The organism is Streptomyces sp. NPDC031426 (assembly GCF_055581585.1).
Window position 1 is genome coordinate 1 of the sequence record NZ_JBVIJE010000027.1, and the last position, 52,971, is coordinate 52,971.

At 70.6% G+C, this 52,971-nt stretch carries 59 protein-coding genes and 3 pseudogenes (1 of these 62 only partly in view); 23 read left to right on the forward strand and 39 right to left on the reverse strand.

The genetic code is table 11. From position 1 onward, the window contains the following. Positions 1-152 precede the first annotated feature (152 nt). Positions 153-719: a GNAT family N-acetyltransferase gene (locus tag ACZ5NH_RS36040; protein WP_468781364.1), complete on the forward strand. Its 567-nt coding sequence runs from the start codon at positions 153-155 to the stop codon at positions 717-719. Here the strand turns inward: ACZ5NH_RS36040 and ACZ5NH_RS36045 are convergent. The 9 genes and pseudogenes from ACZ5NH_RS36045 to ACZ5NH_RS36085 form a co-directional block, all read right to left on the reverse strand. Further along, positions 716-2,233, reverse strand: a complete 1,518-nt coding sequence (locus ACZ5NH_RS36045; RefSeq protein WP_468781366.1) for a type IV secretory system conjugative DNA transfer family protein — start codon at positions 2,231-2,233, stop codon at positions 716-718. The two genes, ACZ5NH_RS36040 and ACZ5NH_RS36045, sit on opposite strands and share 4 nt — an antisense overlap. A gap of 26 nt (positions 2,234-2,259) precedes the next feature. Further along, the gene (locus ACZ5NH_RS36050) at positions 2,260-3,672 is read right to left on the reverse strand and encodes an ATP-binding protein (protein WP_388630980.1); all 1,413 of its coding nucleotides are present in this window, start codon (positions 3,670-3,672) and stop codon (positions 2,260-2,262) included. A 14-nt stretch (positions 3,673-3,686) separates the two neighbouring features. Continuing rightward, positions 3,687-5,243, reverse strand: coding sequence for an SCO6880 family protein (locus ACZ5NH_RS36055; protein ID WP_388630977.1), 1,557 nt, complete (start codon positions 5,241-5,243; stop codon positions 3,687-3,689). Next, on the reverse strand, positions 5,240-6,577 hold the full coding sequence (locus ACZ5NH_RS36060; protein WP_468781369.1) for a hypothetical protein: 1,338 nt from the start codon (positions 6,575-6,577) through the stop codon (positions 5,240-5,242). The genes ACZ5NH_RS36055 and ACZ5NH_RS36060 overlap by 4 nt, the downstream gene beginning before the upstream one ends. Next, positions 6,567-7,397 (reverse strand): DUF8175 domain-containg protein, encoded by an 831-nt coding sequence (locus ACZ5NH_RS36065; protein WP_468781371.1) that lies wholly within the window; start codon positions 7,395-7,397, stop codon positions 6,567-6,569. Before ACZ5NH_RS36065 ends, ACZ5NH_RS36060 begins: the two co-directional genes overlap by 11 nt. A gap of 107 nt (positions 7,398-7,504) precedes the next feature. Further along, positions 7,505-7,813, reverse strand: a complete 309-nt coding sequence (locus ACZ5NH_RS36070; RefSeq protein WP_190181597.1) for a hypothetical protein — start codon at positions 7,811-7,813, stop codon at positions 7,505-7,507. A 360-nt stretch (positions 7,814-8,173) separates the two neighbouring features. After that, positions 8,174-8,725 (reverse strand): annotated as a pseudogene (locus tag ACZ5NH_RS36075) (hypothetical protein); the annotation flags it as partial. A 176-nt stretch (positions 8,726-8,901) separates the two neighbouring features. Then, positions 8,902-9,177, reverse strand: a pseudogene (locus ACZ5NH_RS36080) (peptidase S8); the annotation flags it as partial. Positions 9,178-9,573: 396 nt separating this feature from the next. Beyond that, positions 9,574-10,197 (reverse strand): TetR/AcrR family transcriptional regulator, encoded by a 624-nt coding sequence (locus ACZ5NH_RS36085; RefSeq protein WP_468781373.1) that lies wholly within the window; start codon positions 10,195-10,197, stop codon positions 9,574-9,576. A 53-nt stretch (positions 10,198-10,250) separates the two neighbouring features. Here ACZ5NH_RS36085 and ACZ5NH_RS36090 point away from each other — a divergent pair, with 53 nt between their 5' ends. Together ACZ5NH_RS36090 and ACZ5NH_RS36095 are read left to right on the forward strand one after the other, a co-directional pair. After that, complete coding sequence (locus tag ACZ5NH_RS36090; protein ID WP_468781375.1) at positions 10,251-11,153, forward strand: oxidoreductase; 903 nt, start codon at positions 10,251-10,253, stop codon at positions 11,151-11,153. A 127-nt stretch (positions 11,154-11,280) separates the two neighbouring features. Continuing rightward, positions 11,281-12,051 carry a trypsin-like serine peptidase gene (locus ACZ5NH_RS36095; RefSeq protein WP_388630963.1) on the forward strand — a complete coding sequence of 257 codons (771 nt, stop codon included), beginning with the start codon at positions 11,281-11,283 and terminating at the stop codon, positions 12,049-12,051. Positions 12,052-12,128: 77 nt separating this feature from the next. On the opposite strand, the gene ACZ5NH_RS36100 is transcribed toward ACZ5NH_RS36095, so the two are convergent. Continuing rightward, complete coding sequence (locus ACZ5NH_RS36100) at positions 12,129-12,362, reverse strand: hypothetical protein (protein WP_468781377.1); 234 nt, start codon at positions 12,360-12,362, stop codon at positions 12,129-12,131. Beyond that, positions 12,320-12,703 (reverse strand): hypothetical protein, encoded by a 384-nt coding sequence (locus ACZ5NH_RS36105; protein ID WP_468781379.1) that lies wholly within the window; start codon positions 12,701-12,703, stop codon positions 12,320-12,322. The genes ACZ5NH_RS36100 and ACZ5NH_RS36105 overlap by 43 nt, the downstream gene beginning before the upstream one ends. Positions 12,704-12,730: 27 nt before the next feature. Between ACZ5NH_RS36105 and ACZ5NH_RS36110 the strand changes: the two genes are divergently transcribed. The 4 genes from ACZ5NH_RS36110 to ACZ5NH_RS36125 all read left to right on the forward strand — a co-directional run bounded on the left by ACZ5NH_RS36110 (position 12,731) and on the right by ACZ5NH_RS36125 (position 15,401). Beyond that, on the forward strand, positions 12,731-13,018 hold the full coding sequence (locus ACZ5NH_RS36110; RefSeq protein ID WP_468781381.1) for a hypothetical protein: 288 nt from the start codon (positions 12,731-12,733) through the stop codon (positions 13,016-13,018). A gap of 53 nt (positions 13,019-13,071) precedes the next feature. Further along, complete coding sequence (locus tag ACZ5NH_RS36115; protein ID WP_468781383.1) at positions 13,072-13,320, forward strand: hypothetical protein; 249 nt, start codon at positions 13,072-13,074, stop codon at positions 13,318-13,320. Positions 13,321-13,430: 110 nt separating this feature from the next. Further along, positions 13,431-14,450 carry a C40 family peptidase gene (locus ACZ5NH_RS36120; protein ID WP_451554736.1) on the forward strand — a complete coding sequence of 340 codons (1,020 nt, stop codon included), beginning with the start codon at positions 13,431-13,433 and terminating at the stop codon, positions 14,448-14,450. A 246-nt stretch (positions 14,451-14,696) separates the two neighbouring features. Next, entirely contained in the window at positions 14,697-15,401 is a 705-nt protein-coding gene (locus tag ACZ5NH_RS36125; protein ID WP_388630951.1) for a phosphatase PAP2 family protein, read from the forward strand. 29 nt (positions 15,402-15,430) lie between these two features. On the opposite strand, the gene ACZ5NH_RS36130 is transcribed toward ACZ5NH_RS36125, so the two are convergent. Beyond that, positions 15,431-16,987, reverse strand: a complete 1,557-nt coding sequence (locus ACZ5NH_RS36130; RefSeq protein WP_468781385.1) for an FAD-binding oxidoreductase — start codon at positions 16,985-16,987, stop codon at positions 15,431-15,433. 349 nt (positions 16,988-17,336) lie between these two features. Here ACZ5NH_RS36130 and pstS point away from each other — a divergent pair, with 349 nt between their 5' ends. The 4 genes from pstS (at position 17,337) to pstB (ending at position 21,469) form a co-directional block, all read left to right on the forward strand. After that, entirely contained in the window at positions 17,337-18,467 is a 1,131-nt protein-coding gene (gene pstS, locus ACZ5NH_RS36135; protein ID WP_388630945.1) for a phosphate ABC transporter substrate-binding protein PstS, read from the forward strand. Between the two features lie 115 nt (positions 18,468-18,582). Further along, entirely contained in the window at positions 18,583-19,590 is a 1,008-nt protein-coding gene (gene pstC, locus ACZ5NH_RS36140) for a phosphate ABC transporter permease subunit PstC (protein WP_468781388.1), read from the forward strand. Next, entirely contained in the window at positions 19,587-20,645 is a 1,059-nt protein-coding gene (gene pstA, locus ACZ5NH_RS36145; RefSeq protein ID WP_468781390.1) for a phosphate ABC transporter permease PstA, read from the forward strand. The genes pstC and pstA overlap by 4 nt, the downstream gene beginning before the upstream one ends. Before the next feature lie 47 nt (positions 20,646-20,692). Beyond that, positions 20,693-21,469 carry a phosphate ABC transporter ATP-binding protein PstB gene (gene pstB, locus ACZ5NH_RS36150; protein WP_069780064.1) on the forward strand — a complete coding sequence of 259 codons (777 nt, stop codon included), beginning with the start codon at positions 20,693-20,695 and terminating at the stop codon, positions 21,467-21,469. Positions 21,470-21,611: 142 nt separating this feature from the next. Here pstB and ACZ5NH_RS36155 read toward each other — a convergent pair whose 3' ends face one another. From ACZ5NH_RS36155 to ACZ5NH_RS36170, 4 genes are read right to left on the reverse strand one after another with little or no spacing between them, the layout of a single operon-like run. Beyond that, the gene (locus ACZ5NH_RS36155) at positions 21,612-21,980 is read right to left on the reverse strand and encodes a PIN domain-containing protein (protein WP_468781503.1); all 369 of its coding nucleotides are present in this window, start codon (positions 21,978-21,980) and stop codon (positions 21,612-21,614) included. An 8-nt stretch (positions 21,981-21,988) separates the two neighbouring features. Further along, positions 21,989-22,246 (reverse strand): Arc family DNA-binding protein, encoded by a 258-nt coding sequence (locus ACZ5NH_RS36160; RefSeq protein WP_468781392.1) that lies wholly within the window; start codon positions 22,244-22,246, stop codon positions 21,989-21,991. Between the two features lie 58 nt (positions 22,247-22,304). Then, positions 22,305-23,303 carry an inorganic phosphate transporter gene (locus tag ACZ5NH_RS36165; RefSeq protein WP_388630934.1) on the reverse strand — a complete coding sequence of 333 codons (999 nt, stop codon included), beginning with the start codon at positions 23,301-23,303 and terminating at the stop codon, positions 22,305-22,307. A gap of 7 nt (positions 23,304-23,310) precedes the next feature. Further along, entirely contained in the window at positions 23,311-23,931 is a 621-nt protein-coding gene (locus ACZ5NH_RS36170; protein ID WP_351615062.1) for a DUF47 domain-containing protein, read from the reverse strand. Between the two features lie 205 nt (positions 23,932-24,136). Between ACZ5NH_RS36170 and ACZ5NH_RS36175 the strand changes: the two genes are divergently transcribed. Beyond that, on the forward strand, positions 24,137-24,442 hold the full coding sequence (locus ACZ5NH_RS36175) for a metal-sensitive transcriptional regulator (RefSeq protein WP_388630931.1): 306 nt from the start codon (positions 24,137-24,139) through the stop codon (positions 24,440-24,442). Positions 24,443-24,470: 28 nt separating this feature from the next. On the opposite strand, the gene ACZ5NH_RS36180 is transcribed toward ACZ5NH_RS36175, so the two are convergent. Both ACZ5NH_RS36180 and ACZ5NH_RS36185 read right to left on the reverse strand, forming a co-directional pair. Then, a complete protein-coding gene (locus tag ACZ5NH_RS36180; RefSeq protein ID WP_388631014.1) occupies positions 24,471-24,638 on the reverse strand; it encodes a hypothetical protein in 168 nt (55 codons plus the stop codon). Between the two features lie 101 nt (positions 24,639-24,739). Next, entirely contained in the window at positions 24,740-25,588 is an 849-nt protein-coding gene (locus tag ACZ5NH_RS36185; RefSeq protein WP_468781395.1) for an SCO4651 family lipoprotein, read from the reverse strand. 143 nt (positions 25,589-25,731) lie between these two features. Here ACZ5NH_RS36185 and ACZ5NH_RS36190 point away from each other — a divergent pair, with 143 nt between their 5' ends. Then, positions 25,732-25,905 (forward strand): hypothetical protein, encoded by a 174-nt coding sequence (locus ACZ5NH_RS36190; protein ID WP_468781397.1) that lies wholly within the window; start codon positions 25,732-25,734, stop codon positions 25,903-25,905. On the opposite strand, the gene ACZ5NH_RS36195 is transcribed toward ACZ5NH_RS36190, so the two are convergent. The 7 genes from ACZ5NH_RS36195 to mshD form a co-directional block, all read right to left on the reverse strand. Further along, entirely contained in the window at positions 25,887-26,294 is a 408-nt protein-coding gene (locus ACZ5NH_RS36195; RefSeq protein WP_468781399.1) for an NUDIX hydrolase, read from the reverse strand. The two genes, ACZ5NH_RS36190 and ACZ5NH_RS36195, sit on opposite strands and share 19 nt — an antisense overlap. A gap of 22 nt (positions 26,295-26,316) precedes the next feature. Further along, positions 26,317-27,438 (reverse strand): CHAD domain-containing protein, encoded by a 1,122-nt coding sequence (locus ACZ5NH_RS36200; RefSeq protein WP_468781401.1) that lies wholly within the window; start codon positions 27,436-27,438, stop codon positions 26,317-26,319. After that, entirely contained in the window at positions 27,419-29,773 is a 2,355-nt protein-coding gene (locus ACZ5NH_RS36205; protein WP_388630917.1) for an RNA degradosome polyphosphate kinase, read from the reverse strand. Before ACZ5NH_RS36205 ends, ACZ5NH_RS36200 begins: the two co-directional genes overlap by 20 nt. A 146-nt stretch (positions 29,774-29,919) precedes the next feature. Continuing rightward, on the reverse strand, positions 29,920-30,906 hold the full coding sequence (locus tag ACZ5NH_RS36210; RefSeq protein WP_468781403.1) for an ABC transporter permease: 987 nt from the start codon (positions 30,904-30,906) through the stop codon (positions 29,920-29,922). Then, entirely contained in the window at positions 30,903-31,799 is an 897-nt protein-coding gene (locus tag ACZ5NH_RS36215; protein ID WP_468781404.1) for an ABC transporter ATP-binding protein, read from the reverse strand. The genes ACZ5NH_RS36210 and ACZ5NH_RS36215 overlap by 4 nt, the downstream gene beginning before the upstream one ends. Further along, on the reverse strand, positions 31,796-32,182 hold the full coding sequence (locus ACZ5NH_RS36220; protein ID WP_450985647.1) for a GntR family transcriptional regulator: 387 nt from the start codon (positions 32,180-32,182) through the stop codon (positions 31,796-31,798). Before ACZ5NH_RS36220 ends, ACZ5NH_RS36215 begins: the two co-directional genes overlap by 4 nt. Positions 32,183-32,303: 121 nt before the next feature. After that, positions 32,304-33,230 (reverse strand): mycothiol synthase, encoded by a 927-nt coding sequence (mshD, locus tag ACZ5NH_RS36225; RefSeq protein WP_388630907.1) that lies wholly within the window; start codon positions 33,228-33,230, stop codon positions 32,304-32,306. Between the two features lie 192 nt (positions 33,231-33,422). Between mshD and ACZ5NH_RS36230 the strand changes: the two genes are divergently transcribed. Both ACZ5NH_RS36230 and ACZ5NH_RS36235 read left to right on the forward strand, forming a co-directional pair. Next, on the forward strand, positions 33,423-33,548 hold the full coding sequence (locus ACZ5NH_RS36230; RefSeq protein WP_468781407.1) for a hypothetical protein: 126 nt from the start codon (positions 33,423-33,425) through the stop codon (positions 33,546-33,548). A 58-nt stretch (positions 33,549-33,606) separates the two neighbouring features. Next, positions 33,607-34,390: pseudogene (locus tag ACZ5NH_RS36235) on the forward strand (ABC transporter transmembrane domain-containing protein); the annotation flags it as partial. A gap of 266 nt (positions 34,391-34,656) precedes the next feature. Here ACZ5NH_RS36235 and ACZ5NH_RS36240 read toward each other — a convergent pair. The 7 genes from ACZ5NH_RS36240 to ACZ5NH_RS36270 form a co-directional block, all read right to left on the reverse strand. After that, on the reverse strand, positions 34,657-35,370 hold the full coding sequence (locus tag ACZ5NH_RS36240) for a PH domain-containing protein (RefSeq protein WP_468781409.1): 714 nt from the start codon (positions 35,368-35,370) through the stop codon (positions 34,657-34,659). 250 nt (positions 35,371-35,620) lie between these two features. Beyond that, positions 35,621-37,108, reverse strand: a complete 1,488-nt coding sequence (locus tag ACZ5NH_RS36245) for a sensor histidine kinase (RefSeq protein ID WP_468781411.1) — start codon at positions 37,106-37,108, stop codon at positions 35,621-35,623. Further along, positions 37,105-37,833, reverse strand: a complete 729-nt coding sequence (locus tag ACZ5NH_RS36250; protein WP_388630899.1) for a response regulator transcription factor — start codon at positions 37,831-37,833, stop codon at positions 37,105-37,107. The genes ACZ5NH_RS36245 and ACZ5NH_RS36250 overlap by 4 nt, the downstream gene beginning before the upstream one ends. 1,084 nt (positions 37,834-38,917) lie before the next feature. Next, positions 38,918-39,157, reverse strand: a complete 240-nt coding sequence (locus tag ACZ5NH_RS36255; RefSeq protein ID WP_388630896.1) for a hypothetical protein — start codon at positions 39,155-39,157, stop codon at positions 38,918-38,920. Positions 39,158-39,215: 58 nt separating this feature from the next. After that, a complete protein-coding gene (locus ACZ5NH_RS36260; protein WP_468781413.1) occupies positions 39,216-40,214 on the reverse strand; it encodes a S1C family serine protease in 999 nt (332 codons plus the stop codon). 124 nt (positions 40,215-40,338) lie between these two features. Next, positions 40,339-41,364 carry a LacI family DNA-binding transcriptional regulator gene (locus ACZ5NH_RS36265; RefSeq protein WP_468781415.1) on the reverse strand — a complete coding sequence of 342 codons (1,026 nt, stop codon included), beginning with the start codon at positions 41,362-41,364 and terminating at the stop codon, positions 40,339-40,341. A 97-nt stretch (positions 41,365-41,461) separates the two neighbouring features. Then, complete coding sequence (locus ACZ5NH_RS36270) at positions 41,462-42,250, reverse strand: winged helix-turn-helix transcriptional regulator (RefSeq protein ID WP_388630888.1); 789 nt, start codon at positions 42,248-42,250, stop codon at positions 41,462-41,464. A gap of 195 nt (positions 42,251-42,445) precedes the next feature. Here ACZ5NH_RS36270 and ACZ5NH_RS36275 point away from each other — a divergent pair, with 195 nt between their 5' ends. The 3 genes from ACZ5NH_RS36275 to ACZ5NH_RS36285 are packed head-to-tail and all read left to right on the forward strand — an operon-like array spanning position 42,446 to position 44,779. Next, on the forward strand, positions 42,446-43,306 hold the full coding sequence (locus ACZ5NH_RS36275; RefSeq protein ID WP_468781417.1) for an alpha/beta hydrolase family protein: 861 nt from the start codon (positions 42,446-42,448) through the stop codon (positions 43,304-43,306). A gap of 47 nt (positions 43,307-43,353) precedes the next feature. Then, positions 43,354-43,608, forward strand: a complete 255-nt coding sequence (locus ACZ5NH_RS36280; protein WP_388630882.1) for a MoaD/ThiS family protein — start codon at positions 43,354-43,356, stop codon at positions 43,606-43,608. 1 nt (position 43,609) lies between these two features. After that, on the forward strand, positions 43,610-44,779 hold the full coding sequence (locus ACZ5NH_RS36285; protein ID WP_468781419.1) for a hypothetical protein: 1,170 nt from the start codon (positions 43,610-43,612) through the stop codon (positions 44,777-44,779). 144 nt (positions 44,780-44,923) lie between these two features. Here ACZ5NH_RS36285 and ACZ5NH_RS36290 read toward each other — a convergent pair whose 3' ends face one another. The 5 genes from ACZ5NH_RS36290 to ACZ5NH_RS36310 form a co-directional block, all read right to left on the reverse strand. Next, the gene (locus ACZ5NH_RS36290) at positions 44,924-45,646 is read right to left on the reverse strand and encodes a hypothetical protein (RefSeq protein WP_468781421.1); all 723 of its coding nucleotides are present in this window, start codon (positions 45,644-45,646) and stop codon (positions 44,924-44,926) included. 391 nt (positions 45,647-46,037) lie between these two features. Further along, entirely contained in the window at positions 46,038-46,328 is a 291-nt protein-coding gene (locus ACZ5NH_RS36295) for a DUF1416 domain-containing protein (RefSeq protein ID WP_384776111.1), read from the reverse strand. Between the two features lie 57 nt (positions 46,329-46,385). Further along, on the reverse strand, positions 46,386-47,231 hold the full coding sequence (locus tag ACZ5NH_RS36300; RefSeq protein WP_450985659.1) for a sulfurtransferase: 846 nt from the start codon (positions 47,229-47,231) through the stop codon (positions 46,386-46,388). A 129-nt stretch (positions 47,232-47,360) separates the two neighbouring features. Continuing rightward, positions 47,361-47,441 (reverse strand): Ms5788A family Cys-rich leader peptide, encoded by an 81-nt coding sequence (locus ACZ5NH_RS36305; RefSeq protein WP_350751515.1) that lies wholly within the window; start codon positions 47,439-47,441, stop codon positions 47,361-47,363. A gap of 198 nt (positions 47,442-47,639) precedes the next feature. Further along, entirely contained in the window at positions 47,640-48,383 is a 744-nt protein-coding gene (locus ACZ5NH_RS36310; RefSeq protein WP_388630870.1) for an LmeA family phospholipid-binding protein, read from the reverse strand. 199 nt (positions 48,384-48,582) lie between these two features. Between ACZ5NH_RS36310 and ACZ5NH_RS36315 the strand changes: the two genes are divergently transcribed. Further along, a complete protein-coding gene (locus ACZ5NH_RS36315; RefSeq protein WP_388630868.1) occupies positions 48,583-48,846 on the forward strand; it encodes a DUF3099 domain-containing protein in 264 nt (87 codons plus the stop codon). Positions 48,847-48,850: 4 nt separating this feature from the next. On the opposite strand, the gene ACZ5NH_RS36320 is transcribed toward ACZ5NH_RS36315, so the two are convergent. Continuing rightward, the gene (locus ACZ5NH_RS36320; protein ID WP_450985661.1) at positions 48,851-49,213 is read right to left on the reverse strand and encodes a DsrE family protein; all 363 of its coding nucleotides are present in this window, start codon (positions 49,211-49,213) and stop codon (positions 48,851-48,853) included. A 555-nt stretch (positions 49,214-49,768) separates the two neighbouring features. Between ACZ5NH_RS36320 and ACZ5NH_RS36325 the strand changes: the two genes are divergently transcribed. Genes ACZ5NH_RS36325 through ygfZ form a run of 3 tightly spaced genes read left to right on the forward strand, consistent with a single transcriptional unit; the run spans position 49,769 to position 51,806 of the window. Continuing rightward, positions 49,769-50,344, forward strand: coding sequence for a heme-binding beta-barrel domain-containing protein (locus ACZ5NH_RS36325; protein WP_388630859.1), 576 nt, complete (start codon positions 49,769-49,771; stop codon positions 50,342-50,344). Positions 50,345-50,393: 49 nt separating this feature from the next. Then, positions 50,394-50,831 (forward strand): Fur family transcriptional regulator, encoded by a 438-nt coding sequence (locus tag ACZ5NH_RS36330; RefSeq protein ID WP_451554065.1) that lies wholly within the window; start codon positions 50,394-50,396, stop codon positions 50,829-50,831. A 9-nt stretch (positions 50,832-50,840) separates the two neighbouring features. Next, entirely contained in the window at positions 50,841-51,806 is a 966-nt protein-coding gene (gene ygfZ / locus ACZ5NH_RS36335; RefSeq protein WP_468781424.1) for a CAF17-like 4Fe-4S cluster assembly/insertion protein YgfZ, read from the forward strand. Between the two features lie 287 nt (positions 51,807-52,093). On the opposite strand, the gene dtd is transcribed toward ygfZ, so the two are convergent. Then, positions 52,094-52,519 carry a D-aminoacyl-tRNA deacylase gene (dtd, locus tag ACZ5NH_RS36340; protein WP_351805233.1) on the reverse strand — a complete coding sequence of 142 codons (426 nt, stop codon included), beginning with the start codon at positions 52,517-52,519 and terminating at the stop codon, positions 52,094-52,096. 159 nt (positions 52,520-52,678) lie between these two features. Here dtd and ACZ5NH_RS36345 point away from each other — a divergent pair, with 159 nt between their 5' ends. Further along, positions 52,679-52,971 carry the 5' portion of an RsiG family protein gene (locus tag ACZ5NH_RS36345; protein ID WP_468781426.1) on the forward strand. The gene runs 367 nt beyond the window's last position, so 293 of the gene's 660 nt are visible here — the first part of the coding sequence; it begins with the start codon at positions 52,679-52,681; its stop codon lies off the right edge, out of view.

Here is a 52,971-nt window from a genome sequence, read left to right on the forward strand (position 1 = left end):
ATGGTACTGCAGGGGGGACCCTGTGGGAGAGTAGGACACCGCCGAACAATTCTTGGGAAAGGCCCACGCCGGATGGCGTGGGCCTTTCTGCGTTTCACAGCGTTTCCCAATATGGGATGCCACTGACGACGGGCGGCACTACGGTGGCCCACATGAGCACCTCGACCAGCAGTGACTACCTCATCCGCGCCATACGACCCGACGACTGGCCCCGAGTGAAGCAACTGCGCCTGGACGCGCTGCGGGACCCGAGCGCGGGCCTCGCCTTCCTGGAGACGTACGAGGAGGCGGAGGCACGCGCGGACGTGTTCTGGCAGGACCGCGCGGTCGGATCCGGGGAAGGGTCCACGGCAGCCCGGCAGTTCATCGCCGAGACGCCCGACGGGACCTGGGCCGGCTCGGTCACCGTGCTCATCGAGGAGGCCGGGACCAAGGACTGGGCCGGACTGGCCGTCGAGTGCCGGCAGGGGCATGTGGTCGGGGTGTTCGTCCGGCCCGAGCACCGCGGGAACGGGCTGATCAAGGCCCTGCTCGACGCCGGTGTGGAGTGGGCGCGGCAGCGGGGTGCCGAGCGGGTGCGGCTGCTGGTACACGAGGACAACGAACGCGCCCAGGGCGCCTACCGCAAGGCGGGGTTCGTGCCGAGCGGGGTGGTCGTGCCGTTCGTGCGGGACGCGGGGCAGAACGAGTTGGAGTTCGTGCTGCAGGGGCCGTCCTAGACGGGTAGTTCCCGGTGCGGCCAGCGGGAGCGGGCCTGTTCGCGGGAGCGGAGCAGGGCGAAGGTGGGCAGGCCCTGCTCGGTGCCGGTGGCGAGCAGGTCGGGGAGCTGGGGGACCGGGGCCACGGCCGCGATGTCGTCCAGGACCAGGGTCAGTGGTGGGTCGAGCCGACCGGAGGATGACCGTTCGGCCATGCGCCGGCCGCGCTCGACCACGCTGGAGACGAGGGCCGTCAGGAGCGGCATCGCGCCGGGATTGCTCCTGGGGTCCTCGATGGATTCACCGACCACATAAAGCGTGCCCCCTTCGTGGACGAAAGAATCCAGTGACAGGGCATCTGTTCGGTTCGGGGTGCAGGCCTCACGGATGTTCACCGTGGACAGGGCCGACAGGGCCCGGTTGGTCAGTTCCTGGGCGATGTCGCGGCGCTCGGGGTGTGCGGTGAGCGCGGCCTCGAGTTCGCCGGCGGCGCCGGGGGCGGCCTTGGGGTGGGTGCGGAGGGTGCGTACGGCGTCCTGGACCTGGATGCCCTGGGACCAGCGGTGGACGTGGCGGACGGTGCGGTTCTCCAGGGCTGCGGCGTGCAGGTAGCTGCGCAGGAGCGTCACCGCGGTGTCGGCCACGGTCTGGTCGATCCTGGCCGTGGGCTGTACGGGTCCGAGGAGGGCGGTGGCTCTGCTCAGCGCGGTCTGTTTGTCCTCGCAGCCGGTGGTGGGGGACCAGTGGAGGCGGGCCGGGGTGTCGCAGAGGTGGGTGGGGTCGTAGAGGAGGGTGGGGCCGAGTTTGGCTCTGGCGTCCTTTGTCTCGGACCAGAGGGCGGGGTTCGAGGTGACGACCAGGGCGGGGCCTTCCGCGTCGCGTACGGCTTGCGCTGCGGCCGTCTGGCGGGCTGCGGGTGGGGCGTAGCGCACCGGGCCATGGGGACGAGCGGTTTCCGACCCGTCCACCATTTCACCGTCGGCCGAGAGGGGAGCCAAGGGCTTCTGCGGTGCCGGATCCGGTGGGGTCACACGAGGCTGCGGGGCCTGGACGGCCTCCGTAGGCTCCGGCTCCGTACGCGCTACCGGCACCTCGTACCGCGCTACCGGAACCTCGTACCGCTGTTCCGGCGCCGTCGGCATCGGCTTCTGGGCCCGCGCCCGTGCCCTCCCCGCCCGCCATCTCGCCACCGCCCCCATCACGAACACGGTGAGGACGAACAGGATCATCAACTGGCCGATGAACAGACCCCAGAACAGGCCCCAGCCGGAGAGCTGGGAGGCGGGGGTGTCCGGCCAGGCGCCGGCGATGTCGTGGGGTTCGCCGATGAGGTGGCGCATGGCGAGGGGCGTGCGGGTGAAGGTGACGCCATGGGGCCAGGCGCCCTTGGCGAAGAGGGCGGCGAGGCCCGTGGCCGTCCACACCAGCAACGTCATGCCGAGGAGAAACGCGAGGATGCCGATCAGCAGGCCGTCGGGGATGCCGCCCTGGCCCTCCCGGCGGTCCTCGCGGCGATCACGAGCGTCCGGTCTCACCCGTTCCTCCCCTGTCCTTCGCGCCCCTACGCCACCGTCGACTCGGAGTCGCCCAGATGCTGCTCCACGAAGGCCGCGGCCCGCTGCTCGGCCTCCAGCTCAGCGGCGCGCAGGGCGTCGTCGGCCGTGAAGTCGCTGGAGGACTCGGTCATCGCGCGGTCGGTGAAGACCAGCGGGCGTTCCGTCTCCGTGACCAGGTGTTTGACCACCTGGACATTGCCGTTGACGTCCCATACGGCGATGCCGGGCGTCAGTGTCGGGATGATTTCCACGGCCCACCGCGGCAAACCCAGCACCCGGCCGGTGGCCCGGGCCTCGTCGGCCTTCTGGGCGTAGATGGTCCTGGTGGAGGCCATCTTCAGGATCGCCGCCGCCTCCTTGGCCGCGGCGCCGTCCACGACGTCGGACAGGTGGTGCACCACCGCCACGAACGAGAGCCCCAGCCGGCGGCCGAACTTCAGCAGCCGCTGGAACAGCTGGGCCACGAACGGGCTGTTGATGATGTGCCAGGCCTCCTCGACCAGGAAGATGCGCTTCTTGCGGTCGGGGCGGATCCAGGTGTGTTCCAGCCAGACGCCGACGATCGCCATGAGGATGGGCATGGCGATGGAGTTGCGGTCGATGTGGGAGAGGTCGAAGACGATCAGCGGGGCGTCCAGATCGATCCCCACGGTCGTCGGGCCGTCGAACATGCCGCGCAGGTCACCGTCGACGAGGCGGTCCAGCACCAGGGCCACGTCCAGGCCCCAGGCCCGTACGTCGTCTATGGCGACGTTCATCGCCTCGGCCGACTCCGGCTCGGGGTGCCGTAGCTGCTCGACGATGTCGGAGAGGACCGGCTGGCGGTCGACGATCGTCTCGTTGACGAAGGAGTGGGCGACCTTGAGGGCGAAGCCGGAGCGTTCGTCCAGGCTGTGGCCCATGGCGACCTCGATGATCGTCCGGAGCAGCGCGAGCTGCCCGGTGGTGGTGATCGCCGGGTCGAGCGGGTTGAGCCGGATCCCGTGGTCCAGGGCGGCCATGGGGTCCAGCCGGATAGGAGTTATCCGCAGCTCCTCCGCGATGAGGTTCCACTCACCCACCCCGTCCTCGCCCTGGGCGTCCAGGACGACGACCTGGCGGTCCCTGAAGCGTAGTTGGCGCAGGACGTAGGTCTTCTCCAGGGCCGACTTGCCGTTGCCGGATTCGCCGAGGACCAGCCAGTGCGGAGCCGGGAGCTGCTGGCCGTAGAGCTGGAAGGGGTCGTAGATGTAGCCCTTTCCGGAGTACACCTCGCGGCCGATGATGACACCGGAGTCGCCGAGGCCGGGCGCGGCGGTGGGTAGATAGACCGCCTGGGCCTGGCCCGTGGAGGTGCGCACCGGCAGCCGGGTCGTCTCGACCTTCCCGAAGAGGAAGGAGGTGAAGGTGTCGGTGAGGACGGACAGCGGATCCCGCATCGGTGAATCAGCCCCTACCTTCGGATGCCGGTGGCGAAGGGAAGTGTGTTCACGAAGGCGCGGTGGTGCTCTCTGTCGCACCACTCCAGCTTGAGGTACGACTTGCCGGCGGAGGCCCTTATCGTCCGCTTGTCGCGGTTGAGGGCCTCCGGGGTGCGGGCGGAGACGGTGATGTAGCCGACGAGGTTGACGCCGGCGGCGCCGCTGGCGAGGTCTTCGCCGCGCTGGTCGAGGCGGTTGTGCGCCGCGACGTCCCGGGGGTCGACGGTGCGGTTCATCTTGGCGGCGCGGGAGGCCTCGGCCTCGTCGTTGGTCTTCTCGGTCAGCATGCGTTCGATGGCTACCTCGGTGGGTTCGAGATCCATCGTCACCGCGACCGTTCGGATGACGTCCGGGGTGTGGACGAGGAGGGGGGCGAGGAAGTTGACCCCGACCGGGGTCATGGGCCACTCCTTCACCCAGGCGGTGGCGTGGCACCAGGGTGCGCGGGTGTTGGACTCGCGGGTCTTGGCCTGGAGGTAGGTGGGCTCCATGGCGTCGAGCTCGGCCGGCCAGGCGTTGCGCTTGGTCATCGCCTGGATGTGGTCGATGGGGTGGTCGGGGTCGTACATGGAGTGGATGAGGGAGGCGAGCCGGCTCTGGCCCAGCGGCTGGCGGACCCGGATGTCGGCCTCCTGGAGCCGGGAGCAGATGTCGGTCAGCTCGCGGGCCATGACCACCGCCAGGCCCGAGTCCCGGTCGACCTTGGTGCCGCGGGCGCGGACGGCGCGGGCCATGGCGTGTGCCTCGGCGGCCAGTTCGCGGCTGTAGTGCATGCAGGCGACGAGGTAGGCGCGGTGCTGCTCGCTGCTGGTGGACACCATGGACTGCAGCTGGTCGTACGACTGCTGGAGCCAGCCGGGGGAGCGGGGGTCGCCGCGTTGGGCGACGTCCTTGGCGTGGGCGTCGGGATCGGCGGGCAGGGTGCGGGCGAGCATCTGCAGCCGGGTGACGAACCCGTCGCCGTTGGCGACGTGCTTGAGCAGGGTGCCGAAGCGGTCGACCAGGGCCTCCTGGTCCTCGGAGTCGCGCAGGCCGACACCGGGGCCCTCGATCTCGATGGCGGCGGTGACGGTCTTGCGGTCGGCGTGCAGGAGTACGGCGATCTCGTCGGGCCCGAAGGGGGCGGCGAGCCAGGTGATGCGGCCGATGCCCGGGGGCGGGCCGATCTCGACCTCGCGTCCGTCGAGGCGCGTGCCGGCTTCCATGGCGGCCGAGCGGTAGTGGGCGCCGCTCTTGACGGTCCGCTTGTAGCTGCGGTTGATCTCGAACCACTTGTAGAAGGTGCGGCGTTTGTACGGCACGTAGACCGCGGCGAGCGCGAGCAGTGGGAAGCCCATCAGCAGCACGATCCGCAGGGACAGGACCGGGACGAGGAGGCCGCACATCATGCCGAGGAACGCGCCCGCGACGATCAGCGCGATCTCGCCGGACTCGCGGTTGCGGCCGATGATCGCGTTCGGCCGGGCGCGGCCGATGAGATATGTACGGCGGGGCGTGACCGGATGGGACAGGTGGGACTCGGTCGTCAACGCCCTTCACCTCCCGTGCGGTTGACGTTGCGGGCGTTGCCGGCGTGCGGGGTGTTGACCGGGCTGGGCGCGCGGGGCGCGGGCGTGGCGGAGGGGACGGCTCCGCCGCCGCCCCCGGTGGGGCGGCTGCTGTGGGCGGCGACCCCGCCGGTGGCGGGGTTGGCCGGGCGTGGGGTGCTGCTGCCGGCCTGTCCCGCGCCGGCTCCGTTGTTGTCGGCGCGGGTGCTGTGGGTCTTGATGCCCTGGGCGACGAGGGTGGCGGGGGAGCTGATGACGGCGGCGGCCTTGCTTTCGGCGCCCTGCATGATGCGGTTGTTGCGGCCGTTCGCGATCTCGTCGCCGAAGCCGGGGACGAAGCGGTAGATCATCGCGCTGGCGAAGATGGCGAGCAGGATGATGGCGAGGCCGGAGACGACGGCGGAGAAGGCGTCGGGGCCGTTGCCGCTGGACAGGGCGCCGGCGAGCCCGAGCACGATGACGATGACGGGCTTGACGAGAATCACGGCGATCATGATTCCGGCCCAGCGCCGGACATGCCCCCACAGGTTCTTGTCCACCAGTCCCGCGTAGACGACGGTGCCGAGGAGCGCGCCGACGTAGAGGAGGGCGGCCCTGATGACCAGTTCCAGCCAGAGGACGCCGGCGGCGAGGATGCTGACCAGGGAGACCACGATCAGCATGATCGGGCCGCCGCCGATGTCGGTGCCCTTGCCGAGGGCGCCGGAGAAGGTGCCGAAGAACGTGTCGGCCTGGTCACCGGTGGCCTTGGCGAGGACGTCGGTCACTCCGTCGGTCGCGGACACGACCGTGTAGAGGATCAGCGGGGTGAAGGCGGAGGCGAGCACCGTCAGCCACAGGAATCCGACGGCTTCCGAGATGGCGGTGGTCAGCGGCACACCGCGCACCGCGCGCTTGGCCACGGCCAGCAGCCACAGCAGCAGGGTCAGGATGGTCGACGCGGCGAAGACGATCGCGTACTGCTGCAGGAACTTGGGATTGGTGAAGTCGACGTTGGCGGTCTCCTTCACGGCCTTGCTGAGCTTCCCGATGGTCCAGGACGCGGCTTCGGCACAGCCCTTGGCGAGGGAGGACAGGGGGTCGAGGGTGGAGTCGTCCGGGAGGTTGGAACCCCCTGAGCCGCCGGAGGTGTTGCCGCGTTCGCAGTACTTCTTGGCCTCGCCGGAGATGACGTCACAGTTGTACTTCTTCGACGGTGCGGGCGAGGGGCCGGGTGAGGGCGCGGCGACGGCACGTGTGGCCAGCAGTACGGCCGTGGTCTGTACGGCTGTCACGACTCCGGCGAGCTTGAGCGTACGTCGCGGGCTACCGGGCATACGTGAACCCTCCGTACTCTTCGATGGCCTTGCTGATCTCGTCGGAGGTGGCGGCCTTGTCGTCGCCGGGTACCGGTGCGGGGCCGTCCTTCTGGGCGTCGGAGGTGATCTTCCAGTCGCCCCCGGACCACTGCAGGTCGAACGTCCAGGTCTTCCAGGACGAGGTGACAGGGTCGGTCGAGGAGTTGCCGGCCATGCCGATGAGCCCCAGGTACCAGACCGCAACCTTGGCATCGTTCTCCGTGTAGTGCTGGACCGTCGTGCCGACCGGGACCACCCGGGAGACGAACGTACTGCCCTTCGGCGGGTTGCCCGAGGCGTCGAGGCCCATCGTGGCGAGGAAGTCGGCCGAGTAGGCCTGGTCCATCTGTCCCTGGAGTCTGGCCGCCGCTTCGGAGGTGTAGAGGAGGTGCAGGAGGGAGTCGCGGCTGTCCTTGTTGAACATGCCCGTCGAGCCCAGCGCCACGGCGTAGTTCGAGGCGGCCGACTGCGCACCCTGCTCCGTGTGGGCGAATCCGGTCGGTACGCCGGCGGTCTTGGTGTCCACGGGACGTGCTCCGCTGGCGTCCGTGGGCGCCGTTGTCGGCTTGTGGTTCTTCGCGGTCGAGTCGTCGGTCGACGAACCGTCCCCCCTGTTGGCGAAAGCGATCGCGGCGATGAGGAGGACCACTACGCCGACCACCGTGACCAGGGAGCGGGAGGAGGAGCGGTGGGGGCCTCGGCGGGGGGCGCCGCCGTAGGGGTCGGTTTCGGGGAGGCGGGTGCGGGTGTGGCCCGTGTCGCCGTAGTCGGTGTAGGCCTGGTCGTCTCCGGAGGTCATGGCGTGCGCGCTCCCTCACCCTCGTAGGCGTACGACGGTAGCCGTGCTGCTTGCCGCGCGGGCGCGGTGTGGTGACTCGACATCAGGGAGACGCAACCTTCAGGGACTCAGACCGCCATGCCGTACACGATCGTGAACAGGGTGCCGAGGGAACCGATGATGAACACCCCGGTCAGGCCGGCGACGATGAGGCCCTTGCCCTGCTCGGCGCTGAAGGTGTCGCGCAGGGCGGTCGCGCCGATGCGCTGTTTGGCCGCGCCCCATACCGCGATGCCGAGGCACAGGAGGATGGCCACGGCCATGACCACCTCGATCATCACCTTCGCCTCGTTGCCCAGGCTGCCGAAGGGGCCCCAGTTCGGAGCGATCCCGCCGATGATGGTGTTGATGTCTCCCTTGTCGGCCGCAAAGAGCATGTAAGTCACCGCCCCTGGTGGATAGTTCCGCGTGGCCCCCGCGGTGCGCGGAGGGCAGGTCTCATTGTCGCCGACAACTTCGCGGTCGTATGTCGACTTGACGTCATTGGCTGGCGGGTTTCGTACGAATGGCGCGTACGGTCACTCTGTGTATCACGGCAGGTCACGCCGGGCAACGAGATCCGACCGGAACCTGTCGTGTGGTTGGGTCGTTGTCGTCCTTTACGACCTGGCACGGTTTCTGACGGCTGGTCGGGTGAGGCGTCGAGATGATGTTCTCATGGGTGGGGGCGGGGAACAGGACATGGCCCCGGCGGCGGGTGCCGTCGGGGCCGGTGGCCTGCGAAGCAGTGGGTGCGGTCAGCCGGTGAAGGCCGTCACGCCCGCCGGGGTGCCCCGACCGGTCGGGCCGTCGTAGCCGGACTGGGCGGTGCAGCCGCTGGTGACGTCGTTCAGGGCGGAGGTGCCGGCCGCGGAGTACGGGAACTTGGCCGGGTAACTACCGCTTGACGGGGTGCCGGCGAGGGGGTAAACGGCGGGGATGACGGGCGAGCCGACGCTGGTGCCGCCGAAGGTGTGCCGGCCGGCGGTCACTCCGTAGGAGTCGGTGGACCGGGACGCCGTCCGTCTCCGTCCAGCCGCGGCTCGTCGAGGAGGACTTCGGCAGGGCCGTGCCGCCCACCGCCCTCACGTACTTGGAGGCGGCCGGGTACTCGGCGTCGTAGCCGGCGGAGGCCATGTCGAGGTCGAGGGAGCTCTCCTCGGACCAACCGGCGTCGTTGGCGGGGAGGAAGGTGGTGGAGCCGGCCTGGCTGACCTTCCTGAAGCAGCCGTTGGCCGCGGTGCAGGCGGACAGGCCGTGTACGAGCGGTACTTCGCGCGGTCGGCCTCGGCGTTCGGGTCGTTGTAGGCGGAGGGGTGGCGGCGTCGGCCGCCTTCGGTGAGCAGCTTCTGGTGTCCGGTGGGGGAGAACGGGCCACGGCCGGCTGCCGTGGCCCGTTCTCCTTTCCGTGCCGCCGAGGGGACCCCACGTCCCCCTCACACCGGCGGCTCCCCGTGACCCGACGGGGTGGTTCGGGCGGTGGCGCTCAGCTCGTGCCGAAGGCACTCGTGCCCTGCGGGGTGCCCCAGCCGGGCGGGCCGTCGTAGCCGGACCCGGCGGTGCAGAAGTACGCCGTGGCGCAGGAGCCGTTGCTGCCGCCGGTCACGTCGTTGAGGGCGGAGGTGCCGGCCGCGTTGTACGGGTACTGGGCCGGCTAGTCGCTGCTGTTCGGGGTGCCGGCGAGGGCGTAGACCGAGGCGATGATGGGCGAGCTGGCGCTGGTGCCGCCGTAGGTGTTCCAGCCGGTGCCGTTGGAGCCGTGTGGGACGTGGTGGCGGCTTCGGCGTGGGCCGCGGCGGTCGGGCCGGCGGCGAGGAGTGCGGCGGTGGCCGCGGCGGCCGATCCGATCCGGTGCCATCTGCCGAGTATGTGGGGTAGTTGGGAGCGGGCGTACGCAAGGTACAGCCTCCTGTGAGTGGTGGTCAGAGGCCTGCGGGTGTGGGGGCCACCGGTGGGTGACCGGTGGGGGCGGCGGCCCGCGACGACCATCGCGTTGTTGAGTACGCGACAACAAGAGGCTTTCGGAATTCTGACTTCCGCGTTACTCAAGGCGGTTGGGGGATTGCTGGTCGATGGCAGTGTGCTGGCACCGTGCTGGGTGCGGCTTGACCCGGGGCACAGGTACGGCACAGAGGTGGATCGGTCGACCCCGGCGGGTTCAGCGGGGCTTGAGGCCGTGGAGCAGCAGATGGACGTGCTCGTCCAGGCCGCTCATGGCCTCCTCTGCGTCGAGCGCGCATGCGGCGATGAGGGCGGCGAGGCCGTGCAGGCTCGCGGCGGCGATCATGGTGATCCGCTCGGGGTCGCCGGCGATGATCTCGCCCCGCTCCTGCGCCTCCGCGATCATGCGGGCGAAGGAGCCGAGGGACTCGTCGACGGCCGCGGCGAGCTGGGCGGAGCTGTCGGGCGCGTGCTTGCGCGCGAACATCAGCTCCAGCAGCTCCGGGTTCTCGACGGCGAAGCCGAGGTAGGCGCGGGCGAGCGCCGCCATGCGTCCCTCGAAGGTGAGGCCGGGCTGTCCGGCGGCGGCGCCCAGGGCCTGGTTCAGGCGCTCGTACCCGTCCAGCGCGAGGGCGTCTATGAGGGCCTGCTTGTCCTTGAAGTGCCGGCCGGGGGCCGCGTGGCTCACCCCGACGTCCCGCGCCAGCTCGCGCAGCGAGAGCGCGCCGACCCCCTTCTCGCGCAGGGTGCGCTCGGCGCTCTTGAGCAGGGCGGCGCGCAGGTCTCCGTGGTGGTAGGGGCGGTTCGTCGGTGACGGGGACATGCGCGGCATGCGGACCATCGTAACCTGATGTTGTCATTGACATCATTGTTGTCGGTGCCTACTTTGGGGGCATGAACGATAACTGGAACGCGACCCGCCTCCCCGACCTGACCGGCCGTACGGCCGTGATCACCGGCGCCAACAGCGGCATCGGCTTCGTCGCCGCCGAGGCGCTGGCCCGGGCCGGAGCGCATGTGGTGTTCGCCGTACGGGACCTCGCGCGGGGCGGCGCCGCCGCGGCGAAGGTGAGCGGCAGCACCGAGGTGCGCCGCCTGGACCTGGCCGACCTGGACTCGGTACGGGAGTTCGCGGCCGGCTGGGACCGCCCGCTGGATGTGCTGATCAACAACGCGGGCGTGATGATGCTGCCGGAGCAGCGCACCAAGCAGGGCTTCGAGATGCAGTTCGGCACGAACCACCTGGGTCACTTCGCGCTGACCAACCTGCTGCTGCCGTATGTGACGGACCGCGTGGTGACCGTGGCCTCCGGCGCCCACCGCTTCGGCGACGGAGTGATCAGCTTCGAGGACGTGAACCTGCGCGGCCGCTACACGCCGACCCGCGCCTACGCCCAGTCCAAGCTGGCCAATCTCCTGTTCACCCTGGAACTCCAGCGCCGTCTCACCGAGGCCGGCTCCCCGGTCCGGGCCCTGGCCGCGCACCCCGGCTGGGCTGCCACCAACCTCCAGAGCCACCACGCGAACCCGCTGATGAGGGGTGCCATGGGGGTCGGCAACAGGCTGTTCGCCCAGAGCGACAAGGCCGGCGCCCTGCCCACCCTCTACGCCGCGAGCCAGGACCTCCCCGGCGCGTCCTACGTCGGCCCGGCCGGCCTCGGCGAGATGCGGGGCGCCCCCACGCTGGTCGGCCGCAGCGCGGCGGCCAGTGATCCGGCGGCGGCCCGGCGCCTGTGGACCCTGTCGGAGGAGCTGACCGGAGTGGAGTGGGCGCTGAAGCCGGTCAGCCGGTCATGACGTCATGTAATCGCACCTGGTCGGAGGGGTATGGCCGGTAAGGGGCGCGCCCGTCGGGAGGTTTCACAGGAAAATCTCAGTTAAGTCGCGGCGGGATTCTCACGTTCGTGGGGGACAGTGAGCACTGATGAAGCGCATCTCACGCATCATGGTCACCTCGCGTCCCGCGTTGCTCGGCGCCGTGGTGATGCTTGCCCTGACCTCGGCGTCCGTAGCGGCCGCCGATGACGGGCCGGGGCCCCTAGGGGTCACCGCCGATGCCGTCGCCACTCGGCAGTCGGCGCGGGTCGGCGCGCTGTTCGGCGCGGACCGGGCCGAGGACCTGTCCGGGGGCCACTTCTGCACGGCCTCGGTCGTGCACAGCCCGCGGGGCAACCTCCTCGTCACCGCCGCGCACTGCGTGGACGGCGCCGACAGCGACCTGGTGTTCGTGCCGGGCTACCGGGACGGACAGGCGCCGCACGGGGTGTGGAAGGTCGGGAAGCGCTATCTGCCCGACGGCTGGGCCAAGGACCAGGACGAGGACAGCGACCTGGCCCTCGTCACCGTCGACGACCTGGACGGCAAGCGGATCGAGGACGTCGTCGGAGCCGGTCGGTTCACCACCGGTACCGCAACCGGCGCCACCGCCGTGACCGTCATCGGCTACCCCGACTCGCGCGAGGTGCCCATCAAATGCACCAACAAACCGGCCGTGCACAGCCGCACCCAGCAGCGCATCGACTGCCCCGCCTTCACCAGCGGCACCAGCGGCAGCCCCTGGATCAACGGTGACGACCAGGTCGTCGGCATCCTCGGCGGCCACGAGGAGGGCGGCTCGACCGATGACGTGTCGTACAGCGTGGTGCTGGGCAGGGGCGCCGCCGAGCTGTACAGGGACGCGATCGGCGATCCCTGAAGAGCAGGGGACACGGAAGCGGCTGCCGCGGGGGGTGCGCCCCCGGGCAGCCGCGGTTCGGCAGGCCCGTCGGTCGATCAGCGGCTCGCCGCGACCGGGGAGGTCTTCCCGTCCGTCGCCGTCACCGCCGGCTTCGCGGCCGCGGCCTTCGCCGCCGCTGCCGCCGCCGTGCGCTGGGCGACCCGGCGCAGGTACAGGTTGTTGAAGATCAGCGCCAGCGCGGTCAGCGAGGCGCCGACCACCTGCATGCAGGCCGGGACCACACCGGTCAGCGCCGAGATGACGAACGCGGTGATCGGGACGACGTCCATGGAAAGGACACCGTTGAGCGGGCCGAGGTAGCGGTTGCCGAAGTCCAGCCGAGGACGCCCACGAAACCGGCGATGACGCTCATGCAGGCGAGTTCGGGGAGGATCGACGTCACGGCGGGCGCGGTGTACTTGATCGGCGACCAGCCCGGGAAGTACGTCGCACCGGAGGCGTAGATCACCCAGCGCAGCGCGGCGAAGAGGAGCAGCGCGTCGGGGCCGAAGTCACCCGGGTGGGAGAGCGGGGTGGACAGGCTGCCGTCGGAGACCACCAGGATGACCACGACGAACGACATCGCGATGAAGGCCAGCGCGCCCTTCGGCGGAACCACCTTGCGCAGCACGGCGTCTCGCAGTCGCTGACGGACGAGGTGGCACTCGACGGTGTCGAGGAGTTCCTGTCCACCAACTGCACAACGACGGTCGCCTGGCCGCACGAGCCTGCTGCCGTCGACTATCACACGACCGAGGGCCGCTCCTGGCGCAACTGGCTGTCGGACGACGGCGCACGGGTCGCCCGCCTGCACGCGCCCGGCACCATGCCCGCCGCCGACGAAGCCCCGGACGCGGCCGATGCCTCCGCCCGAGACACGGCCATTGAGCTGGTCCTCGCCCTCTACGGCCGAATTCCGCTGGACTCCCTGAAGCTCGACGGCTGACGCCGAGTCTGATCGTTCTGCCCACGGAACGGGAGCATGCCGACGACTGGCTTGTGGCCCCGGGGGACACCGCGTTCGCCGTCGAGGTCGTCTCCCCTTCCGAGAAGTCCCAAGGCATCCGCGACAAGGCCACCTGGGCCCTGCACAGCCGGCTCGACAACGGCGCCTACCAGGACCTGCTGCCGGGGAAGTTCGGGGAGCCGGTGCCGTTGCCCGAGCCGTTCGGAGCTGAGGTCGGCAAGGGTGACTTCCCGGTGTGCGGAGCGGCCGCGCGCCCGTCGAAGAGGGGCGCGACCCCTTGAGCGCGGGCTGCCACGTCGTCGGCCGGCAGGCCACGCGAGCGTCGCGAATAGGCCGAAATGTTGGCCGGGGGTACGGACGTGCCGAGAATGTGGCCTTGAACAGGCCGCATATGGGGGAGGGTTGGGGCGTGCGCAAAGTGTGGGTGGTGGGCGGCGTCGCGGTCGGGCTCGGCCTGAGCTTCGTGATGCTGCTCGTCGTCGGCGTGTACGTCGTCGCCGGCAACCTCGCCAACGGCGTCGGCTCAGGCAGTGTGGGACTAGCCAAGGGGGCTGTTCCGGCGGCGTACAAGACACTGGTGCAGAAGTGGGGCAATCTGTGCACCGCCCTCAACCCGGCCCTGCTGGCTGCCCAGTTGTACCAGGAGAGCGGTTTCAACCCCAACGCCGTGAGCCCGGCGAAGGCGGAGGGGATAGCGCAGTTCATCCCCGGGACGTGGGCGACGCACGGGGTCGACGGCAACGGCGACGGCGTCCGCAACGTCTGGGACCCGAACGACGCGATTCCGTCGGCCGCCGCGTACGACTGCGAACTCGCCAAGTACGTCAAGGACGTGCCCGGGAACGTCTCGGAGAACATGCTCGCCGCCTACAACGCGGGCGCTTACGCGGTGATCAAGTACGGGGGCGTACCGCCGTACCAGGAGACCCAGAACTACGTGAAGACGATCACTACTCTGTCGAAGAGCTTCGCCGCGCCCGTGACCCGCGTTGACCCCACCCAGCAGGCCGCCGGCGCCATCGCCTTCGCGCAGAGCAAGTTGGGGACGCCGTATCTGTGGGGCGGGGAGGGATCGGCCGAGCAGGGTGGGCGGTTCGACTGTTCGGGGCTGACGCAGGCCGCGTACGCGAAGGTCGGGATCGCGCTGCCGCGTGTGGCCAATGACCAGTACAACGCCGGGCCGCATCCGTCGCGGGACCAGTTGCTCCCGGGTGACCTCGTGTTCTTCTCCACCGATCCCAGCGACTCACGGGCCATCCATCACGTGGGGATCTATGTGGGCGGCGGGTACATGATCGACGCGCCGAGGACCGGAGCGGTCATTCGGTTCGACCCGATCGACACGCGGGACTACTTCGGCGCCACGCGCGTCACCGAAGATGGCGCGAAAGCGCTCCCCACGACGGTTTGAAACGGTGTGACCGAGCGTGAACCAACCCCCTGAGCTGCGGTGATGAGTCTCTCTTCGATAACGTCTGCGTGATCATTCAGTGGAGAGTGGAACGTATTGACGGCGACCGTGCGTTCCTGTTGACGTAGCCGAGCGGACGTCAGTACGGGCAGTACGGCAGTGCAGCGGAAGCGGATCTACGAACCACGGGGGTAGGAGCGGCGCACACGAGGTGCGTCCGGTAGACGACGAAGGGGCCGCAGCACCATGGCTGTACTCGCCGAATCCGGATCGAACCCCGACGTCGAGCTGCTCTACGACATCAATGGCCTGGCCAAGGACGCGCCCCACTGGTTCGACCGGGCCATGGAGTTCGTCGGTGAGTACGGCCTGCTGCTCGCCATGGTGCTGCTCGTGCTGTGGTGCTGGTGGTCCGTGCGGCGCCGAGGTGCCGAGGACGCCGCGTCCACCGTCGCCGGGCTGGTGTGGGCGCCGCTCGCGGCCGGCATCGCCGTGCTGGTCAACGTGCCGATCCGGGGCTTCGTGGAACGCCCCCGCCCCTTCGTCGCCCACCAGGGCCTCGACGTGCTCGTCTCCGGCAAGACCGACTTCTCCTTCGTCAGCGACCACGCGACCATCACCATGGCGCTGGGCGTCGGCCTCTTCGTCGCCAACCGCCGCTTCGGCATCGCCGGCATCGGACTCGCCCTGCTGGAGGGCTTCTGCCGGGTCTACATGGGCGTGCACTATCCGACGGACGTCGTCGGCGGCTTCGCGCTCGGTACGGCCGTCGCCCTGCTGCTCTCCCCGCCGGCCATGGCGCTGCTCACCCCGCTGATGCGGGCGGTGGAGCGGTCGCCCCGGGCGGGGTGGGTCGTACGGAAGCGATCGGTGAGCGGGGGGCGCGCGGGGGCCGTGCTTCCGCCTGCACGGACGCCGGTGGAGTCCGAGGAACGGGACCTCGCGGCGTAGCCGACGGCACTGCGGCCCCCGTGCCCGTCTTACAACCCCTGCGCGTACGAGAAGAACCTCTGCGGGTCGTACTGCTTCTTCACCGTGCCGAGCCGGGTCGCCGCGTCCCCGTAGTACGCCCTCTTCCAGTCCTTCAGCGTGGGGTCGGTGTAGTTCTGGTACGCGGCTCCGGAGGCGTACGGGGCCATCGCCTGGTGGGCGGACGTGAGCCAGGACTGGGCCGTGGCGCCGGAGGCGCCCGCGCCCCAGGACGCGATGTACTGGGCCAGCATCCGGGAGCGGCGGTGGACGAAGGCCGTCGCGGTGGGGGAGACGCGGTTGACCGCGCCGCCGAGGGCGGTGAAGGCGATGCTGCCCGCGCCGCCCCGGACCGAGGCGATCTGCCGCAGCACCGTCTGGATGCCCGCCGCCGACAGCGAGCGGTCGAAGAAGTCGGAGCGGGCCGCGTACGTCTCCCGGCCGAGGCGGCCCTGGGGGGAGTGGCCGGGGGTGGAGCCCGGGAGGTGGCACTGGGCGTCCGTGGAGAAGGAGGAGCAGCCGGCGTAGATCTCCATCGCCTCCTCGTAGCCCCGGCGGCGCAGGCTGACGGAGGAGGCGTTCGCGCCGGCCGCGTGGGCCAGGCGGTCGACCGCGTTCTGCAGTTCGCCGTAGGTGCCGAGGGAGAAGCAGGCCAGCGAGACGGTGGGGGTGCGGCCCGGTGAGCACTCCAGGTGCAGGGAGGACCAGATCTCGTCCGGCTGGCTCGGGCCCCACTCCTGCCAGGCTTTCAGCACGGCCGCGGCCTTGGACCAGGGCCATGTCATGTACGCCGTCACGGCCTGCGGGGCCGGGTGGGTCTTGAACTGCAGCTCGGTGACGACGCCGAAGTTGCCGTTGCCGGCGCCGCGCAGGGCCCAGAAGAGGTCGGAGTGCGAGGACGCGTTCGCCGTCACCTGGGTGCCGTCGGCCGTGATGACCGTCGCCTGGGTGAGGCTGTCGCAGGTCAGGCCGTAGGCGCGGGAGGCGACGCCGTGGCCGCCGCCGAGGACCAGGCCGGAGACGCCGACGGTGGGGCAGGAGCCCGCGGGTATGGTCACGCCCTTCGCGGCCAGCGCCCGGTAGACGTCGATCAGCTTGGAGCCGGCGCCGACGACGGCCTGTCCGCCGGAGACGCGTATGCGGTTCAGCGGGGACACGTCGAGGATGAGGCGGTTGTCGCCGGAGGAGTAGCCCGCGTAGGAGTGGCCGCCGTTGCGTATGGACACCCGGATGCCATGGGCCTGGGCGTAGGCGAGGGTCGTACGGATGTCGCCGGCGTGGGCCACATAGGCGACCGCGGCGGGCTTCAGGGCGTCGAAGCGGGTGTTGTACAGCTGGTGGGCCGTGTTCCAGCCCGCGTCGCCGGGCCGGACCAGGGTGCCGTCCAGGTCATGGGCGAGGGCCGTCCAGCTCGCGGCGGCATTGGCACTGGTGGTCTTGAGCGACGTGAGCGAGGATGAGCCCGTGCTCGCCGAGGCAGCGGCCCTGCCCGCGCCCGAGCTGCAGCCGGTCAACGCGGTTGCGGCCAGTACGGCCGTGCCGCCCGCGACGAACGTACGCCGTTCCATGCCCATCGTCCTGTGCCGCCTTTCCGCGCGCCTCCTTGGCCCGTCCTGGAATGAGACGACCCCCCGGGCACGTTGGTTCGTAACAGTTCACGCACAGGAGAACGAACGTCGAAGACGGTCCCGCGTAACCCGTTGGTCGGAACCGGCACGTGCCCTCCCCGTAAGCATTCCGTGACCTTACCGGGCCGACGGCAGGGGTTCACCCTCCGTTCACTTCCGGCCATCGGCGGCTTCACCTGTTCTGCCTAATTTCGGCCGTGCACGGTGCGGAGCGCGGCCATTTGCGCTCGCGCTCCTCCATACCTCGCACGCCGCCGACCGCGGCGGCTCCTGGAAGGAACTCCCGAAAGTGATGCTTCAGCGCAAGAACCGGCTGCGGGCCCTCTCGCTCGGTGCGATCGCCGTGACCGGTGCCCTGGCCCTGACGGCGTGCGGTTCGGACGACAACGGTGGCGGCAGCAAGGCCTCGGGCAACGCGTCCGGCTCGGCCAACGCCTCCTCGATCAAGTGTGACAACGCCAAGGGCCAGCTGCTCGCAGACGGCTCCTCCGCGCAGAAGAACGCGATCGACGCCTGGGTCAAGGAGTTCTCCCAGGCCTGTGGCGTGCAGATCAACTACAAGGGTGGCGGCTCCGGCGCAGGTGTCACCTCCTTCAACCAGGGTCAGCTCGCCTTCGCGGGTTCGGACTCCCGGCTGAAGCCGGACGAGGTCACCGCCTCCCAGAAGGTCTGCTCCGGCGGCCAGGGCATCGACCTGCCGATGGTCGGCGGCCCGATCGCCCTCGGTTACAACGTCCCGGGTGTCGACAACCTGGTCCTGGACGCCCCGACGATCGCCCAGATCTTCGACAGCAAGATCAAGAACTGGAACGACCCGGCGATCAAGAAGCTGAACCCCTCGGCGAAGCTCCCGGACCTGAAGATCCAGGCCTTCCACCGCTCCGAGGACTCCGGCACCACGGACAACTTCACCAAGTACCTGATCGCCACCACCCCGGACAACTGGAAGTACTCCGGCGGCAAGGCCTGGCAGGCCAAGGGCGGCCAGGCGGCCTCCGGCTCCGCCGGTGTGGCCCAGGGCGTCAAGCAGAACTCCGGCGCGATCGGCTACTTCGAGCTGTCCTACGCCAAGGACATGAACACCGTCTCCATCGCCACCGGCGCCAAGACCCCGGTCAAGCCCTCCGTCGAGAGCGCCACCGCCGACATCGCGGCCGCCAAGGTCGTCGGCACCGGCAAGGACCTGTCGCTGAAGCTGGACTACGCCACCAAGGCCGAGAACGCCTACCCGATCACCCTGGTGACGTACGAGATCGTCTGCGACAAGGGCAACAAGGCGGACACCCTGCCCGCCACCAAGGCGTTCCTCAGCTACATCGCCAGCGAGGACGGTCAGAAGCTCCTGTCGAGCAACGACTACGCCCCGATCCCCGACGCGATCATCGGCAAGGTCCGCACCACCATCGCGGGCCTGAGCTGATCTGATCCGAAAGTGCGGCCCGGCGCCCAGACGGGCCGGGCCGCACCGTCCGGTGCACCGCCGCCATGAGTCGCCGCCCCACCCGGGCGGCCGGCTCCGCAGACCGGAGAACCCGATGGACATATCGACCAAGACAACTGACACACCTCCCCCCACGCCCCAGCCCAACGTGGCCGAGCAGAAGCGCAACGCCCGTGGCGCGTCCCGCCCCGGCGACCGTGTCTTCCTCGGCCTCACCCGCGGCTCGGGCATTCTGCTGCTGGTGATCATGGCCGCGATCGCGGTCTTCCTCACCTACCGTTCGTCCCTCGCGATCAGCAAGGACCACGGGAACTTCCTCACCACCTTCGAGTGGAACACCAACCTCACGCCGCCGGTCTTCGGCATTGCGGTGCTGGCCTTCGGCACGGTCGTCTCCTCGGTCATCGCCATGGCCATCGCGGTCCCGGTCGCCGTCGCGATCGCGCTGTTCCTCACCCACTACGCCCCGCGCCGGCTGAGCGGTCCCATCGCCTATGTGATCGACCTGCTCGCCGCCGTGCCGTCCATCGTGTACGGCCTCTGGGGTGCCCTGATCCTCGTCCCGCACATGGCGGGCCTGTTCGGCTGGCTGAACGACTACTTCGGCTGGACCGGCATCTTCTCCTGGGACGGCGGCGCCCCCCGCTCCATGCTCACCGTCGGCATCCTGCTGGCGATCATGATCCTGCCGATCATCACCAACGTCAGCCGTGAGGTGTTCCGGCAGGTCCCGCGGATGCACGAGGAGGCCGCCCTGGCCCTCGGTGCCACCCGCTGGGAGGTCGTCCGCATGGCCGTGCTGCCCTTCGGCCGCTCCGGTGTGATCTCCGCGTCCATGCTCGGCCTCGGCCGCGCCCTCGGCGAGACGATGGCCGTCGCCACCGTGCTCTCCCCGGACTACGTCATCCACGCCAGCCTGCTGAACCCGGGCGGCGGCACTTTCGCCCAGAACATCGCCAGCAAGTTCGGTGAGGCCACCGAGCAGGGCCGTGACGCGCTGATCGCCTCCGGTCTCGTCCTCTTCGTCATCACCCTGGTGGTCAACGGCGCGGCCCGCATGATCATCGCCCGCCGCAAGGAGTACTCGGGGGCCAACGCATGAGCCACGCACTCGCCGACAAGCGCGCCAGCACGCTGCGCGGCGCCAGCCTCCCGAAGTGGTCGCCCTGGGCCATCGCGGCCGGCTCGATCGTCCTGGCCGTGGCCATCGGCCTGATCGGCGGGCTCAGCAGCAAGGTCCAGTGGGGCCTGATCGCCGCGGTCCTCTTCGTCCTCGGCACCTACGGCATCGCCGCCAAGGTCGAGGGCCGCCGGCAGGCCAAGGACCGGGTCGCCACCTCCCTCGTCTGGGTCGCCTTCCTGCTCGCCGTCATCCCGCTGGTCTCCCTGATCTGGACGACCGTCTCGCGCGGCGTGAAGGTCCTCGACGTCTACTTCCTCACCCACTCCATGGGCGTCGTCGCCGACTCCGAGCCCGGCGGCGGCATCTACCACGCCATCATCGGCAGCCTGGAGCAGGTCGGCCTCGCCACCGTCATCGGTGCGCCGATCGGCATCCTCACCGCGATCTACCTGGTGGAGTACGGGCGGGGCAGGCTCGCCAAGGCCGTCACGTTCTTCGTGGACGTCATGACGGGCATCCCGTCGATCGTCGCCGGCCTGTTCATCCTGTCGCTGATGCTCATCTTCCAGATGCAGCCCTTCGGCTTCGCCGGTTCGCTGGCCCTGGCCATCCTGATGATGCCGGTCGTCGTCCGCTCCACCGAGGAGATGCTCAAGCTCGTCCCGAACGAGCTGCGCGAGGCCTCGCTGGCACTCGGTGTGCCCAAGTGGCGGACTATCCTCAAGGTGGTCCTGCCGACCTCCCTCGGCGGTATCACCACCGGTGTCATGCTGGCCATCGCCCGTATCGCGGGTGAGACCGCTCCGGTGCTGCTGCTGGTGTTCGGCAACCCGTTCATCAACAACAACCCCTTCGAGGGTGCGCAGGCGTCGCTGCCGCTGTTCATCTTCCAGCAGTACCAGCAGAGTGCGGGTGCCAGCGCGGCGTACGACCGTGCCTGGGCGGCCTCTCTCACGCTGATCGCCTTCGTGATGATCCTCAACCTGGTGGCCCGCGGCATCGCCCGCTGGAAGGCCCCGAAGACCGGTCGCTGACGCGGCCATACAGCGACCGAGCCTGAATTTCTGGAAGTGAAGTAGACATGGCCAAGCGAATCGACGTAAGCGGACTGACCGCCTACTACGGCTCCCACAAGGCGATCGAGGACATCTCGATGACCGTCGAGCCGCGTTCGGTGACGGCGTTCATCGGCCCCTCCGGTTGCGGCAAGTCGACGTTCCTGCGCACGCTGAACCGGATGCACGAGGTCACCCCCGGTGGCCGCGTCGAGGGCAAGGTGCTCCTGGACGACGAGGACCTGTACGGCGCCGGGATCGACCCGGTGTCCGTCCGCCGTGAGGTAGGCATGGTCTTCCAGCGCCCGAACCCCTTCCCCACGATGTCGATCTTCGACAACGTGGCGGCGGGTCTGCGCCTGAACGGCAACTACAAGAAGAGCCAGCTGAACGACATCGTCGAGAAGTCGCTCAAGGGCGCGAACCTCTGGAACGAGGTCAAGGACCGCTTGAACAAGCCGGGCTCCGGCCTGTCCGGCGGCCAGCAGCAGCGCCTGTGCATCGCCCGCGCGATCGCGGTCGAGCCGAAGGTCCTGCTCATGGACGAGCCCTGCTCGGCCCTGGACCCGATCTCCACCCTCGCCATCGAGGACCTGATCGGCGAGCTGAAGGAGCGCTTCACGATCGTCATCGTGACGCACAACATGCAGCAGGCGGCGCGCGTCTCGGACCGTACGGCGTTCTTCAACCTCGCCGCGGTGGGCCAGCCCGGCCGCCTGATCGAGATCGACGACACCGAGCGCATCTTCTCCAACCCGTCCGTCCAGGCGACGGAGGACTACATCTCGGGCCGCTTCGGCTGAGCCGACGCCCGGTGCCATAGACCCCTCGCGGTGCTGCATGGCGGTGCCACCGCGAGGACGCAAGAGGGCCCGCCCCTGGCTCCCGGGGGCGGGCCCATTGCGTCCGGCTGGAGGCGCTGTGGCCGTCCGGCCGTCAGGGTCTTTACGGGTTGAGGTCCAGCACCCGCACCGGCTCGCCGATCCACCGATCCGGGGTGACGGTGGCGATGAGCGCGCCATCGGGACGGTCCGGGCTGGGCTGAGCAGCGTACTGACAGTGCGCCGAGGCCCACGTGTTCCGCTGCGCCACCGCCAGGGCCGCGGGCAGGTCCAGGTCCAGGAGGACGATGCCCGGCAGCGCGGCGAGATGCTCCGCGGTACCAGGACGGGCCCGGTCGGCTTCGACCAGTGCGCACGCCGGGGCGTACAGGTACCAGCCGACCTCCACGTGGGCGCGGTGGATCAACCGGGAAGCGAGGACATTGCCCCGGCCGACCGCGGCCATGGCGGTGTCGTCCAGGACGATGTGCATCGCGTCGCTCACCGGGCCGCCGCCCGGGCCAGCCGACGGTCCAGCTCGCTGTCGAGGTCTCGTTCCTCTACGGGAGTGGGTGCGTAGCCGGTCCACTCCGTCAGGGCGGCGCGGGCCCGCTCGGCCCGCTCGGCCCGCTCGGCGGGCGTGAGCAGGGATTCGGCCAGCCGTGCGAGGTAGGCGCGCAGCGACATCCCCTCGGCTGCCGCTATGGCGGCGAGCCGGTCCCGGGCTTCCTCAGGGATACGGACGTTGGCGTCGGCCATCGTAGGACTCCTCGGCACGCAATGGGTACGGGTACGTACCCGTACTCTACTGACGACTTTACAGCACCGTCAGCTTCTCCACGCCGAAAGCCAGCGCAGCGAACAGCGCGGCTGCCGGCATCGTGATGAACCAGCCGAGGACGATGTTCTTGGCAACGCCCCAGCGGACGGCGTTGACGCGCCTGGTCGCGCCCACGCCCATGATCGCCGAGGTGATGACGTGGGTCGTGGAGATCGGCGCCTTGAAGAGGAAGGCCGTGCCGAACATGATCGAGGCGCCGGTGGCCTCGGCCGCGAAGCCCTGCGGGGGGTCCAACTCGATGATCTTGCGACCCAGGGTGCGCATGATGCGCCAGCCGCCCGCGTAGGTGCCCAGGGACAGCATCACGGCCGAGACGATCTTCACCCAGACCGGGATCGGCTCGCCGAACGTCTCGTGGCCGGAAATCACCAGTGCCATCACGACGACACCCATGGTCTTCTGGGCGTCCTGGAGTCCGTGCCCGAGGGCCATGCCGGCCGCGGAGACCGTCTGCGCTATACGGAAGCCGCGCTTGGCCTTGTGCGGGTTGGCCCGGCGGAACAGCCACATGATCGCCAGCATGACGAGGTAGCCGACGATCAGGCCGACCACGGGAGACAGGAACATCGGGATGATGATCTTGTCCAGTACGCCGTTCCAGTGCACCGCCGTACCGCCCGCCAGGGCCGCGCCGACGAGGCCGCCGAACAGGGCGTGGGAGGACGAGGACGGCAGGCCGAAGTACCAGGTGATCAGGTTCCAGGTGATCGCGCCCAGCAGGGCCGCGAAGAGGATGCCCATCCCGGTCGAGCCCGAGGGCGTCTCGATCAGGCCCTCGCTGACGGTCTTGGCGACGCCGGTGCCGAAGAACGCACCGGCCATGTTCATGACGGCGGCCATGGCGAGGGCCGCCCGCGGGGTCAGCGCCCGCGTCGACACCGACGTCGCGATCGCGTTCGCCGAGTCGTGGAAGCCGTTGGTGTAGGTGAAGAAGAGCGCGACCGCGATGGTCACGATGAGCGCGAAGGTGTCCATCGACGCCTCAGGACTCCTTGACGGCGATGGTCTCCACCGTGTTCGCCACGTGCTCGAACGCGTCCGCCGCCTCCTCCAGGACGTCCACGATCTGCTTGAGCTTGAGCACCTCGATCGCGTCGTACTTGCCGTTGAAGAGGTGCGCCAGCAGCTTGCGGTGGATCTGGTCCGCCTGGTTCTCCAGCCGGTTGACCTCGATCCAGTACTCGGTCAGGTTGTCCATCGTGCGCAGGTTGGGCATGGCCTCGGCGGTCAGCTCGGCGGCCCGGGCCAGGACCTCGATCTGCTGCTCGACGCCCTTCGGCAGTTCCTCGACGTTGTAGAGGACGACCAGGTCGACGGCTTCCTCCATGAAGTCCATGATGTCGTCGAGGGAGCCGGCGAGGGAGTAGATGTCCTCGCGGTCGAACGGCGTGATGAACGAGGAGTTCAGCTGGTGGAAGATCGCGTGCGTGGCGTCGTCACCCGCGTGTTCCGCGGCCCGCATACGCTCTGCGATCTCGGCTCGGGCAGGTCCGTCCGCCCCGAGCAGTTCCATCAGGAGTTTCGAGCCCGTGACGATGTTGTCCGCGGAGGCGGCGAACATGTCGTAGAAGCTCGTCTCCCTGGGGGTCAGACGAAAGCGCACGTGGGGTCCTCGGGGTGCTTCGGTTTCGGTCAGGCTGATGCTAGGCGCATCATCCGGCCACGGCTAATGGGCCGCATCCCAGTGTCGCCCATCGGGCAGGGTGATCAGCACGGGGGCGTACCAAGGGCTCCTTACCCCGCAAAATTGGTTACCATATACCCAGTAGGGGTATGTAACGCGGCTCGTCCCGAGATGGAGGCCTGTGATGACGACGACCGAGGCCGGCGCCACGCACGGCTACCACAAGCAGAAGGACGAGCACCTCAAGCGGCTGCGCCGGATCGAGGGGCAGATCCGCGGCCTGCAGCGGATGGTCGACGAGGACACGTACTGCATCGACATACTGACCCAGGTCTCCGCCTCCACCAAGGCCCTGCAGGCCTTCGCGCTGCAGCTGCTGGAGGAGCATCTGCGGCACTGTGTGGCCGACGCGGCCCTCAAGGGCGGCGACGAGATCGACACCAAGGTGGACGAGGCCACGAAGGCGATCGGCCGGCTCCTGCGCTCCTGATCCCGCCGGCTCCCGCGCTCCTGACCGCTCAGGACTCCCAGGACCTTCGCTCTTCGGCCACCCGCAGCACCTCGTCGATGCTCTCCATGCTGAGCCGGTCCTCGGCCGCGGAGGCCGCGATGATCAGCTCCCCGCACAGCTCGATCTCGGCGAGGGCCACGTGGTCCTGCACCGCCGTACCGCCGACCGGAGCCACCCGCCTCACCTCGTCCCTGCCGTCACCGACTTCCTAGAGTAGGCAGCGCTCTACACACCGCGCATGGCACGGACGGGCTACTTACGGGGTGGCGCCAGGGACTAGTTGTCGTCCTCGGCGATACGGCCCGCGTAGATGTCCGCCGAGCGCGGCAGCCGTACGACCGCGGGGGCCCCGAAGTCGTAGAGCAAGGTCGTCGAGGCGACCGCCACGGGGGTCTTCTGCCTGCCGTTGACGAAGCTGAAGCGCTGCCTGAGCTTGCGGATGCGGCCCTCGTCGTCGAGATAGGCGTCGAACGGCACTTCGGCCGTGGCGAACCCTTTCGCCGCCGCGGCCAGTGGTGCCCTGTTCTCGGCGGAGGCCCGGCGGGCCGCGCTGCCCAGGTCCGCCGTGCCCCGGTAGTGCCGTACGGCGGTCCCGCCGATCTCGGTCCTGCCGACGTAGGTCGCCGTCCGCGTCCCGCGCAGCACCTCGGCCGCCGCGTACGGGTCGGTCGCGCCGCCGGTGACCAGGTTGCCGTCGGACAGTGTGGCGGTGTCCACCCGGACCCATTTGTCGGCGGGCACGCCCGCGCCCCGGTTCTTCATGAACAGGGCGTCCGGGGCGAGGAGTTCGGTGATCGGCTGGTGCTCGGAGGTGCCCGCCGGGTCCTCGGGCAGCACGACGGTGAGTCGGCCGAGCCGGCGCCGGAAGTCGTAGACACCCTGGCCGCGGATGGTGACCCGGGTGCCGCCCGTGGCCATCTCCATGGAGGTGGTGGCCTTGGAACTGCCCGCGTCGCGCAGGATGTCGGCCGCCCGGTGCAGGACGGCGACCGGATCGCCCCCGTCCTTGACGTCCTCGGCGGCGGCCCCGCTGCCGGAACAGCCCGTGGCACCCGCCCCGAGGCCGAGCATGATGCCGACCGCGACGATCCACCTGCCCGCGTTCCTGTGCTGCCGCCGTTCCATCGCCTGCCTACCCCCAAGCCGGTGTGTCCGTCACGGGCCCCCTGTCGTCCGGTTAACGACAGGTAGGGGGCGCCGTCACGCGCCGTCGAGGGGAGGAAAAGCCGTACGAACCCTTTGGCCGGGAAGTCGGTAACGTTGTCAGGGTGGCGCAGCAGGAGGGGCCGGAGCGCATCCGGCAGGGGCAGGAGCACCTCACCTCGACGACGGAACAGGGCCGCTTCTGCGTGGCCCGCTGTACGTGCGGCTGGCGCGGTCCGGCCCGCCGGGCCCGCAGCCAGGCCCGCATGGACGCGGAGGCTCACGCGGCGGATCGGTGAAGGGCGTCGATGAGTTCGCGGTCCCGGGGCTGGGTGAGGCGGCTGCGGGCCGCGGCGGGGGAGAGCCACAGGATGCGGTCCACCTCGGCGCTGGGGGCGAAGTGCCCGGAGACCGCCTCGGCCGCCCAGTAACGCACCTGCTTCGGGCGGCCGTTCGCGACATACCGCAGGGTCGGCAGCTCCGCGCCGGGCACGGCCGTGTACCCGGTCTCCTCCGCGACCTCCCGAAGGGCGCCCGCGAGCGCGCCCTCGCCGCGCTTGAGCTTGCCCTTCGGGTGCGACCAGTCGTCGTACTTCGGCCGGTGGACCAGACAGATCTCCAGGTCGCCGGAGACCGGCGAGCGGCGCCACAGCACACAGCCGGCCGCCCGCACCAACGTGTCGCTCACACCACCGCCTCCTCGGGGGAACTCAGGGCGCGTTGACGGTCTGCTTCTGCCAGGCCTGCTGGAAGGCGAACCTGGCGGCCTCCACCTCGTGCCGCTGGTCGGCGTGGAGCACGCCGAGCGCGTACGCCGTCGCCGGGGCGATCCGGGGCGTACGGGCGGCCTGAGCCGCCGCCGCTGCCGCCTCCGAGGCGTCCCGGTGCCGGTTCAGGGCCTGGCCGGCCGCCAGCAGGCGCACGTCGACGGGCATGTTGCCGCCGTGCAGCGCCTCCTGGGCGTACCGGTGCAGGCGCAGCAGCAGCCGGACCTGGTGCCAGGGGCCGTCCTGGGGGTGCGGGGACGGGTCCGGGGACAGTCCGTGCACCAGGGCCTCCGCGTTGTACGGGTGGCCCGCCACGACCAGCGGGAGCCCGGCGATGGCGTCTGTCAGCCGTTCCTCCGCAGCGGCTGCCAGGGGGCGCAGGTCGGTGGTGGGGGCGGTGGGGGTGAGGGGGACCTCGCTGGCGAGCACGGCGACCTTGTCCGCCACGGCGTGGAAGCGGCTCGACCCCAGTGCCTGCAGGGCCGTGGAGTGAGCCCTCGTCCGGGCCAGGGTCAGCTGGCGTTCCAGCAGGGCGCCCGCCTTTGCCGCGCCCACCGTCAAGTTGCCGCGTTCCTGAGGTGCCGTCGGGTGGGTGGGGCCACCGGCCTTGGACGCCGCCGCCGCGCCCGCGGCCACGTCGACCGAAACCACCTGGCCCGGGAAGGCCGTCGCCCCCGACAACCGGTGCAGCGCCAGCAGCAGCCGTTCCAACCGGGCCTCGTACGCGTGCTCCAGGCCCAGCGTGCCGGACAGCCACGCCAGTTCGGGGCGCATCTCCTCGGACCAGTCGGCGTCGAGGAGCGGGCGGAAGGTGTGCAGGCTGCCGCTGATGCGGCGGGCCGAACGGCGCAGGGCGCGCGCCGCGTCGACGGACTCCTCCGCGCCCTTCTCCCCCGCACTCGCCTGGGCTCGCGCGGGGCCCGCCCCGTTCGTACCGCCCGTCTCGCGGTGCAGGCGCAGGGCGCGGAGGAACTCCGTGGCCTGCGCGCGCAGATACGCCGCGAGGGCGTCCCCGGTCACCACCTCGGCCGTGGGGTCCGTCGGGTCAAGGTGTTGCTGTGCCACGCCGGCGCCTCCGGGCGTCTATGAGCATCTCCTGGACGTTGCGCAGGGGTTGGCCGTCCGCGTCGGCCGCGTGTCGCGTCCACTCGCCGTCCGGACCGAGGTGCCAGGAGGAGGTCGAATCGGACATGCCGGTGTCGAGCAGCCGGTTGAGGGCCGCCCGGTGGGCGGGGTCGACGACCCGCACCAGGGCCTCTATCCGGCGGTCGAGGTTGCGGTGCATCATGTCGGCGCTGCCGATCCACACCTCGGGTTCGCCACCGTTGCCGAAGGCGAACACACGGGAGTGCTCCAGGAAGCGGCCGAGGATCGAGCGGACCCGGATGTTCTCGGACAGGCCGGTGACGCCGGGGCGGACGGCGCAGATGCCGCGCACCCACACGTCCACCGGCACGCCCGCCTGGGACGCGCGGTAGAGGGCGTCGATGACCGCCTCGTCGACGATCGAGTTGACCTTGAGCCGGATGAACGCCGGACGGCCCGCGCGGTGGTGCTGGACCTCCTTGTCTATCCGCGAGACCAGGCCGTCGCGCAGGGACTTGGGCGCCACCAGCAGGCGGCGGTAGGTCTCCCGGCGGGAGTAGCCGGACAGGCGGTTGAACAGGTCGGAGAGGTCCGCGCCGACCTGCTGGTCGGCGGTGAGCAGGCCCAGGTCCTCGTACAGGCGCGCCGTCTTCGGGTGGTAGTTGCCCGTGCCGACGTGGCTGTAGCGGCGCAGCGTCTCGCCCTCCTGGCGGACCACCAGGGACAGCTTGCAGTGCGTCTTCAGGCCGACCAGGCCGTAGACGACATGGCAGCCGGCCTCCTCCAGCTTGCGCGCCCACTTGATGTTGGCGTGCTCGTCGAAGCGGGCCTTGATCTCGACCAGGACGAGGACCTGCTTGCCGGACTCGGCGGCGTCGATGAGCGCGTCGACTATCGGGGAGTCGCCGGAGGTGCGGTACAGGGTCTGCTTGATCGCGAGGACGTCCGGGTCGGCCGCCGCCTGCTCCAGGAAGGCCTGCACGGAGGTGGAGAAGCTGTCGTACGGGTGGTGCAGCAGCACGTCCCGGGTGCGCAGGGCCGCGAAGATGTCCGGCGCGGACGCCGACTCCACCTCGGCGAGGTCGCGGTGGGTGCCGGCGACGAACTTCGGGTACTTCAGCTCGGGCCGGTCGAGGCTGTGGATGCGGAAGAGGCCGGTGAGGTCGAGCGGGCCGGGCAGCGGGTACACCTCGGCCTCGCTGATCTTCAGCTCGCGGACCAGCAGGTCCAGCACCTCGCGGTCGATGGACTCCTCGACCTCCAGGCGCACCGGCGGGCCGAAGCGGCGCCGCATGAGCTCCTTCTCCAGGGCCTGGAGCAGGTTCTCGGCGTCGTCCTCCTCCACTTCCAGGTCCTCGTTGCGGGTGAGCCGGAAGGCGTGGGACTCCAGCACCTCCATGCCCGGGAACAGCTCCTCCAGGTGCGCGGCGATGACGTCCTCGACGGGGACGTACCGGCCGGGGCTGCTCTCCAGGAAGCGGGACAGCAGCGGCGGCACCTTCACGCGGGCGAAGTGCTTGTTGCCGCTGACCGGGTTCCGCACGATCACGGCCAGGTTCAGGGACAGGCCGGAGATGTACGGGAAGGGGTGCGCGGGGTCGACCGCCAGCGGGGTGAGCACGGGGAAGATCCGGTGCCGGAAGAGCGTGAACAGGCTGGCCTGCTCCTTGTCGGTCAGCTCGTTCCAGCGGACCAGGTGGATGCCCTCCTCCGCGAGCGCGGGGGCGACGTCCTCGTGGTAGCAGGCGGCGTGCCGGGCCATCAGCTCGCGTGACCGGGACCAGATCATCTCCAGCACCTCGCGCGGCTGCAGCCCGGAGGCCGAGCGCGTCGCGACGCCGGTGGCGATACGGCGCTTCAGGCCGGCCACCCGGACCATGAAGAACTCGTCCAGGTTGCTGGCGAAGATCGCGAGGAAGTTCGCCCGCTCCAGCAGTGGTGTGTTCGGGTCCTCGGCCAGCTCCAGGACGCGCTCGTTGAAAGCGAGCCAGCTGCGCTCACGGTCGAGGAAACGGCCCTGGGGCAGCGGCGTACCCCCGGCCTTCGTCTCGTCGTACGCGTCGAGATCAGCGTCGAGGTCCGGTTCCAGATCGGAGACCGAGCCCGCGACGGTGCGCGAGCGGTGTGCGGCGATGGAGCCCACGTCGGGCTGGATGTGCTGGACCTCTGCCTGGGTGTCTTGCTGACTCATGAACCCATTCTTCCGCGCTACAGGCATGACAGGCGCGTCGGAACGTGCGGGCGGGAGCGTCCTGGCCCCGTTTTCCGCGGGCCCCTCGGGGGGCGGCGAAGGCTCTGGCACGGCGGGCTGCATTGGCCGAGCGTCGCAAGTCCGGCTGAATCAATGGTTACGGAGACATGACGTGCGGGATAGCGCGGGGCGGCTCCCGGGGGTCCTGGTTGCGAAAGAGGGGCGGGCGGCGCGCCCCGAAGGACGCGCCGCCGGTACCTCAACGGCGGTCAGGCGCCGACGAGGACGCCCTCCGCTTCCCCAGCCGCCCCCAGCCCCCCGGTCAGCCGCCGCAGCACCAGGTAGGAGGCGAGCACCAGCACCCCGGCGACCGCCAGGAACAGCGCGCTGACGGTGAGCTGGAGCGGCCAGTAGTGAGAGTAGGGGTGATAGGTGTTGAAGTAGCCGACCGCGTACACGGAGGCGCGGTCACACGCCCCGGAACCGCAGGACACATGCTCGCCGGTCCTGGTCACCAGGCCCTGGGCGACGATGAGGCCGTCACCGCGGTAGCCCTGCTGGAGGTCGCCGATGCGGGTGACCGCCGGCCACAGATGGGGCAGCAGCTGCTGGGCCACGCCGGCGACGCCCGCGGTGAACAGCGTGCCGACGACCAGCGCGGGCAGCGTACGGCGCAGCACCAGGCCCGCCAGGGTGCCGGCCGCCAGTCCGGTCAGGGCCAGCGCGGCGGTGGTGGGGCCGTTGGCGTGGAAGGTCGTCAGCTCGTACCAGCGCTTGGCGGAGTCGACCCGGCCCAGCCCTGCCGACCAGGCCCGGTGGTGCAGCCAGAACAGCAGACAGGTGCCGGTGGCGACGAGGGCCGCCGGGACGGCCAGCCGCACGGTGAGCCATCGGGCCGGGGAGGCGCCCTGGGTCCAGGACAGCCGGGCGGTGCCGGTCTCCATCTCCCGGCCGGTCAGGGCGGCACCGGCCCAGGCGGCCACCAGGAAGGGCAGCGCGTTCAGGGCGTAGGTGGCGTAGTCGTAGTAGTCCTTGTAGCGCAGGATCGCGGCCTGGTCGTATGCGCATATGCCCAGGCCGCAGGCGTCGAACTGGCGCCAGCCCGCGGCGGCCGCGTCGGCGAGCGGCCCTGCCAGGGCGAGCTGTACGCCGGTCAGGACGATCACCAGGCCGGCGAAGCCGTACAGCGCGGGGCGGTGCAGTCGCAGCAGCCAGCGGGCGGTGCGGGGCCGCGGGGCGGTCGGGACGGTGGTCACGCGGCACTCTCCTCGGTGACGGCCGGGGCGGTGGTGAGGGCGGGGGCCTCGGGATTGCGCAGGTGGGCGAGGACCAGTTCCTCCAGCGTGGGCGGCGTGGCGCGCCAGTCGGTGGGGAGCGGTCCGGCCGGGCGGAGCAGCGCGGTCAGCTGGCGGCCGGTGACCCGGGACTCGACGACGGCGTGTGCGTCGAGGCGGGCGGAGTCGGCGGCGCCGGTGACCCGGACGTGGGCGGTGAGCAGGTCGTCGATCTCGCCGGCCAGCCGGATCCGGCCGCCGCCGACGAGCAGCAGGTGGTCGCAGGAGTCCTCCAGCTCGGCCACGACGTGCGAGGACATCACGATGGTGGTGCCGTACTGGGCGGCCTGGGCCATCAGCGTCCCCATCAGCTCATGCCGGGCGAGGGGATCGAGGTCGGCCATCGGCTCGTCCAGGAGCAGCAGTTCGGGCCGCTTGCCGAGGGCGAGGGCGAGCGCGACCCGGGTGCGCTGACCGCCGGAGAGGGAGCGGATGCGGGCCCTGGGGTCCAGGTCGCCGCCCGCGACGACGCGCTCGGCGGCGGCCGCGTCCCAGTGCCCGGGGTTGAGGTCGGCGCCCATGCGCAGGATCTCGGCGATCGTGAGCTGCGGGTAGAGCGGCTTGTCCTGGGCGACGTAGCCGACCCGCGGGCGGGCCGTGGCCGGACTGGCGCCGAGCACCCGCAGCCGGCCCTCGGTGGCCGGGAGCAGCCCCGCGGCGAGGGCGAGCAGCGTCGACTTGCCGGCGCCGTTGGGCCCGACGACGGCGCACACCCGCCCGGCGGGCAGCCGGAAGGCACAGTCGCGCAGCGCCCACCCGCCCCGGCGTCCGAAGCGCTTGCCGAGGCCGGTCGCCTCGATCGCCGTGTCGCTCATGAACGTTCTCCCTGGAAGTGCGTGTCGAGTACGGCGGTGAAGAGTGCGGCCACGTCGTCCCGCTCCAGCCCGGCGCCGCGCGCCCGCTCGGCCCATGCCTCCAGCTCGGTGCGGAGGGAGGGGTCGACCGGGGTGCTGCCGAGCGCCCGCCGCACAAACGTGCCGAGGCCCCGGCGCGCCTCCACCAGTCCCTCGCGTTCCAGTTCCCGGTACGCCTTCAGGACGGTGTTGGGGTTGATCGCGGTGGCCTCCACGACCTCACGTGCGGTGGGCAGCCGGTCTCCCGGCTGCAGCAGGCCCATGCGCAGGGCCTGTTTGGTCTGCTGGACGATCTGGACGTAGGTGGCGACCCCGCTGTGCCGGTCGATGCGGTACTCGACCATGCGTTGAACCACCCTTTCACTAATTGAGTAGTGAAAGGGTGGTGCAAGAAAGGGGCGGCCGTCAAGCCGGCCGCCCCTCGCCCCGCCGAATGTCAGGTCTTCGTGCGGTATCTGCCGTATGTCAGGTCTCCGTGCGGTACATCAGGTCCGTCTCGTGCGTCGTGAAGCCCAGCCGCTCGTACACCGACACCGCCGCCTGGTTGTCGGCGTCGACGTAGAGCATCGCGGTCGGCAGCTGCTGGCCGGCCAGGTGGCGCAGGCCGATCGTGGTGAGGGCCTTGCCGAGGCCGCCGCCCTGTTCACCGGGCCGGACCCCGAGGACGTACACCTCGCCGAGGGCCTCCTCGGCGTGCACCTTGGTCCAGTGGAAGCCGATCACCTCCCCGCGTCGCTCGGCGAGGAAGAACCCGGCCGGGTCGAACCACGGCTCGGCCTTGCGGTCGTCGAGGTCCCGCTGGGTCAGCGAGCCCTGCTCGGGGTGGTGGGCGAAGGCGGCCGCGTTGACCGCGAGCCAGGCCGCGTCGTCCTTGCCGGGCACGAAGGTGCGCACGCTCACGCCCTCCGGCAGCACCGGGTCGGGCAGCTGCAGATCGGTCAACGGCCGCCGCATCTGCCGCAGTTCGCGGAACAGGGTCAGGCCGAGTACCTGGGCGAGATGCCGGGCGGCGGGATGCCCGCCGTGCGCCCACACCCTGAGCCGCTTGCCGGAGGCGGCGAGCAGCGCCGCGCCGAGCGCCCGCCCGTGCCCCTGCCCCCGGTCCGCGGGCCGTACGACGAGTTCGGCGGCCGGCGCCTCGACCGGGTCGGTGTCCTCCAGTTGGGCGTAGCCCACGAGTTCGCCGTCGACGCACAGCAGCAGATGCGAGACGCCCTCGCGGGCGCCCCCGCGCAGTTGCAGCCGGCCCTGCTCGGACACCGGCTGCTGCCCGTCGACCGCGGCGGCCTCGGCGAGCAGGGCCCGCACGGCATCGGCCTGGTCCGGGGTGAGCGCGGAGTGGGTCTCGATGGAGCGGGCGGGGAAGGCCCGTACGGTGTCGTCGCTGCTCATGCGTAGAGGGTACGGCAGCCACCCCTTAAAACCTATGTGAATGGCGCCGTGGTTCCCGAAAATCCCTGTGAATTACCCACAGTGCTCTTTCATTGGGGTCTCACCGGAATTGCCTTTTCTCGGTCTCGGAATGCCGTAATTTTTTCCCTGTCGGAATTCTCCGACGCGAATCACAGGAAACGGAGAATCGCCATGTCTTTCCACAAGCTCGCCCCGGTCAAGAAGCACTGCGAGCCCGCTCCGGAGCGGAAGAAGCCGGCGCCGGAGAAGCGGCCCGGGCACGCGCCGAAGCACCGGCCGGCCGGCGGCAAGGGCTGAGCAGGGCCGTCGTCAGGTGGGCAGAGCGTCTGTCCACAGCTGTGGAAAGGAGTCGTCGATGCTCGCGGAAGCCCGACAGGCCTTCCGCCGGTTCTGGCCGCTGACCCGCGGGGACCGCAAATGGCTCGGCGTGATCACCGCCCGCGTGGTTGTTTCCGCGCTCGCCGAGACCGCCGCGATCCTATTGTTCGCCGAGCTGACCGACCACGCCCTGAAGGCCGGTTCACTGTCCGCCTTCTGGGGACCGGGCGGGCGCCTGGCTCGGCGCGGCCGCGCTCGTCGCGCTCGTCGGCTGTCTGGGCAATTCCCTGGCCGCCTGGACCGCCGAGAGATTCGTGCTGCGATTGCGCGCGGCCGTCTTCCGCCATGTCCAGGACCTGCTGCCGCACTTCTTCCAGCAGCACCGCCAGGGCGACCTGGTCGAGCGGCTCACCGGAGACGTCGAGTCCATCGAACAACTGATGGTCTCCGGCGTCGTGGGCGCGGTCTCGGCCGCGTTCTCCGCCGTTTTCCATGCCACCGCCGCCTTCTGGCTGCGCTGGGACCTGGCGCTGGCCACGTGACGGGCGGGTGGCGGACGGCGCGATCACCTCGGTGGTGGAGGAGTCGCTCGGCAATGTCGTCCTCACCCAGGCGTACAACAAACAGCGGGACGAGGAGAAACGGCTCGACCGCGAGGCCCGCGCCTGGCTGCGGGCGAGCGTGCGCGGGGCCCGGCTGGGCGAGCAGTTCGTCGAGGTCGTCGAGACGCTCCGCGTGCTCGCGGTGATCGGGCTGGGCGTCTGGGAGATTCCGCCGGCCGGATGCCCCTCGGTCGACTCCTCGCGTTCGCCGCCTTCCTGTCGGGCTGTACGTCCCTCGTGATCACTCACGACCTGTCCCTCGCCCCCGACGCCGACCGCGTCCTGGTCGTCGACCACGGACGCCTGGCGGAGACGGGCACGCACCAGGCACTCCTCGCCCGGGGTCGGCGTGTACGCCCGTCTCGCCCAGCCGCTGCCGGAGGTGGTGGCGGCGCCGACGGGCGACGACACACTGATCCTGCGCCGGTGAGGGCGATGACGCCGCAGACGGCCGACGGCACATCGCGGCATTTCCGGCGGGGCGCTCAGCGCGGCAGACGCAGGGCGCGGGCGGCGAAGTACCGGGCGAGCAGGAGCCCGAGCAGGCCGAAAGCGGCCAGCGGTATGACCAGGAGCAGCAGGTAGAGGTTGGCCGGCGTCCCGGCGACGTCCTCCCCCAGCGCGACCAGGATCATCAAGGCGAACACCCCCACGGCCGCGACGCTCGCCCACTGCCATCCCCGTCGTCGCCCGGCCTGCCGCAGGATCCCCTCCTCGATCTCGGCCCGCTGCCCGTAGGGCATCCCGTACCGCCAGGCGGCCTCGCGCAGGGCCGCGACCTCGGCGCAGGGATCGTCCAGCTGCCACTCGTTGATCTGCGGGAGCAGGAAGCGGCGGCCTTCCAGGTCGTACAGGTAGGCCAGCCACCGGGGGTGGGCGTTGAGGGGCTGGCTGCCGGAGTACTCGATCCGGATGTCGTAGACGGTGGACCATGCCCAGGTGCGTGCCCGCAGGGGGCCCTGGCGGGTGATTCCCCGGGCCGTCACCACGGTGCGCGCCCGCCACTCCGACAGGGCGGCCCACACGCCGACCGCCACGAGAACGGCGAGCAGCACGGGGGTCCACCAGATCGGCACGTCGTGGCGGGTGCGGATGGTCTGCAGCGCGGCGTTGCCCAGGAGGATGAGCGGCACCACCGCGGCGTGCAGGGGCCGTCTTCGCTGCCTGCGGTACTCCCGTGCCGGCGCGCCCTCGTCCATGGAGATCCCCTCCCCGGCGCACCGGAAGTGTGCGCGACCGAGGAGAGGCTAGACCTCGTGTGCGGGGCGGTGAGGAGGGGGTGGGCGATACGATCCGCCGCCACGCGCCGGTCATGGACGGGTCGCGGAACGCGCACGCTCACACCGCGAGCAGGGCGGCGGGCCGGCAGCACCTGGCAGACCCGAGCTGAGCCGCTCCCGGATCCGGCGACTGCGCGCCCTGCCGAAGCCGGAGTGACCGCCGGCTCGCTCAGCCGACCAGGGTCTCGGTCGTCTCCGGCGTCTCCGGCGGCGACGTCGGCGCGCCCGGCAGCCGTATCGTCGCCACCGTGCCGCCGCCCTGCGCGGGGGAGAGGGTGACCTCGCCGCCCGCCTGCTGGACCGTGCGGGCCACGATGGACAGGCCGAGGCCCGAGCCGGGCAGGGCGCGGGCGCTGGGGGAGCGCCAGAAGCGGTCGAAGACGTACGGGAGTTCGTCCTCCGGGACACCGGGGCCGTGGTCGCGGACGGTCAGGACGCCGTCGGTCAGCCGCACCTCGACCGAGCCGCCCTCGGGGCTGAACTTCACCGCGTTGTCGAGGACGTTGACGACCGCGCGCTCCAGCGCGGAGGGCTCCGCCCGGACGTACCAGGGCTCCAGGTCCGACGTGATCGTCAGCTCCGGGCCGCGCAGACGGGCGCGGCGCAGTGCCGCCTCGACCGCGTCCTGGAACGACACCACCTGGACCCGCTCACCGTGCTGCCCCTCCGAACGGGACAGCTCCTGCAAGTCGCCGATCAGCGCGGCGAGTTCGGTCATCTGCGCCTTCACCGAGGTGAGCAGCGCCTTGCGGTCCTCCGGCGGCAGCGGACGGCCCGTCTCCTCGCTGCGGGTCAGGAGCTCGATGTTCGTGCGCAACGACGTCAGCGGCGTGCGGAGTTCATGGCCGGCGTCGGCGATCAACTGCTGCTGGAGATCGCGGGAGCTGGCCAGGGAGGCGGTCATGGAGTTGAAGGACCGGGAGAGCCGGGCGACCTCGTCCTCGCTGTCGTCCTCCACGGGGATGCGGATGGTCAGGTCCTCGGTCCGGGCCACGTGCTCCACGGCCTCGGTCAGCTTGTCGACCGGGCGCAGACCGGCGCGGGCGACGGCCAGGCCCGCGGCGCCGGCCCCGACGACTCCTATCCCCGAGACGAGGAGCAGGATGAGGGCCAGGTCGTTGAGGGTGTCCTGGGTGGTCTTGAGCGGTGTGGCCACCAGCAGGGCCGTGTTCGGGTACAGCTGGGGCGGGGTCGCCACGCCCTCGTTGACCACCAAGGGCATGGTCAGCACGCGAACGGCGTCTCTGTTGCTGTCCGTCCCGTTGCGGAGGAGGCCCTTGCGGCTGTCCACCGACTTCGCCACGTCCCGGTCGCTGGAGACGGTCTTCACCGCGCCCGCGGAGTTCGAGAAGATGCAGGCCGTGCCGTCCGCCTTGACCAGCTCGAAGTAGTAGTTGCCGCGCGACCGGAACCCGAAGGCCGACTCCGACGGGGCCTGGGGGCAGCTGGACAACAGCGTGGTGACGTCGTCCGCCATCTGGGGACGCTGGATCGCCTTCTGCAGGTCGGTGTCGACCTGGTCGTACAGTTTCCCCTGCACGATGAACCAGCACGTCACCGAGACCGCCGCCACCGCGAACGCCACCGCCGCCGCGACCAGCATCGCCAGCCGGGCCCTGATCGGCAGGGACCGGTAGCGCCGTACCAGCCTGCTCACTCGGCGCCGCCCTGCCGCAGGACGTACCCCACGCCCCGCACGGTGTGCACGAGGCGCGGCTCGCCGCCGGCCTCGGTCTTGCGGCGCAGGTACATGACGTAGACGTCGAGGGAGTTGGAGGAGGGCTCGAAGTCGAAGCCCCAGACCGCCTTCAGGATCTGCTCGCGGGTGAGGACCTGGCGCGGGTGCGCCATGAACATCTCCAGGAGGGTGAACTCCGTGCGGGTCAGTTCCACCTGCCGGCCGCCGCGTGTGACCTCACGGGTGACGAGGTCCATGCGCAGGTCGGCGAAGGTCAGCGCCTCGTCCTCCTGGGCCTCGGCGGACACCGCCGCCGCGTACGAGCTGCGGCGCAGGAGGGCGCGGATACGGGCGAACAGCTCGTCCAGCTCGAAGGGCTTGACCAGGTAGTCGTCGGCGCCGGCGTCGAGGCCGGTCACCCGGTCGCCGACGGTGTCGCGGGCCGTCAGCATGAGGATCGGGGTGGTGTCTCCCGCCCCGCGGATACGGCGGGCCGCGGTCAGGCCGTCCATGCGCGGCATCTGGATGTCCAGGACGACCAGGTCGGGCTTGTAGGCGGTCGCCTTCTCCAGCGCGTCCGCGCCGTCGACGGCCACCTCCGTGTCGTACCCGTCGAAGGCGAGACTGCGCTGGAGCGCCTCGCGTACGGCCGGCTCGTCGTCGACGATCAGGATGCGCTGGGGGTCGCCTTCGGCGGGGCTCATGGCTCGCGATTCCTCGGGGTGCGGTGGTTGGGGCGGGTGGATGGGGGTGCCTCTCGGCTGACTCTCAGCCTGCCACGACCGACGGTCCGGGAGGCAGACCTGCCGGGTGCGGCCCGTGGGGCGGTCGGTTCGGCAGTCGGTTCGTGCTCGGCCTTCGGTGCCCTGGCCGGGGGTCGGACCCGGTCCGGGGCCGGCTTTGACGGTGGTCGATGCGGGGTCGGTGCGGTCGGCGAGGCTGGTGCCGAGGGCCGGCCGCCGCGGCGGTTGCCGCGGATGGTGGTCGGGTCCCGGCCCGGAGGTCGGCCCCGGTCCGGCGGCAGGACCCGGCGGTCGTCAGGCCCGAACCGGAGGCCCACCCGGTCCGAGTCCAGTGTCGTCCGGGGCTGGTCCGGGGCTGGGCCTGTGCGGGGTCAGTGCCGTCCGGGGCCCACCCGAGGCTGGGCCTGTCCGAGTCCGGTCCCGTCCGAGTCCGGTCCCGTCCGGGGCCCACCCGAGGCTGGGCCTGTCCGAGTCCGGTCCCGTCCGAGTCCGGTCCCGTCCGAGTCCGGTCCCGTCCGAGTCCGGGCCCGTCCGGGGTCAGTGCCGTCCGGGGCCCACCCGAGGCTGAGCCCACCCGAGGCTGAGCCCACCCGAGGCTGGGCCCGTCCGAGTCCGGTCCCGTCCGGGGCTGGGCCTGTGCGGGTCAGTGCCGTCCGGGCCTTGCCCGAGGCCGGGTCCGTCCGAGTCCGGTCCCGCCGGGGCCCACCAGAGGGCTGGATCCATCCGAGTCCAGTGCTGTCCGGGGCCCACCCGAGGCTGGGCCCGTGCGGGGTCAGTGCTGTCCGGGGCTTGCCTGAGGCCGGGCCCGTTCGAGTCCAGTCCCGTCTGGGGCTCGCCCGACGCTGGGCTCGACTGAGGCCAGTTCCCGCTGGTGTGAGGTCCAACCCCGGCGGCCAGGCCAACCCGAGGTGTCAGGCCCAAACCGAGATGTCAGGTCCAACCCAGGCGGTCAGGCCCAACCCGGGGCTCAGGCCTGGGGGCGGGCCGGGCCTCGACGGTCAGGCCCGCCCCGGCGTCAGCCCCGCCCCCGGCGTCAGCCCCCGGGTCAGGCCAGCGCCGCGGTCAAGCGGTTCATGGGGACCTTGCGGCGGTGGGTGCGGACGGGGCCGGTGCGCAGGCCCATCAGTTGCGGGACCGGCGTGACGACCACCTCGGGTGCACGGGACGCCTGCTCGGGCTTGCGGGGCGCCGGGATCGGCACGTGCAGGTCCCAGGAGACCGTGAGGGCCAGGGTGAGGTCGGTGGGACCGTGGTCGGCGATCTGGTGCGAAACCTTGGTGATCATGACGTACTCCCTGCTGACTGGTGCCGTGCCACGCGCTGCCTGGTGCGGGGCTCACGCGCTAGCTGTTGTTGCCCGACCGCAGCTTGGCCAGGTCGGACTTGACGGTGTTGACGGGGATCGCGAACCCGAGGCCGATGCTGCCCGCGTCCGAGGACGAGGAGGACTGCCGGCTCGACGAGTACATCGCGGAGTTGATGCCGATGACGTTGCCGCTCGCGTCGATCAGGGCGCCGCCGGAGTTGCCCGGGTTGAGGGAGGCGTCCGTCTGGATGGCCTTGTACGTCGTCGTGGACGAACCCGTGTCGCCGTTGAACTGACGGCCGCCGAACTGGAACGGCCACTGTCCGTCGCCGCCCTGCCCCTGACCCTGGGTCTCGTCGGTGGAGACGGTCACGTCCCGGTTGAGGGCGGAGACGATACCGCTCGTGACGGTGCCGGTCAGGCCCTCGGGGGAGCCGATCGCGACGACCGAGTCGCCGACCTGGACGCCGGAGGAGTTGCCGAGGGCGGCGGGCTTCAGATCCGACGCGCCGTGAAGCTTGATCAGCGCGAGGTCCTTGGAGCTGTCGGTGCCGACGACATCGGCGGTGTAGCTGGTGCCGTCACTGGTGCGCACCTTGATCGACTGCGCCCCGGAGATGACGTGGTTGTTGGTGACGATCTCGCCGTTCGACGTGATGATCACACCGGAGCCGGTGGAGGAGCCACTGCTGAGAGTCGCGCTTATCTCCACCACGCTCGGGCTGACCGCGGCAGCGATCGCGGCGACGTCACCCCGCTTGCCGGTCGGCACCACGTTCGTGGTCGTACCGGTGGCGGAGACCGTGTCCTTGCCGGTCAGCTCCTGGAAGCCGTACGCCGTGGCACCGCCCACCGCGGCGGCGACGATGGCGACGGCCGCGAGGAGGGCGACGGGACCCCGGTTGTGCTTCTTCCGCGGCTCCGGCGCCACCGCCGTCACCGGCGGGTACGGCGGCGGAGGCGGCCACTCGGGGCTGACGGAGGTGGAGTAGCTGCTACTCGGCTGCTGGGTGTATCCACCCTGGCTCTCGGTCATGTCAGAAGCCTCCCCTGTGACCATGAGAGCTTCCTGAGTGCTCGCTGAGAAGCCCGGCAGAACCTCGTTTGCCCGATATAAAGACCTGCCGGTGCGGCTCAGGGCCCACACCTGCCGGTGCGGCTCAACCCTCGCAGCCGCAGCTCGTGCGCACCACCAGCCGGGACGGGAACGTCCTCAGCCGCTCCCGCCGCGACCCCGCCACCCGCAGCCCGTCGTCGAGCACCAGGTCGACCGCCGTCCGGGCCATCGCCGAGCGGTCCGAGGCGACCGTGGTCAGCGGCGGGTCGGCCAGCGCCGCCTCCTTGATGTCGTCGAACCCGGCCACCGCCAGCTTGCCGGGCACGTCGATGCGCAGCTCGCGCGCCGCCCGCAGCAGGCCGATCGCCTGGTCGTCGGTGGAGCAGAAGATCGCCGGCGGCCGCTCGGGGCCGGAGAGGATGTCCAGGGCGACCTGGTAGGCGTCGTAGCGGTTGTACGGCGCCTCGAACAGCCGGCCCTCGGTGGACAGCCCCGCCTCGGCCATGGCCCGCTTCCAGCCCTCGACGTGGTCGGAGACCGGGTCGCCGACGGCCGGGGTCTCGGCCGTACCGCCCATACAGGCGACGTACTCGTAGCCGTGCTCCAGCAGGTGGCGCACGGCGAGCTGGGCGCCACCGAGGTCGTCCGTCACCACGGCGACGTCGTCGATGGCCTCGGGGCGCTCGTGCAGCAGGACCACCCGGGCGTCCCAGGCGTCGATCTCGGCGGCGGCGAGGTCGTTCAGCGCGTGGGAGACCAGGATCAGGCCCGAGACGCGCATGCCGAGGAAGGCGCGCAGATAGTGGACCTCGCGTTCACCGATGTAGTCGGTGTTGCCGACCAGGACCATCTTGCCGCGCTCGGAGGCGGCCTGCTCGACCGCGTGCGCCATCTCGCCGAAGAAGGGCTGCCGGGCGTCCGGGATGATCAGGCCTATGAGATCCGTGCGCCGGGAGGCCATCGCCTGGGCGACCCGGTCGGGGCGGTACCCCAGTTCCTTGATCGCGGCGAGGACACGCTCGCGCGTGGCCGGGGCGACCGGCCGGGGTCCGTTGTTGATGACATAACTGACGACGGCGGTGGAGGTTCCAGCCAGCCGTGCCACGTCATCCCGAGTCACCTTGGCCACGCGCGGAGTCTACGCGGATTGACCCGTTCTGGGCAGGGCGTATCAGTGCTTGGATGTGCGGAAGCAATGCCCGGCCCGAACGGCGTTCATGCCTGCGCTAGACGTCGGCGTGGATCTCGGAGCCGTCACGGACGGCGGATGTGTCCGCATCCTCCGCCTTTGCCTGCTCCGCCCTGGCCTTGGCCTGCTCGGCGGCCCGCTCGGCCTTGTCGGCCTTCTCGGGCGTAACGAATCGATAACCGACGTTCCGGACGGTGCCGATCAGCGACTCGTGCTCCGGGCCGAGCTTGGCGCGCAGCCGCCGTACGTGGACGTCGACCGTGCGGGTGCCGCCGAAGTAGTCGTAGCCCCACACCTCCTGCAGCAGCTGGGCGCGGGTGAAGACCCGGCCCGGGTGCTGGGCGAGGTACTTCAGCAGCTCGAACTCCTTGAAGGTCAGGTCCAGGACCCGGCCCTTGAGCTTGGCGCTGTAGGTCGCCTCGTCCACGGAGAGGTCGCCGTTGCGGATCTCCATCGGGGAGTCGTCGTTGACGATCTGCTGGCGGCCCATGGCCAGCCGCAGCCGCGCCTCCACCTCGGCGGGGCCGGCGGTGTCGAGGAGCACGTCGTCGATGCCCCAGTCGGCGGTGACGGCGGCGAGGCCGCCCTCGGTGACGACGAGGATCAGCGGACAGCCCGGACCGGTGGAGCGCAGCAGCTGGCACAGGCTGCGCACCTGGGGCAGATCGCGGCGGCCGTCGACGAGGATGACGTCGGCGCCCGGGGTGTCGACCAGGGCGGGGCCCTCCGCCGGGGCCACCCGCACGTTGTGCAGGAGCAGGCCGAGGGCGGGCAGCACCTCCGTCGACGGCTGGAGGGCGTTGGTCAGGAGCAGCAGAGAACTCATATGTCTGGTTCCTCCTCGGTCCCTGCGCGGCTGTGCGGACGGGCACTGCTCTGCGATCCCGAAGGCCCCGTACACCGCGGGCCCTCCCCGGCGCCTTCGCCTGGGGTTTCCCACTTCGTATACAACGCTTCCGAAAGCACAAAAGGACCCGGGGGCTGCACTGCCCGAGTCCTCATGCCCAGCAGAATAGCCCACATGAGGAACCGTTCGGCAGGTCAAGTGGCGCATTCCACCGTTCGTCCGAATCGCGAGACACGCAGACAGGCGCCTATCCGGACGTTTCTGCGCACCGCCGACGGAATTCCGATCGATTCCGTATACGATCCGGGCGCCGTCGTATACGAAAGTTCCGGATCCGATCCCGACACCGGCCATTCGGCCGCCCGTGACCTGGTGTTCGTCGTCGCCCACGGGTTCACCGGGGACGTGGACCGTCCGCACGTTCGACGGGTGGCGGGCGTCCTGCGCGGCTACGGCGCGGTCGTCACCTTCTCCTTCCGCGGCCATGGACGCTCCGGCGGCCGCTCCACCGTCGGAGACAAGGAGGTCCTGGACCTCGCCGCCGCAGTCGCCTGGGCCCGCGGCCGCGGGCACGCGCGCGTGGCGACCGTCGGCTTCTCCATGGGCGGCTCGGTGGTCCTGCGGCACGCCGCCCTGGAGCCCGCCACGGTCGACGCGGTGGTCTCGGTCAGCGCCCCGGCCCGCTGGTACTACCGGGGCACGGCCCCCATGCGCCGCCTGCACTGGCTGGTCACCCGCCCCGAGGGCCGCCTGGTCGGCCGCTACGGCCTGCACACCCGGATCCACCACCGCGAGTGGGATCCGGTCCCGATCTCCCCTTCGGAGGCGGTCCCCGGGATCGCCCCCACCCCGCTGCTGATCGTGCACGGCGACCGCGACGGCTACTTCCCCCTCGACCACCCCCGGATGCTCGCCGAGGCGGCCGGTGACCACGGCGAACTCTGGGTGGAGGCGGGCATGGGCCACGCGGAGCACGCGGCGGACGACGCCCTGCTCGCCCGGATCGCGGGCTGGGCGGCCGTCAAGGCGGGCTAGCCTGACTGCACTCTTTATTTCTTACTCGCTGTCGATTGAGGAATCAGATGCCCAAGGTCACGGTGCGCTACTGGGCCGCCGCCAAGGCCGCGGCCGGTGTCGCCGAGGAGCCGTACGACGCGGACACGCTCGCCGACGCGCTGGCCGCCGTGCGCGCGCGCCACCCCGGTGAACTCACAGGCGTGCTGCAGCGCTGCTCCTTCCTCGTCGACGGTGACCCCGTCGGGACCCGCGCGCATGAGACGGTACGGCTGGCCGAGGGCGGCACGGTCGAGGTGCTCCCGCCGTTCGCAGGAGGGTGAGATGAGCGACCAGCCGTATCAGGGCCAGGGCCCCCACGAGGGCTACCAGGGCTACCAGGGCTACCAGGGCTACGACCCCTATCAGCAGCAGTGGCCCCAGCAGGATCAGCACGCCGGACACGGGCCGCAACAGCCCGGCTACGACCCCCAGCGCACCCAGCAGTGGCAGGGGCAGACCTGGGATTCGCAGACGCACGCGTCGCTGCAGGCGCCCGCGCAGGCGGCGTATCCGCCGGCGCAGGCGTACGAGGGGCCGTACCAGCAGCAACACCAGCAGTATCAGCAGCAGCAGTACGCGGCCGCTCCGCAACCGGAGCCGCACACTGCACCCGCACCCGCAGCCACCCCCGCCCCGGAAGCCGTACCCGAGTCCGGGCCGGCCTACGGCCCCGCCACGCTCGCCGGGAACGCCCGGATCACGGACGCCCAGCGGGCGCGCCTCGAGGGCCGTTCGCCGATCATCGAGCCCGGTATGCAGCCGGCGCTGCTGACCGCGCTGCTGGGCCTGCTGCTGGCCGCGGCGGCGCCGGTCGCCTCGTACGCGCTGGTCCTGCCGCTGGTGGTGCTGCAGGGCGTGACGGCGGCGGGCTGGTTCCGGCTGAACGGCATGTGGCCGGCCCGGCAGGGCATCGCGCTGGCGTTCCTGGGCGGGCTGGCGGCCGACGCGGCGGTGCTGGTCGCCGGCCGTGACCACGCCCCCGCGGCGATCCTCGGTCCGCTCGGCATCTGGGTCCTGCTGGCCCTGGTCCTGCAGCTGCGCTCGCACGCCTCGCCGGACGAGCGGATGTACGGCCTGATGGCGACGGTCGTCTCGTCGGCCCTGTCGGTGCTGGCCACCGGGTACCTGGGCGCCGGCGCGCACGCGGTGTCCGTGGGCGCCGCGGCGGTGGCGGTGGCGATCCTGGCCCGGGTCCTGCCGCTGCCGACACCGGCGTCGGTGGTGGTCTCGCTGCTGGCGGCGGCCGGCGCGGGGATCGCCGTGGGCGGGATGACCGGGCTGGGCGCGAAGGGCGCGCTGCTCGGCGCGGCCGCCGGGGTGTGCGCGCTGATCGGTCACCGCGTGGCCAGTTACGACTACCCGTCGAGGTTCGTGCACTTCACGGCCGGGGTGGCGTTGCCGCTGTCGGCTGCCGCGCCCGTGGTGTGGGTGCTGGGAAGGGCGCTCGGTTAGAGCCGTTCCCCCTCGATCACGCCCCGTCCGTTGCCGCACGGGGGACAAGCCGGAGCCCCGGCCCGATTCCGGCGGGCCGGGGCTCCATGTCATACAGCGGGCTGTGAGTTGCCGGCGGATTGCGGGTTGCCGGCGGGCTCTGGGTTACCGGCCACCACCGTCGCCGCCCCAGCCGCCTTCGCCGCCGCCCCAGCCGCCGTCGTCGCCGCCCCGGCCGCCGTCGCCGCCGCCCCAGCCGCCGTCGCCGCCCCAGCCGCCGTCGCCGCCCCAGCCGCCGCCCCAGCCGCCCCAGGGGCAGCCGACCACGCGGAAGCTGCCGACCACGCCGTCCTTGACGTGGAGGCCCTCCGTGTGGCGGACGCGCACGCCGTCGCTCTGGCTGTGGGGTCCGACAGTGGCGACGGGAGCGCCGTTGTCGCAGACCGCGCCGCGGAACACCTCGACAACCCGGCGGCTGTCGTTCCGGATGTTCAGCGTCTTGGCGCCCAGGCCACTGACCACGGTGATGCAGTCACCCGGGTGGGCGGAGTAGGACCGCTCGTTGATCTCGATCCGGCCTCCGTCCCAGCCGCCGCCCCAGCCGCCACCACGGCCGCCACCACGGCCCTCGCGGCCCTCGTTGCCCTTGCCGAAGTTGTTGTTGCCGTTGTTGTTGTTGCCGTTGTTGTTGCCGTTGCCGTTGTTGTTGCCGTTGCCGTTGCCGTTGTTGTTGCCGGCGCCACCGAGCGGGGCGGCAGCGGCCGCCTGGTGGACGGCCGGCGCCGCCTCCGGGGCGGAGGCGGCCGAGGCGTAGGTGACGCCGGTCGCGGCCAGAGCCGCGGCAGCCGCTGCCGCAGCGGTGACGACGGTGGAACGCGAGATCTTCATCGTGCTTCTCCAGTCTCTGAGACACCGACACGTTGGCCGGTCGTCATGGAACGTATTCGCCGACCGCTATGGCTGTCATGTCGGAAATGGCGAGAGACTGCGTTTTTGTACACCAATTGGGGGAATTGTGGCCGATAACGGCCGCTCGCCGTTCATCGAGGAGGCGTCAAATCACCGTGGAAATAGGCGAATTGACTCACCGCTAGACCTTTTGGATGATCTTAGTACTAGTGCCTACCCCAGCAGCAAGCGTGTCGTTACTGGCGCAATGAGGCGCGTCGCGCTAGCAACGGCCCACCGCGCATGCCGAAGGGCCGCACCCCCACTGGCGTCCAACCCCGGGGATGCGGCCCTTCGACCGTCACTGTGCTGCCGCTTCGCGCAGGCCCGATCAGACCGCGATGGCGACCTCGGCCAGCGCGCCCTTCTCCGCCACGACGACCGTGCGGTCGGCCGTCGCGCCCGGGATCAGCGCCCGGACCGTCCAGGTGCCCTCGGCCGCGTAGAACCGGAACTGACCGGTCGCCGAGGTCGGAACCTCGGCGGTGAACTCGCCGGTCGAGTCCAGCAGACGGACATAGCCCGTCACCGGCTCGCCGTCGCGGGTCACCTGACCCTGGATCGTGGTCTCACCGGGCTTGATCGTCGAGGCGTCCGGGCCGCCGGCCTTCGCTCCGCACATGCTGTTTCTCCAGAGGGGTGTGACCGGGAGGTCGGTCGGGATGGATGAGGGGTGGGCTTACTTGTTCGCGCCGAGCTCGATCGGCACGCCGACGAGGGAGCCGTACTCGGTCCAGGAGCCGTCGTAGTTCTTCACGTTCTCGACACCGAGCAGCTCGTGCAGCACGAACCAGGTCAGGGCCGAGCGCTCACCGATGCGGCAGTAGGCGATCGTGTCCTTGGCGAGGTCCACGTTCTCCTCGGCGTAGAGGGCCTTCAGCTCCTCGTCCGACTTGAAGGTGCCGTCGTCGTTGGCGTTCTTCGACCACGGGATGTTGCGGGCGCTCGGGACGTGACCCGGACGCTGCGACTGCTCCTGCGGCAGGTGCGCCGGGGCGAGCAGCTTGCCGGAGAACTCGTCGGGCGAGCGCACGTCGACCAGGTTGTGCGAGCCGATCGCGGCGACGACGTCGTCACGGAAGGCACGGATCGAGGTGTCCTGCGGCTTGGCCTTGTACTCCGTCTTGGCGCGCTCCGGGACCTCGTCGCCGGCGACCAGCTCGCGGGCGTCCAGCTCCCACTTCTTGCGGCCGCCGTCGAGGAGCTTGACGTTCTCGTGGCCGTAGAGCTTGAAGTACCAGTAGGCGTACGAGGCGAACCAGTTGTTGTTGCCGCCGTAGAGGACCACCAGGGTGTCGTTGGCGATGCCCTTCTCCGACAGGAGCTTCTCGAAGCCCTCCTGGTCGATGAAGTCGCGGCGGACCGGGTCCTGCAGGTCCTTGGTCCAGTCGATGCGGATCGCGTTCTTGATGTGGTTCTTCTCGTAGGCGGACGTGTCCTCGTCCACCTCGACGATGGCGATGGCCGGGTCGTCCAGGTGCTCCTGCAGCCAGTCGGCATCGACCAGGACGTCGGTGCGGCTCATGCTCTTTCTCCTCCGGGGCAGTTGCGGCGGGGTGTGCGAGTACAGGGGTGCGCGCTCGTAGGGCCCGAGCGGCGCACGGGTGCCCTTCCAGCAGGGCTGCGGTGAGATGCGGAAGCCGGGGACTTTCGCTCAGAAGGGGCGACAGAGCATGGCGGCAACGCGGCACAGGTCCACTGCCCGCCGCTTCGTGAGATCCGCCTGTCGCTTCATGCATGCGATCGTAGGGACGTCCGGGCGGGCGTGTCACCGGCGTGTCATATGACGAGACACGATCGTCCGTATGGCGGGACGAGAAGAGCGCCCGGCGGCCGCCCCGCGGCCTCCCGAGCGCTCGCGCGGGTCGCCGCGTCTACTCAACGGACGACCCGTCTCGCCAGTCGGACGTACGCCTGCCGTCCGGGCGTGGTCCTACCCCGCCAGCTTGACGTCCGAACCCTGCACGCTGATCTCCACGCCGTCCTGCGCGGCCTGCACCTTGTCCAGCCTGACGCCGCCGGGCAGCTGGTTGATGGCCTGCTGGAAGTCGGTGATCTCGCGGATGCGGTTCTCGGCGATCGCGGCGGCGGCGAGCTTGGGCAGGGAGTCGGCGTGTACCTGCACCCTGTTGTTCTCGACGGTCACGGTGCTGAGCACGGACACGGTCTGGTTGATCGGCAGGGGGCCGAGCGTGCCGGTGAGCTTGGCCGTCACCTTGATCTTCCCGTGGCCGCCGTCGGCGAGACTGACGACCTTGGCCTTGAGGCCGGGGACGACCTCGGTCGGCTCGGGCTTGGCGGTCTTCAGCAACTCGGCGTAGGAGATCGTCGCGGTGCCGGTGGCGCTGGAGGCGGTGGCGGAGCTGTAGTCGCCGGAGAAGGAGACGCCCTTCATGTCGGCCTGCAGATCGTCGATCCGGATCGTCTTCCCGGCGGTCCCGGTCGCGGCCTCGTAGTCCTTGATCCCGACCTCGACGTCGTCGAGCGAGCCGCCCGCGACCTGGGTGAGGAACGGGAACCCCTTGATGCTCACGTCCGGCGTCGAGGCCAGGTTCTCCGTCGACTTCAGCTTGTCGGCGGCCTCCCCCTCGGCGAAGTGCACGGCCACCCGGTCCGCGATCACGAACAGCCCACCCAGAATCACGACGAGGATCAGGATTATTCGCAGGGCGCGCATGTGGTGTATCCCCCGGGTCGGCGGTCGGTGGTTTGGCTACGCCAAGGTAACTCCGCGGCGCGCGGCCCGGGGAAGAATGTGGATCACTTGTGACAGCCGACTCGCTGCCGGTGCGTCCACCGAACGGCCGCGACCGCCGACTGGTGTGGCCTACGCCGGTCCCGCGTGCCGGATCCGGGCCACGGCCTACCCTGAACTTATGTACGCGCGGCGGCGGCACATCTACTTCGCCATGATGGGGACGTGCATCGGCCTCTTCGTCCTGGCCTGGGGGGTCGTGCGCATCTGGTCGGTGCCGGCGGCCGTCGGCATGTGCATCGTGGCCATGATCATCCCGCCGGTCGCCGCGATGATCGCGAACCGGCGCGGCCCCGAGGACCGCTGGTGGGACGACCCCTCCGGCGATCCCCAGTCGGACGAGTGGTGGGACGAGCTGGACGGCAAGAAGCGCCCGCGGCCGTGAGGCGTCAGTACACGAGCGCCTGGGCGCCGTCGGCGAGCGCCTCCTGTACGAAGACCTGCGCACCGGCGATCCGTACGCCCTCGATGACGTCCTTCTCGGTGATCTCGCGCCGGGCCGCGCACTGCGTGCAGAGCGTGATGCGCCCGGCGGCCAGGATCGACTCGATCAGATCCGGGAGCGGCGCCGCGTGCGGCAGCTCGAACTCGGCGGCCCGCCCCGGCAGCGCGAACCAGGACGACTCCCCGGTCAGCCACAGCGACACCTCGACCCCGCTGGCCACGGCCACCGCGGCCACGGTGAACGCCTGCGAGCAGCGCTCAGGGGCATCGGCCCCGGCCGTCACCTTGATCACGAGCTTGTTGGTCATACGGGAAGCGTAGCCGTGAGGACGATTGTCCCGATCAGCGTGGCCATACACAGGGCGGTGAGTACGCCGCTGACGGTGGCGCCGTCGACCGATCCCGCGGGCGCCGTCGCTGCCGGGCCGGCTCCGCGGAGGACGACGAGTTCCGCGGCTACGACGGTCCGACGCTCGCCCTGCGCGGGGCTCCTTCCAGCACGATGGACGACTCGTACCCCTCGGCGGCCTCCGGCGACGTCATCGCACTCGTGGTGCAGTCCCGCGCGGACGGTGCGAAGGAGATCCCGTTCCAGCAGACGGTGGTCCTGCAGCAGCGGCTGCTCGACTGGGGCCCGAAGGGTGACGCCGCTACGGACGACCTCGCAAAGAGAGCGGGCTCCCGGCCGCGTAAGCTGGGGCCCGGCTCTGTCGTATGCCCACCCTCGCTCAAGGAGCACCCGTGGAGATCTTCTTCGAAACCCTGCTGGTCCTGGTCTGCGTCGGCGTGCTCGCCTTCGCCGGTCTGACCGTGAAGAAGCTGTACCAGGGCCAGCGCTGAACCACCTCTAGGAAGCTTCCCTCATGATCGAGATCCCGTCCGACCTGCACAAGGACCTGGTCCCGCTCGCCTTCCTGCTCGGCAACTGGGCCGGGGCGGGCGTGCACGACTTCCCCGGCTCGGAGAAGTGCAACTTCGGGCAGGAGGTCAGCTTCACCCACGACGGCCGGGACTTCCTGGAGTACCACTCGCACACCTGGGTGCTCGACAACGACGGCAACAAGGTCCGCCCGCTGGAGTCGGAGTCCGGCTACTGGCGGATCGACGCCGACCGCAAGGTCGAGGTGACGATGACCCGCGACGACGGCGTCATCGAGATCTGGTACGGCGAGATGGCCCACCAGAAGCCGCAGATCGACCTCGTCACGGACGCCGTCGCCCGCACGGCCGCCTCCCAGCCCTACAGCGGCGGCAAGCGCCTCTACGGCTACGTCAAGAGCGACCTCATGTGGGTCGGCGAGAAGCAGACCCCCGAGGTCGAGCTGCGCCCCTACATGTCCGCCCACCTGAAGAAGGTCGTCACCCCCGAGGACGTCGAGCGCTGGGCCAAGGCCCTCCCGGACGACCTCCCGGACGACGGCATCGCCTTCTTCAAGTAGGCCCGTCTTCCCCAAGTGGGCCACACCGAGTGGTCCTAGACTCGTGGGTGTGGTGAGCACCGACTGGAAGAGCGACCTCAGGCAGCGCGGCTACCGGCTGACGCCGCAGCGGCAGCTTGTCCTCGAAGCCGTGGACACCCTTGAGCACGCGACCCCCGACGACATCCTCGGCGAAGTGCGGAAGACGGCGTCGGGGGTCAACATCTCCACGGTCTACCGGACGCTGGAGCTGCTGGAGGAGCTGGGCCTGGTCAGCCACGCCCACCTCGGGCACGGTGCGCCGACGTACCACCTCGCCGACCGCCACCACCATCTGCACCTGGTCTGCCGCGACTGCGAGAACGTGATCGAGGCCGACGTGGACGTGGCCGCCGAGTTCACCGCCAAGCTGCGGCGGCAGTTCGGGTTCGACACCGACCTGAAGCACTTCGCGATCTTCGGCCGGTGCAAGGACTGTTCGCTGAAGAGGTCAACTACCACGTCGTAGGCTGACGGTATGAAGAGCCCTCTGCTGTCCCTGCCCGGCGCCGTTCCCGCCGAGGGTGTGGACGAAGGTGTCGCCGCCCACTACGGCGACCTGTTCCGCGAGCAGCGCGCCCTCGCCGACGGCACCGGTTTCGTCGACCTGTCCCATCGCGGTGTCATCACCGTCAGCGGTGCGGACCGGCTGAGCTGGCTGCACCTGCTGCTCACCCAGCACGTCAGCGAGCTGCCGGCCGGTGAGGCCACCGAGGCGCTGATCCTCTCCGCGCACGGGCACATCGAGCACGCGCTGTACCTGGTGGACGACGGCACGACCGTCTGGGCGCACGTCGAGCCCGGTACGCAGGACGCGCTGCTCGCGTACCTGGAGTCGATGAAGTTCTTCTACCGCGTTGAGGTCGCCGACCGGACGGCCGACTTCGCGGTGGTCCACCTGCCCGCCGGGTCCATCGCCGAGGTGCCGCAGGGCGTCGTCGTACGCGAGACGCCGTACGGCCGTGATCTCTTCCTGCCGCGCGAGGACCTGGAGTCCTTCGCGGCCGCGCACGGGCCCGCCGTCGGCCTCCTCGCCCACGAGGCGCTCCGCGTCGAGCAGCACCGGCCCCGGCTCGGCTTCGAGACCGACCACCGGACCATCCCGCACGAGGTGGGCTGGATCGGCACGGCGGTGCACCTGCAGAAGGGCTGTTACCGGGGGCAGGAGACCGTCGCCCGGGTGCAGAACCTCGGCAAGCCGCCCCGGCGCCTGGTCTTCCTCCACCTGGACGGCAGCGAGGTGCATCTGCCCGTGCCGGGCACGGAGATCCGGCTCGCCGACGAGGGCCCGGAGGGCCGCAGGATCGGCTTTGTGACGACGTCGGCACGGCACCACGAGCTGGGCCCGGTGGCGCTGGCGCTGGTGAAGCGGAACGTGCCCGTGGACGCGCGGCTCCTGGCCGGAGAGACGGCCGCCGCGCAGGAGGTCGTGGTCGAGCCGTAGTCGTGCGACGGGGACCGCGACTGCGTCAGTAGCCGCTCAGGGGAGTCCGTACGCGCCGCAGCGCCTCCGGACCGGCCGCGCTGTGCCAGCGCGACGGGTCGGCCGGGCGCCGCCCCCACAGCAGCAGGACGCGGGTGGCCGCGTCGCTCTCGATGGTGGCGGGGCCCTCGGGGGCGGCGAACCGGATGCCGCGCCGTCGGCGTCGGCGGTCACCACGATGTCGTCCGTGCCCGGGGTGCGCAGGCGGCCCTCGATCCGTCGGGCAAACCGGCCGATCCGGTGCCGTCTCAGACCTCGATCAGCACCGTGAAGGGTCCGTCGTTCGTCAGCGACACCCGCATCCGCGCGCCGAACCGCCCCGTCGCCACCGTCGCGCCCAGCGCCCGCAGCCGGGACACCACCTCGTCCACCAGCGGCTCGGCGACATCGCCGGGGGCGGCGGCGTTCCAGGTGGGCCTGCGGCCCTTGCGGGCGTCGCCGTAGAGCGTGAACTGGCTGATGACCAGCAGGGGTGCGTCGATGTCGCTGCACGACTTCTCGTCCTGCAGCATGCGGATCGACCAGAGCTTGCGGGCCAGCTGCGCCGCCTTCTCCTTGGTGTCCTCATGGGTCACCCCGACCAGGACGCACAGCCCCTCGCCCTCGATCGCGCCGACCGTCTCACCGTCCACGACGACGCTCGCGCCGTCCACTCTCTGCACCACCGCACGCATGCGGACCATGATGCCGGGTGCCCGGTACGCGGTCACAGGGGGTCCAATATCGATCCCTTACCCCCCATCTGGGGCCGTTCGGGGGCACTCGGTCACATAGCGGCCAGTTGGGGTGGCACGATGCTTTCACACGCCGGTCGAGGGGACGGTCACAAGCACATGAGCACACCGAGTACCAGCGGGTGGCTGGGGGCGCAGGGGACGTACCGGCCGCCCGCCCAGCGCGCCGACGCGCCGGCGAGCCCGGCGTCCCCGGCGTCCCCGGCGGGCCCCGCGCTGCCCGCGGAACCTCCCCCGGACTCTTCGAGCTGGGCGGACCCCCATCCGCTCGACCTCGCCCGGCTGAGCCTGCCCGAACTGCGCACGCTTCGCCGCGACGCCCAGCGCGACGAGGCGGACCTCAGCTATGTGCGGCGGCTGCTGCAGGGGCGGATCGACATCCTGCGCGCGGA

Excerpts from the sequence above, each read along its gene's own strand:
- ACZ5NH_RS36040 (WP_468781364.1), top strand. The coding sequence starts at position 153 with ATGAGCACCTCGACCAGCAGTGACTACCTCATCCGCGCCATACGACCC.
- ACZ5NH_RS36050 (WP_388630980.1), bottom strand. The coding sequence starts at position 3,672 with ATGCGGGATCCGCTGTCCGTCCTCACCGACACCTTCACCTCCTTCCTC.
- ACZ5NH_RS36060 (WP_468781369.1), bottom strand. The coding sequence starts at position 6,577 with ATGCCCGGTAGCCCGCGACGTACGCTCAAGCTCGCCGGAGTCGTGACA.
- ACZ5NH_RS36065 (WP_468781371.1), bottom strand. The coding sequence starts at position 7,397 with ATGACCTCCGGAGACGACCAGGCCTACACCGACTACGGCGACACGGGC.
- ACZ5NH_RS36070 (WP_190181597.1), bottom strand. The coding sequence starts at position 7,813 with ATGCTCTTTGCGGCCGACAAGGGAGACATCAACACCATCATCGGCGGG.
- ACZ5NH_RS36085 (WP_468781373.1), bottom strand. The coding sequence starts at position 10,197 with ATGGTCCGCATGCCGCGCATGTCCCCGTCACCGACGAACCGCCCCTAC.
- ACZ5NH_RS36090 (WP_468781375.1), top strand. The coding sequence starts at position 10,251 with ATGAACGATAACTGGAACGCGACCCGCCTCCCCGACCTGACCGGCCGT.
- ACZ5NH_RS36095 (WP_388630963.1), top strand. The coding sequence starts at position 11,281 with ATGAAGCGCATCTCACGCATCATGGTCACCTCGCGTCCCGCGTTGCTC.
- ACZ5NH_RS36100 (WP_468781377.1), bottom strand. The coding sequence starts at position 12,362 with ATGGACGTCGTCCCGATCACCGCGTTCGTCATCTCGGCGCTGACCGGT.
- ACZ5NH_RS36120 (WP_451554736.1), top strand. The coding sequence starts at position 13,431 with ATGGGGGAGGGTTGGGGCGTGCGCAAAGTGTGGGTGGTGGGCGGCGTC.
- ACZ5NH_RS36125 (WP_388630951.1), top strand. The coding sequence starts at position 14,697 with ATGGCTGTACTCGCCGAATCCGGATCGAACCCCGACGTCGAGCTGCTC.
- ACZ5NH_RS36130 (WP_468781385.1), bottom strand. The coding sequence starts at position 16,987 with ATGGAACGGCGTACGTTCGTCGCGGGCGGCACGGCCGTACTGGCCGCA.
- pstC (WP_468781388.1), top strand. The coding sequence starts at position 18,583 with ATGGACATATCGACCAAGACAACTGACACACCTCCCCCCACGCCCCAG.
- pstA (WP_468781390.1), top strand. The coding sequence starts at position 19,587 with ATGAGCCACGCACTCGCCGACAAGCGCGCCAGCACGCTGCGCGGCGCC.
- pstB (WP_069780064.1), top strand. The coding sequence starts at position 20,693 with ATGGCCAAGCGAATCGACGTAAGCGGACTGACCGCCTACTACGGCTCC.
- ACZ5NH_RS36155 (WP_468781503.1), bottom strand. The coding sequence starts at position 21,980 with ATGCACATCGTCCTGGACGACACCGCCATGGCCGCGGTCGGCCGGGGC.
- ACZ5NH_RS36160 (WP_468781392.1), bottom strand. The coding sequence starts at position 22,246 with ATGGCCGACGCCAACGTCCGTATCCCTGAGGAAGCCCGGGACCGGCTC.
- ACZ5NH_RS36165 (WP_388630934.1), bottom strand. The coding sequence starts at position 23,303 with ATGGACACCTTCGCGCTCATCGTGACCATCGCGGTCGCGCTCTTCTTC.
- ACZ5NH_RS36175 (WP_388630931.1), top strand. The coding sequence starts at position 24,137 with ATGACGACGACCGAGGCCGGCGCCACGCACGGCTACCACAAGCAGAAG.
- ACZ5NH_RS36185 (WP_468781395.1), bottom strand. The coding sequence starts at position 25,588 with ATGGAACGGCGGCAGCACAGGAACGCGGGCAGGTGGATCGTCGCGGTC.
- ACZ5NH_RS36205 (WP_388630917.1), bottom strand. The coding sequence starts at position 29,773 with ATGCAGCCCGCCGTGCCAGAGCCTTCGCCGCCCCCCGAGGGGCCCGCG.
- ACZ5NH_RS36215 (WP_468781404.1), bottom strand. The coding sequence starts at position 31,799 with ATGAGCGACACGGCGATCGAGGCGACCGGCCTCGGCAAGCGCTTCGGA.
- ACZ5NH_RS36220 (WP_450985647.1), bottom strand. The coding sequence starts at position 32,182 with ATGGTCGAGTACCGCATCGACCGGCACAGCGGGGTCGCCACCTACGTC.
- mshD (WP_388630907.1), bottom strand. The coding sequence starts at position 33,230 with ATGAGCAGCGACGACACCGTACGGGCCTTCCCCGCCCGCTCCATCGAG.
- ACZ5NH_RS36230 (WP_468781407.1), top strand. The coding sequence starts at position 33,423 with ATGTCTTTCCACAAGCTCGCCCCGGTCAAGAAGCACTGCGAGCCCGCT.
- ACZ5NH_RS36240 (WP_468781409.1), bottom strand. The coding sequence starts at position 35,370 with ATGGACGAGGGCGCGCCGGCACGGGAGTACCGCAGGCAGCGAAGACGG.
- ACZ5NH_RS36250 (WP_388630899.1), bottom strand. The coding sequence starts at position 37,833 with ATGAGCCCCGCCGAAGGCGACCCCCAGCGCATCCTGATCGTCGACGAC.
- ACZ5NH_RS36255 (WP_388630896.1), bottom strand. The coding sequence starts at position 39,157 with ATGATCACCAAGGTTTCGCACCAGATCGCCGACCACGGTCCCACCGAC.
- ACZ5NH_RS36260 (WP_468781413.1), bottom strand. The coding sequence starts at position 40,214 with ATGACCGAGAGCCAGGGTGGATACACCCAGCAGCCGAGTAGCAGCTAC.
- ACZ5NH_RS36270 (WP_388630888.1), bottom strand. The coding sequence starts at position 42,250 with ATGAGTTCTCTGCTGCTCCTGACCAACGCCCTCCAGCCGTCGACGGAG.
- ACZ5NH_RS36275 (WP_468781417.1), top strand. The coding sequence starts at position 42,446 with ATGAGGAACCGTTCGGCAGGTCAAGTGGCGCATTCCACCGTTCGTCCG.
- ACZ5NH_RS36280 (WP_388630882.1), top strand. The coding sequence starts at position 43,354 with ATGCCCAAGGTCACGGTGCGCTACTGGGCCGCCGCCAAGGCCGCGGCC.
- ACZ5NH_RS36285 (WP_468781419.1), top strand. The coding sequence starts at position 43,610 with ATGAGCGACCAGCCGTATCAGGGCCAGGGCCCCCACGAGGGCTACCAG.
- ACZ5NH_RS36290 (WP_468781421.1), bottom strand. The coding sequence starts at position 45,646 with ATGAAGATCTCGCGTTCCACCGTCGTCACCGCTGCGGCAGCGGCTGCC.
- ACZ5NH_RS36295 (WP_384776111.1), bottom strand. The coding sequence starts at position 46,328 with ATGTGCGGAGCGAAGGCCGGCGGCCCGGACGCCTCGACGATCAAGCCC.
- ACZ5NH_RS36300 (WP_450985659.1), bottom strand. The coding sequence starts at position 47,231 with ATGAGCCGCACCGACGTCCTGGTCGATGCCGACTGGCTGCAGGAGCAC.
- ACZ5NH_RS36305 (WP_350751515.1), bottom strand. The coding sequence starts at position 47,441 with ATGAAGCGACAGGCGGATCTCACGAAGCGGCGGGCAGTGGACCTGTGC.
- ACZ5NH_RS36310 (WP_388630870.1), bottom strand. The coding sequence starts at position 48,383 with ATGCGCGCCCTGCGAATAATCCTGATCCTCGTCGTGATTCTGGGTGGG.
- ACZ5NH_RS36315 (WP_388630868.1), top strand. The coding sequence starts at position 48,583 with ATGTACGCGCGGCGGCGGCACATCTACTTCGCCATGATGGGGACGTGC.
- ACZ5NH_RS36320 (WP_450985661.1), bottom strand. The coding sequence starts at position 49,213 with ATGACCAACAAGCTCGTGATCAAGGTGACGGCCGGGGCCGATGCCCCT.
- ACZ5NH_RS36325 (WP_388630859.1), top strand. The coding sequence starts at position 49,769 with ATGATCGAGATCCCGTCCGACCTGCACAAGGACCTGGTCCCGCTCGCC.
- ygfZ (WP_468781424.1), top strand. The coding sequence starts at position 50,841 with ATGAAGAGCCCTCTGCTGTCCCTGCCCGGCGCCGTTCCCGCCGAGGGT.
- dtd (WP_351805233.1), bottom strand. The coding sequence starts at position 52,519 with ATGCGTGCGGTGGTGCAGAGAGTGGACGGCGCGAGCGTCGTCGTGGAC.